General features: G+C 46.7%; 56 protein-coding genes (2 of these 56 running past the window's edge). 33 read left to right on the forward strand and 23 right to left on the reverse strand.

What is annotated here, in order from left to right:
- From PKOR_RS06125 to PKOR_RS06145, 5 genes are all read right to left on the reverse strand, one after another.
- A protein-coding gene (locus PKOR_RS06125; RefSeq protein WP_084694737.1) for an IPT/TIG domain-containing protein crosses the window boundary here: on the reverse strand, positions 1-1,679 show its 5' portion. The gene continues 4,102 nt to the left of window position 1, outside the view; only the first 1,679 of its 5,781 coding nucleotides appear in the window; its start codon is at positions 1,677-1,679; its stop codon lies off the left edge, out of view.
- A gap of 443 nt (positions 1,680-2,122) precedes the next feature.
- Positions 2,123-2,818 carry a metallophosphoesterase family protein gene (locus PKOR_RS06130; protein WP_046309728.1) on the reverse strand — a complete coding sequence of 232 codons (696 nt, stop codon included), beginning with the start codon at positions 2,816-2,818 and terminating at the stop codon, positions 2,123-2,125.
- Between the two features lie 99 nt (positions 2,819-2,917).
- Positions 2,918-3,154: a hypothetical protein gene (locus PKOR_RS06135; protein ID WP_046309729.1), complete on the reverse strand. Its 237-nt coding sequence runs from the start codon at positions 3,152-3,154 to the stop codon at positions 2,918-2,920.
- Positions 3,155-3,232: 78 nt separating this feature from the next.
- Positions 3,233-3,535, reverse strand: a complete 303-nt coding sequence (locus PKOR_RS06140) for a hypothetical protein (protein WP_148561641.1) — start codon at positions 3,533-3,535, stop codon at positions 3,233-3,235.
- An 80-nt stretch (positions 3,536-3,615) separates the two neighbouring features.
- Positions 3,616-4,473 (reverse strand): SDR family oxidoreductase, encoded by an 858-nt coding sequence (locus PKOR_RS06145; RefSeq protein WP_046309732.1) that lies wholly within the window; start codon positions 4,471-4,473, stop codon positions 3,616-3,618.
- Positions 4,474-4,563: 90 nt separating this feature from the next.
- Between PKOR_RS06145 and PKOR_RS24030 the strand changes: the two genes are divergently transcribed.
- The 6 genes from PKOR_RS24030 (at position 4,564) to PKOR_RS06170 (ending at position 8,309) form a co-directional block, all read left to right on the forward strand.
- On the forward strand, positions 4,564-4,854 hold the full coding sequence (locus PKOR_RS24030) for a 4a-hydroxytetrahydrobiopterin dehydratase (RefSeq protein ID WP_262501865.1): 291 nt from the start codon (positions 4,564-4,566) through the stop codon (positions 4,852-4,854).
- A gap of 70 nt (positions 4,855-4,924) precedes the next feature.
- Positions 4,925-5,635, forward strand: a complete 711-nt coding sequence (gene rsmI, locus PKOR_RS06155) for a 16S rRNA (cytidine(1402)-2'-O)-methyltransferase (protein WP_046309735.1) — start codon at positions 4,925-4,927, stop codon at positions 5,633-5,635.
- Position 5,636: 1 nt separating this feature from the next.
- Positions 5,637-6,872, forward strand: coding sequence for an Lnb N-terminal periplasmic domain-containing protein (locus PKOR_RS06160; protein ID WP_046309736.1), 1,236 nt, complete (start codon positions 5,637-5,639; stop codon positions 6,870-6,872).
- Entirely contained in the window at positions 6,869-7,672 is an 804-nt protein-coding gene (locus PKOR_RS06165; RefSeq protein WP_046309737.1) for an inositol monophosphatase family protein, read from the forward strand. Before PKOR_RS06160 ends, PKOR_RS06165 begins: the two co-directional genes overlap by 4 nt.
- Before the next feature lie 31 nt (positions 7,673-7,703).
- Positions 7,704-7,880, forward strand: coding sequence for a FeoB-associated Cys-rich membrane protein (locus PKOR_RS24035; RefSeq protein ID WP_071843120.1), 177 nt, complete (start codon positions 7,704-7,706; stop codon positions 7,878-7,880).
- Between the two features lie 90 nt (positions 7,881-7,970).
- Positions 7,971-8,309, forward strand: coding sequence for a hypothetical protein (locus PKOR_RS06170; protein WP_046309739.1), 339 nt, complete (start codon positions 7,971-7,973; stop codon positions 8,307-8,309).
- Between the two features lie 59 nt (positions 8,310-8,368).
- Here the strand turns inward: PKOR_RS06170 and PKOR_RS06175 are convergent, their stop codons facing one another.
- From PKOR_RS06175 to PKOR_RS06185, 3 genes are all read right to left on the reverse strand, one after another.
- A complete protein-coding gene (locus PKOR_RS06175; protein ID WP_046309740.1) occupies positions 8,369-9,301 on the reverse strand; it encodes a mechanosensitive ion channel family protein in 933 nt (310 codons plus the stop codon).
- A gap of 39 nt (positions 9,302-9,340) precedes the next feature.
- A complete protein-coding gene (locus PKOR_RS06180) occupies positions 9,341-10,363 on the reverse strand; it encodes an SPASM domain-containing protein (protein ID WP_046314160.1) in 1,023 nt (340 codons plus the stop codon).
- A gap of 117 nt (positions 10,364-10,480) precedes the next feature.
- Positions 10,481-11,671: a baeRF3 domain-containing protein gene (locus tag PKOR_RS06185; RefSeq protein ID WP_046314162.1), complete on the reverse strand. Its 1,191-nt coding sequence runs from the start codon at positions 11,669-11,671 to the stop codon at positions 10,481-10,483.
- Between the two features lie 65 nt (positions 11,672-11,736).
- On the opposite strand from PKOR_RS06185, the gene PKOR_RS25825 reads away from it, so the two are divergent.
- A complete protein-coding gene (locus tag PKOR_RS25825; RefSeq protein ID WP_262501850.1) occupies positions 11,737-11,868 on the forward strand; it encodes a hypothetical protein in 132 nt (43 codons plus the stop codon).
- Positions 11,869-11,882: 14 nt separating this feature from the next.
- Here PKOR_RS25825 and PKOR_RS06190 read toward each other — a convergent pair whose 3' ends face one another.
- From PKOR_RS06190 to PKOR_RS06200, 3 genes are all read right to left on the reverse strand, one after another.
- Positions 11,883-13,298 carry a peroxiredoxin family protein gene (locus PKOR_RS06190; protein ID WP_046309742.1) on the reverse strand — a complete coding sequence of 472 codons (1,416 nt, stop codon included), beginning with the start codon at positions 13,296-13,298 and terminating at the stop codon, positions 11,883-11,885.
- A 187-nt stretch (positions 13,299-13,485) separates the two neighbouring features.
- Positions 13,486-14,865 (reverse strand): DNA repair protein RadA, encoded by a 1,380-nt coding sequence (gene radA, locus PKOR_RS06195; RefSeq protein WP_046309743.1) that lies wholly within the window; start codon positions 14,863-14,865, stop codon positions 13,486-13,488.
- Between the two features lie 260 nt (positions 14,866-15,125).
- Positions 15,126-18,044, reverse strand: a complete 2,919-nt coding sequence (locus PKOR_RS06200; protein ID WP_046309745.1) for a CHASE domain-containing protein — start codon at positions 18,042-18,044, stop codon at positions 15,126-15,128.
- A 782-nt stretch (positions 18,045-18,826) separates the two neighbouring features.
- On the opposite strand from PKOR_RS06200, the gene PKOR_RS06210 reads away from it, so the two are divergent.
- Together PKOR_RS06210 and fumC are read left to right on the forward strand one after the other, a co-directional pair.
- Positions 18,827-19,543, forward strand: coding sequence for a hypothetical protein (locus PKOR_RS06210; RefSeq protein WP_046309747.1), 717 nt, complete (start codon positions 18,827-18,829; stop codon positions 19,541-19,543).
- Positions 19,544-20,100: 557 nt separating this feature from the next.
- On the forward strand, positions 20,101-21,498 hold the full coding sequence (fumC, locus tag PKOR_RS06215) for a class II fumarate hydratase (protein WP_046309748.1): 1,398 nt from the start codon (positions 20,101-20,103) through the stop codon (positions 21,496-21,498).
- Between the two features lie 114 nt (positions 21,499-21,612).
- Here the strand turns inward: fumC and PKOR_RS25220 are convergent, their stop codons facing one another.
- Positions 21,613-22,443: a transposase gene (locus tag PKOR_RS25220; RefSeq protein ID WP_052738739.1), complete on the reverse strand. Its 831-nt coding sequence runs from the start codon at positions 22,441-22,443 to the stop codon at positions 21,613-21,615.
- A gap of 13 nt (positions 22,444-22,456) precedes the next feature.
- Positions 22,457-23,287 (reverse strand): transposase, encoded by an 831-nt coding sequence (locus PKOR_RS25225; RefSeq protein WP_052738740.1) that lies wholly within the window; start codon positions 23,285-23,287, stop codon positions 22,457-22,459.
- Between the two features lie 80 nt (positions 23,288-23,367).
- Between PKOR_RS25225 and PKOR_RS06225 the strand changes: the two genes are divergently transcribed.
- From PKOR_RS06225 to PKOR_RS06250, 6 genes are all read left to right on the forward strand, one after another.
- Positions 23,368-24,237 (forward strand): hypothetical protein, encoded by an 870-nt coding sequence (locus PKOR_RS06225; RefSeq protein ID WP_046309749.1) that lies wholly within the window; start codon positions 23,368-23,370, stop codon positions 24,235-24,237.
- 298 nt (positions 24,238-24,535) lie between these two features.
- Positions 24,536-25,039, forward strand: coding sequence for a YkgJ family cysteine cluster protein (locus tag PKOR_RS23380; RefSeq protein ID WP_148561643.1), 504 nt, complete (start codon positions 24,536-24,538; stop codon positions 25,037-25,039).
- A gap of 43 nt (positions 25,040-25,082) precedes the next feature.
- Complete coding sequence (locus PKOR_RS06235; protein ID WP_046309750.1) at positions 25,083-25,559, forward strand: YdeI/OmpD-associated family protein; 477 nt, start codon at positions 25,083-25,085, stop codon at positions 25,557-25,559.
- Positions 25,560-25,577: 18 nt separating this feature from the next.
- A complete protein-coding gene (locus PKOR_RS06240) occupies positions 25,578-26,147 on the forward strand; it encodes a pentapeptide repeat-containing protein (protein ID WP_046309751.1) in 570 nt (189 codons plus the stop codon).
- Positions 26,148-26,270: 123 nt separating this feature from the next.
- Positions 26,271-26,669 carry a methionine-R-sulfoxide reductase gene (locus tag PKOR_RS06245; RefSeq protein WP_046309752.1) on the forward strand — a complete coding sequence of 133 codons (399 nt, stop codon included), beginning with the start codon at positions 26,271-26,273 and terminating at the stop codon, positions 26,667-26,669.
- Positions 26,670-26,720: 51 nt separating this feature from the next.
- On the forward strand, positions 26,721-27,032 hold the full coding sequence (locus PKOR_RS06250; RefSeq protein WP_046309753.1) for a peptide-methionine (R)-S-oxide reductase: 312 nt from the start codon (positions 26,721-26,723) through the stop codon (positions 27,030-27,032).
- A 2-nt stretch (positions 27,033-27,034) separates the two neighbouring features.
- Here the strand turns inward: PKOR_RS06250 and PKOR_RS06255 are convergent, their stop codons facing one another.
- The 3 genes from PKOR_RS06255 to msrA form a co-directional block, all read right to left on the reverse strand.
- Complete coding sequence (locus tag PKOR_RS06255; protein ID WP_046309754.1) at positions 27,035-27,712, reverse strand: hypothetical protein; 678 nt, start codon at positions 27,710-27,712, stop codon at positions 27,035-27,037.
- Positions 27,713-27,766: 54 nt separating this feature from the next.
- Positions 27,767-27,961 carry a hypothetical protein gene (locus tag PKOR_RS06260; protein WP_046309756.1) on the reverse strand — a complete coding sequence of 65 codons (195 nt, stop codon included), beginning with the start codon at positions 27,959-27,961 and terminating at the stop codon, positions 27,767-27,769.
- A gap of 110 nt (positions 27,962-28,071) precedes the next feature.
- Positions 28,072-28,743 carry a peptide-methionine (S)-S-oxide reductase MsrA gene (gene msrA, locus PKOR_RS06265; RefSeq protein ID WP_046309757.1) on the reverse strand — a complete coding sequence of 224 codons (672 nt, stop codon included), beginning with the start codon at positions 28,741-28,743 and terminating at the stop codon, positions 28,072-28,074.
- 109 nt (positions 28,744-28,852) lie between these two features.
- Between msrA and PKOR_RS06270 the strand changes: the two genes are divergently transcribed.
- From PKOR_RS06270 to PKOR_RS06280, 3 genes are all read left to right on the forward strand, one after another.
- Positions 28,853-29,233, forward strand: coding sequence for a diacylglycerol kinase (locus PKOR_RS06270; protein WP_046309759.1), 381 nt, complete (start codon positions 28,853-28,855; stop codon positions 29,231-29,233).
- 91 nt (positions 29,234-29,324) lie between these two features.
- On the forward strand, positions 29,325-29,720 hold the full coding sequence (locus PKOR_RS24040; RefSeq protein ID WP_046309760.1) for a DUF6970 domain-containing protein: 396 nt from the start codon (positions 29,325-29,327) through the stop codon (positions 29,718-29,720).
- Between the two features lie 5 nt (positions 29,721-29,725).
- The gene (locus PKOR_RS06280) at positions 29,726-30,202 is read left to right on the forward strand and encodes a DinB family protein (protein ID WP_046309762.1); all 477 of its coding nucleotides are present in this window, start codon (positions 29,726-29,728) and stop codon (positions 30,200-30,202) included.
- 137 nt (positions 30,203-30,339) lie between these two features.
- On the opposite strand, the gene PKOR_RS06285 is transcribed toward PKOR_RS06280, so the two are convergent.
- Together PKOR_RS06285 and PKOR_RS06290 are read right to left on the reverse strand one after the other, a co-directional pair.
- Positions 30,340-31,137: a DUF4382 domain-containing protein gene (locus PKOR_RS06285; protein WP_046309763.1), complete on the reverse strand. Its 798-nt coding sequence runs from the start codon at positions 31,135-31,137 to the stop codon at positions 30,340-30,342.
- 179 nt (positions 31,138-31,316) lie between these two features.
- Positions 31,317-34,328: an AsmA family protein gene (locus PKOR_RS06290; RefSeq protein ID WP_046309764.1), complete on the reverse strand. Its 3,012-nt coding sequence runs from the start codon at positions 34,326-34,328 to the stop codon at positions 31,317-31,319.
- A 141-nt stretch (positions 34,329-34,469) separates the two neighbouring features.
- Between PKOR_RS06290 and PKOR_RS06295 the strand changes: the two genes are divergently transcribed.
- The 3 genes from PKOR_RS06295 (at position 34,470) to PKOR_RS06305 (ending at position 37,323) form a co-directional block, all read left to right on the forward strand.
- Entirely contained in the window at positions 34,470-35,489 is a 1,020-nt protein-coding gene (locus PKOR_RS06295; protein ID WP_046309765.1) for a PorP/SprF family type IX secretion system membrane protein, read from the forward strand.
- Between the two features lie 63 nt (positions 35,490-35,552).
- Positions 35,553-36,779, forward strand: a complete 1,227-nt coding sequence (gene gldJ, locus PKOR_RS06300; RefSeq protein WP_046309766.1) for a gliding motility lipoprotein GldJ — start codon at positions 35,553-35,555, stop codon at positions 36,777-36,779.
- A 67-nt stretch (positions 36,780-36,846) separates the two neighbouring features.
- The gene (locus tag PKOR_RS06305; RefSeq protein ID WP_046309767.1) at positions 36,847-37,323 is read left to right on the forward strand and encodes a DUF4265 domain-containing protein; all 477 of its coding nucleotides are present in this window, start codon (positions 36,847-36,849) and stop codon (positions 37,321-37,323) included.
- Between the two features lie 195 nt (positions 37,324-37,518).
- On the opposite strand, the gene PKOR_RS06310 is transcribed toward PKOR_RS06305, so the two are convergent.
- From PKOR_RS06310 to PKOR_RS25510, 3 genes are all read right to left on the reverse strand, one after another.
- A complete protein-coding gene (locus tag PKOR_RS06310) occupies positions 37,519-39,060 on the reverse strand; it encodes a malate:quinone oxidoreductase (protein WP_415837221.1) in 1,542 nt (513 codons plus the stop codon).
- A gap of 111 nt (positions 39,061-39,171) precedes the next feature.
- Complete coding sequence (locus tag PKOR_RS25505; protein WP_235337290.1) at positions 39,172-39,336, reverse strand: ComF family protein; 165 nt, start codon at positions 39,334-39,336, stop codon at positions 39,172-39,174.
- Positions 39,337-39,512: 176 nt separating this feature from the next.
- Positions 39,513-39,851, reverse strand: coding sequence for a hypothetical protein (locus tag PKOR_RS25510; protein WP_235337292.1), 339 nt, complete (start codon positions 39,849-39,851; stop codon positions 39,513-39,515).
- Between the two features lie 95 nt (positions 39,852-39,946).
- On the opposite strand from PKOR_RS25510, the gene PKOR_RS06320 reads away from it, so the two are divergent.
- The 9 genes from PKOR_RS06320 to PKOR_RS06360 all read left to right on the forward strand — a co-directional run bounded on the left by PKOR_RS06320 (position 39,947) and on the right by PKOR_RS06360 (position 50,520).
- Positions 39,947-40,300: a carboxymuconolactone decarboxylase family protein gene (locus PKOR_RS06320; RefSeq protein WP_046309770.1), complete on the forward strand. Its 354-nt coding sequence runs from the start codon at positions 39,947-39,949 to the stop codon at positions 40,298-40,300.
- A gap of 103 nt (positions 40,301-40,403) precedes the next feature.
- A complete protein-coding gene (locus PKOR_RS06325) occupies positions 40,404-40,766 on the forward strand; it encodes a hypothetical protein (protein ID WP_046309771.1) in 363 nt (120 codons plus the stop codon).
- Positions 40,767-40,938: 172 nt separating this feature from the next.
- Positions 40,939-41,700: an exodeoxyribonuclease III gene (locus tag PKOR_RS06330; protein ID WP_046309773.1), complete on the forward strand. Its 762-nt coding sequence runs from the start codon at positions 40,939-40,941 to the stop codon at positions 41,698-41,700.
- Between the two features lie 141 nt (positions 41,701-41,841).
- On the forward strand, positions 41,842-45,150 hold the full coding sequence (locus tag PKOR_RS06335) for a DUF4175 family protein (RefSeq protein WP_046309774.1): 3,309 nt from the start codon (positions 41,842-41,844) through the stop codon (positions 45,148-45,150).
- Positions 45,151-45,181: 31 nt separating this feature from the next.
- Positions 45,182-45,607 (forward strand): ATP-binding protein, encoded by a 426-nt coding sequence (locus PKOR_RS06340; RefSeq protein ID WP_046309776.1) that lies wholly within the window; start codon positions 45,182-45,184, stop codon positions 45,605-45,607.
- Positions 45,591-46,019, forward strand: a complete 429-nt coding sequence (ybeY, locus tag PKOR_RS06345) for an rRNA maturation RNase YbeY (protein WP_046309777.1) — start codon at positions 45,591-45,593, stop codon at positions 46,017-46,019. Before PKOR_RS06340 ends, ybeY begins: the two co-directional genes overlap by 17 nt.
- Positions 46,020-46,083: 64 nt before the next feature.
- On the forward strand, positions 46,084-47,946 hold the full coding sequence (gene mnmG, locus PKOR_RS06350) for a tRNA uridine-5-carboxymethylaminomethyl(34) synthesis enzyme MnmG (RefSeq protein ID WP_046309779.1): 1,863 nt from the start codon (positions 46,084-46,086) through the stop codon (positions 47,944-47,946).
- Positions 47,947-48,834 carry a class I SAM-dependent methyltransferase gene (locus PKOR_RS06355; RefSeq protein WP_046309781.1) on the forward strand — a complete coding sequence of 296 codons (888 nt, stop codon included), beginning with the start codon at positions 47,947-47,949 and terminating at the stop codon, positions 48,832-48,834. It begins immediately after the preceding gene.
- Positions 48,835-48,909: 75 nt separating this feature from the next.
- Positions 48,910-50,520: an Ig-like domain-containing domain gene (locus PKOR_RS06360; protein WP_046309782.1), complete on the forward strand. Its 1,611-nt coding sequence runs from the start codon at positions 48,910-48,912 to the stop codon at positions 50,518-50,520.
- Between the two features lie 67 nt (positions 50,521-50,587).
- On the opposite strand, the gene PKOR_RS06365 is transcribed toward PKOR_RS06360, so the two are convergent.
- The gene (locus PKOR_RS06365; protein WP_235337294.1) at positions 50,588-51,811 is read right to left on the reverse strand and encodes an IS4 family transposase; all 1,224 of its coding nucleotides are present in this window, start codon (positions 51,809-51,811) and stop codon (positions 50,588-50,590) included.
- Positions 51,812-53,252: 1,441 nt separating this feature from the next.
- Here PKOR_RS06365 and PKOR_RS06370 point away from each other — a divergent pair.
- The 3 genes from PKOR_RS06370 (at position 53,253) to PKOR_RS06380 (ending at position 56,342) form a co-directional block, all read left to right on the forward strand.
- Positions 53,253-55,331, forward strand: coding sequence for a cation:proton antiporter (locus PKOR_RS06370; RefSeq protein WP_046309783.1), 2,079 nt, complete (start codon positions 53,253-53,255; stop codon positions 55,329-55,331).
- On the forward strand, positions 55,300-55,806 hold the full coding sequence (locus tag PKOR_RS06375; RefSeq protein ID WP_046309785.1) for a DUF4385 domain-containing protein: 507 nt from the start codon (positions 55,300-55,302) through the stop codon (positions 55,804-55,806). The genes PKOR_RS06370 and PKOR_RS06375 overlap by 32 nt, the downstream gene beginning before the upstream one ends.
- A gap of 77 nt (positions 55,807-55,883) precedes the next feature.
- Positions 55,884-56,342, forward strand: coding sequence for a hypothetical protein (locus PKOR_RS06380; protein ID WP_046309786.1), 459 nt, complete (start codon positions 55,884-55,886; stop codon positions 56,340-56,342).
- Positions 56,343-56,584: 242 nt separating this feature from the next.
- On the opposite strand, the gene PKOR_RS06385 is transcribed toward PKOR_RS06380, so the two are convergent.
- Positions 56,585-57,671, reverse strand: partial view of a hypothetical protein gene (locus PKOR_RS06385; RefSeq protein WP_046309787.1) — the 3' portion only. 50 nt of this gene lie beyond the right edge of the window; 1,087 of the gene's 1,137 nt are visible here — the last part of the coding sequence; its start codon lies beyond the right edge, outside the window — the gene reads right to left on this strand; the stop codon is at positions 56,585-56,587.

The following is a 57,671-nucleotide window of genomic DNA, read 5'->3' on the forward strand; positions in this document are numbered from 1 at the left end:
AACACCGTTGCCGCTTTATCGTCTCCCGCGTCCGCTGTTCCGAGGAAGGTTACAGCATTGACGCCTGTAAAACCCGTACCATTCAAAGTTATCTCATCGCCCGGGCGGCCACTCACCGGAGAGAACGCAGTGATTTCCGGTGCTTTATAAATTACAAATGCTGACGCTGTTGTAGCTGTACCACCTGGGTTCGTTAAGGAAATAACACCTGTAACCGCTCCTGTAGGCACTGTAACGGTAAAGCTCTGCTCTCCTGTGGCTGCGTCCGTTGATAATGTTAAGCCTGTTATATCTGCTGGTACATCATTCGCAAACAAAACCTGTGTGATGTTTTCTAAATAGTGGCCTCTGATTTCTACGATTGTTTCACCTTCTATACCTGCTTCTGGAGAAAAGCCGGAAATAACAGGAGCATCTATAAAGTCAAACGAATTAGTAGAAGTAGCAGTACCAGCTGGTGTAGTAAGTGTCACAACGCCGTCTCCGGCATTTGCCGGAACTATTGCCTGTACCTCCGTGTCTGAGATTTCAGTGAAAGAAGCCTCTACGCCATTGAATGTAACACTCCTTACACCGGAGAAATAATTACCTGTTAAGGTTACAGTTGCTCCGGCTCCGCCTGTAGCTGGCGAGAAAGGGGAAGAAGATGAAAATGTTGGAGCCGGCACAGTAAAGTCAGTGTAGCTTGTGCCTTCTCCGGCAGGAGTTATTACTTTTATTCTGCCTGTACTGGCTCCTGCAGGCACTTTTACAGTTAACTGTGTATCACTATTTACCACAAGATCCGTACCTGCCACACCATTAAATGTTACGCTGGTAGCTCCTGAGAAATATTCTCCATTGATAGTAACCAATGTACCGGCGCCCCCCGACTTTGGAGAGAAATCTGTCGTAATAACTGGAGCTGGCACCACAAACTCCGTAACACTTTCGCCCGTTCCGGCAGCAGTAGTAACAGCAATTTTGCCCACTGGAGCACCGGCTGGAACTATAGCCGTAATCTGCGTCTCTGAATCTACAATATAACTTGCAGAAACCCCTCCGAACGTCACACTAGTGGCACCTAAGAAGTTACCACCTGTAACAACAACACTTGTTCCGGCCCCGCCTTCTCCTGGTGTGAAAGAAGTCACCTCTGGAGCAGCAGACACTCTAATAGCATCAGCCAGCAAGTTAGCATCTACTCTGTTTGTCATAACTAGACGAACGTACTGTGTTCCTGCTGACAGCAAAAAGGTATACCTGCTTGAGTTAAGCTTTGATTGCCCTGTAACGCTTCCCAATGCAGTATAGCTTGAACCATCGCTGGAGCTTTCTACTACCAGTCCTGTCTCATAACTTCCTTCTGCTTTAGTTGTGGCAGCCTGTAAAGAGAAGCTTATCCTAGTTTCTGTTGTCGTTGCCTCTGAAAATTGAATGGCTATTTCTGAGCCAACCTGCTTGAATACAGCAGAACCGCCCGCTGCACTTGGAGCTAAATCTGCTCCATCAGCGCTTAGGTTCTTGATTGTCCAACCAGCAGGCATACCAGAGCCACCGTTATTAGCCCACGGCCCTTCATGATAAGTGGGTAGAGTAGCCTGCGCCACACCAATGGAGACTATTCCCAGCAAGAGAACGCACTGCAAGAGCAGTGACCTGAGGAGTCGGGTGATAGGGGGATTGTAGAGTTGTGCCATAGCTCAAACTTAAGTAGTAATAAAAATTTTCTTGTGCTATTTTAGGTAAAGCATAATTGCCACAAAATAAGATAATTTATCTATCATTTGGGCAATTAACTATTCTATTTTTTTATCTAAATTTAATAATATACCTATACAGCCATATGAGCAGGTTTTTATTTTCAAACAGCCAACAATATGCTCATTGCTGATATTGGCTATGATTTTTTAGCACCTGCCATTGCTTCTGTGTTAAGACTTTAGTTCTTTTAGTTTTGCCAGGCCCGAAATCAGTCCTATTTCATTACAAAAATGGACAAAAAACCTCCCTAAGAAGAGTGCAAAACAATAAAGTATAATTTTATATTAGATTTCTTCAGTTACCTTAAATACAGCACTACTTTTACTTAATAGTGTCGCAACAAGGAAGCAGGAGCAACCAGTGTATGCAGAGAAAGAAGTTAGCTTTTGCGGGCGACAGGATATGGACGGTCGATATTGGGCTGCACGAAGAGCTCTTGGGTATCCATGTCTAGTGCAACGAGGTTACCATAGGCTGCATTTTTATAGTAGACACAGCCAGCATCTAAGTTCACTTTTTGAGCTTTATGGGAAGTGGCTTTTTTAATAGCGTGGAGCGGCGTCGGGGTATGACCGTGCAGAAGCTTTTTGTTATTAAGTCGCTCCCAATCAGTTTTATAGTTCCGGATATTGAGCATAGCATCTTTATCAGCAAAGACGTCCCTCTGCTTGAAGTCAAAACCAGCATGTACCAAGAAGTAGTCTGGCAACTCCAGATAATAGGGGAGAGCCTTCAGGAAGTTGACGTACTTTTTAGGGAGGTTTTCGAAGTTACTGATCCCGAAGCTTTGCAGGACCTGCTCTTGCTCGGGTGGAGTAAGGTTTAGTGCTTTGGCTCCTTTCTCTACTGACTTCAGCAGCATTTGATCATGGTTACCACGGAGGCAGTATACTTGGTAACCTTGCTTCTGAAGGTGAAGAATAAAGTCTATCACTCCTTTAGAATCAGGACCTTTATTCACAAAGTCGCCGAGCAAGTATAACTCATCTTTCTTGTTGAGCTTAAGTTGATCCTGCACCATTGCTTTCAATGTGTTGGTACAACCGTGAATGTCTGTAAGGGCGTAGCGGGGCATATGGTAATTTCTTGCACAACCTGAGCGGCAGGCAAAGATAATACAGAAATAGCACCCGTGGTACAGGTGCTATTTCTGTATTAACCATGTTAGGTATTATTAATTATACTTGTTATTGTCTATACCGGGCTTGTTTGTACCGCGATTAGGATTATTGGTCTGTACATTGTTTCCTATATCGTCCGGCCCGTTTGTGTACTTTTCCTCTAACTTTTCGTGCTCAGCACGAGTCTGATTTGGATCTACAGGCTTACCGCCTGCCGCCTTGCTCTGTCCTTGTCCGGTTGGTTTACCTTGGTTTTCTGAGCTTGGCTGTGTGTGCTTATATGATGGCATAATTTCCTCCTTTTTTAAAATTCAACTTCACGGCCAGCGTTAGCTTTTGTGCCAGCCATACTTTATTATCAATAATTATCAAGAGCCGCGGCCTTCTTCTTCAGTACGAAGGTTATCAGGTGGCGGAACACCGTCGTCGGAGAAGTCGTTTACGCCAGTAGCGCTTGGGCCTCCTCCTGCAGTATCGCTACCATACCCTTCTTTTCCGTCGCGATTTCCAAAACCGCCGCGCTGGTGCTCGTTTTTAGGCGGATCTGCACCTGGTATAATGTGCCCGGCGCGCATTTCTAAATCGCCCGTATCTTCATCTACTTCACGAAAACCTCTCTGGTTAGGCAGCTGGTTTTTCGTTGTATTTTTATCTTCTTTATCTTCAGCCATAATGGTATTCATTTAATTAGAAGTACGCTCTATAAACAGAACGCTTGTACTCTGTTTTACTCTTTTCAGGCTGCTTAGGTTTAGGTAGTCACCATCTCACCACCGTTTATGTGCATTATCTCACCAATAGTGAAGGCTGAATCTTCAGAGGCCAGGTATACATAAGCAGGCGCAACTTCTGATGGCTGTCCGGCACGTTTAAGCAGGGTCTTCTGCCCAAACTCAGCTACTTTATCTCCAGGGAAAGAGGCCGGGATCAGTGGTGTCCAGATTGGACCTGGAGCCACACCGTTCACACGAATTTTTTTATCGGCCACCATTTGTGCCAGGGTACGGGTAAAGGTAAGTATGGCTCCCTTTGTTGAAGAGTAGTCGAGCAGTAGCTTGTTACCGTGGTAGGCTGTAACGGAAGTAGTGTTGATGATCGTGCTACCTTCTTTCATGTGGTTTAGCGCCTCTTTTACAAAGTAGAACATCGAGAAAATGTTTGTGTTAAACGTACGCTTAAGCTGTTCCTCTGTTATATCACGAATATCCTCCTGGGCATGCTGCTCACCGGCATTATTCACCAGTATGTTTAGCTTTCCTAGTTCATTAACAGTTCGCTGTACGGCATCTCGGCAGAAAGCCTCCTCGCCCACATCACCAGAAATCGTGATGCATTTGCGACCTTCTTTCTCTACCAGCTCCTTGGTCTTTTCTGCATCCTGATCCTCATTCAAGTACACGATGGCAACATCAGCACCCTCCCGGGCAAAGTGCACAGCAACGGCACGGCCTATACCGCTGTCGCCGCCGGTTACCAGGGCTACCTTGTCTTTCAGCTTATCACTGCCTTTGTAAGAATCGCGTATATACTCCGGCTCAGGATTCATTTTGTGCTCCTTGCCAGGTTGCTCCATTTCCTGTGGCGGAAAAGATTTTGGTTTGTTTTCCATAGTAGTTTTATAGGTTTACGGAAGTATATGTTCGTAAATTTAATTTTTAAGCTATACGCCTACCCCGCCGGCTTGTTTCTGTAACAAACCATCCGCCAGCAGGATAGGCAAAATCAACAGATCTTTATGTGGAAAGAAGAAGACAGTAAACTCAAGCGCAGCCTTACCTTTAAGGACTTCAAGCAGGCGCTGGCCTTTATGAATGAAGTCGGGGAGATAGCCGAAGAAATGAACCACCACCCATGGTGGAGCAACGTGTACAATCAGGTCGAAATAGAGCTTACCACCCATGATGCCGGCAACACCGTAACCGAGAAAGACCACCAACTGGCTCAGCATATTGATGAAGTATACAGCAGGATAGCCGGCACGAACGGTTAACACGGCTTACCAACTACTAGTAAGTTCTCTACCCATCTCGTTACTTCTCCGGATTTAGTATCTTTACCCCATGCAGGAACAGGAAAAAACAAGTTTATACCTGGTGCCGACACCGATCGGTAACCTGGAGGATATTACACTGCGTGCCATCAGAGTATTGAAAGAGGTAGATGTTATACTTGCTGAAGATACCCGAACCAGCGGTAAGCTTCTGCAGCACCTAGGTATTGAGAAGCGCATGCATAGCCACCACCTTCACAACGAGCACAAGGCCACAGCACATTTGGTGGATCGCCTGAAAGCAGGGGAGGTGATGGCTTTGATTTCAGATGCAGGTACACCTGGCATTTCTGATCCGGGTTTTTTCCTGGTGCGGGAGTGTCTTAAAAACGATATCAAGGTGGAGTGTTTGCCTGGAGCAACAGCCTTTGTTCCGGCACTGGTAAAATCTGGTTTCAGCACCGACCGTTTTACCTTTGAGGGGTTCCTGCCCATAAAGAAAGGTCGCCAAACACGCCTGCAGAGCCTTGCGGAGGAGGAACGTACCATGATCTTTTATGAATCGCCTCACCGCCTGCTAAAAACGCTTGCTCAGTTTAAGGAGTTTTTTGGAGGGGAGCGAGAGGCTTCTGTTTCACGTGAAATCTCTAAAATGTTTGAGGAAACCATTAACGGCACTTTAGATGAGCTGATCGAGATTTTTAACAACAAAACCATAAAAGGAGAGTTTGTACTGGTAGTATCAGGGGCTGCTAAAGGCAGTAAAGCCGAAAAGGAATAACATGAGGAACTTTATTAAAAAGCTAACGCTGGCATTCTTGCTTTGCGTTTCTACTTTGCCGGCATGGGCGCAGTTTGAGGGCATGCTGCTGTCTCCGCAGGCAAAGATAAGCCTGATTACCTGCTCCAGCGGGCCAGACCTCTACGCCATTTTCGGGCATAGCGCAGTTCGCGTTAATGATCCTGCCACAGGCTTAGATGTTATATTCAACTATGGCACCTTCGACTTCGATGAGCCCAACTTTTACCTCAAGTTCGCGCAGGGCAAGCTCAGGTATAAGCTGTCGGTGGCACACTTCCGGGACTTCGTGTACAGCTACTCGATGGACAACCGCTCAGTATATGAGCAGGAGCTAAACCTGACGGAGGAGCAAAAGCAGCAGTACTGGGCCTTCCTGACGAACAACTACCTTCCAGAGAATCGCTTTTACCTGTACGACTTCTTTTTCGATAACTGCGCCACCCGCATTCGCGATGGCCTGGAAGCTACTTTCCCGAATCAACTTACTTTCAACATCAGCCACTTCGACAAAGACTATAGCTTCCGTAACCTCATTGATTTATACTTAGGGCCACAACCTTGGGGTGATTTTGGTATTGACCTCGCACTTGGTGCTAGAATAGACCAGGAGGCAACACCTTATCAGTACATGTTCCTGCCAGACTACCTGTCTAAAGGCTTTGGGAATGCCACCATCGTTCAGAATGGGCAAACTGCACCGCTTACACTGGAGCCAAGAGTCATTTTTGAGCGCGACCCTTCTATACCCCTGGAGGGAGGTTGGCTAACACCACAGGTGCTGTTCTGGACCTTCTTATTAGTAGTAGTTGCACTTACAGTCGCTGACTTTGTGAAGCGCCGCCGCAGCAGGGTTTTTGATATGGTGTTTTTCCTGGTACTCGGGCTATTAGGTATTGTAGTGCTACTGCTTTGGTTTGCTACAGACCATCAAGCCACTGCATACAATTTCAACTTGTTGTGGGCTATACCAACCCATGCAGTTGTTGCTTTCTTCCTGGCCCGTTATGCACTTCGGGAGTGGGTGCATAAGTACATGCTTATCACTACAATCATCACCGCAGTAGCATTAATTGGCTGGCCACTGTGGCCGCAAATGTACCATGCTGCCTTCCTGCCAATAATGTTAGCCGCCATACTTAGAGGAGCCTATACCATATGGTTCTCTAAAAAAGCGCAGACACTTGCGCAAAACCCAAGTATAGCACAGAAGATATGAACCTGAATCAAATAGCGAACAACCTAAATGTAATCTGCCGCCACGTCGGCGCTTTTATCAAGCAGGAAGGAGAGAACTTTGATCGCTCCAAAATAGAGCAGAAAGGCTTCAACGACCTCGTATCGTATGTAGATAAGGAGGCAGAGCAGCAACTGGTAGAGGGGCTGCGTAAATTGTTGCCTGAGGCTGGCTTTATCACTGAAGAGGGCACTGCCACTACCAAGGGCGAACGCTTTAATTGGGTGATCGACCCGTTGGATGGGACTACCAACTTTACCCATGGCCTGCCTGTACATTGCGTTAGCGTTGGCTTGCTAGATGGAGATGAGGTAGTTGTAGGCACGGTATACGACCCTAACAGGGATGAGTGCTTTTGGGCTTATAAAGACGGAGGTGCTTACTGCAACGACACTCCTATAAAAGTTTCTGATGCTCCGGCACTAAAAGACAGCCTTATTGCCACAGGTTTTCCATATTATGACTTTGGCTTGACTCAGCAGTATCTGCAGGTACTAGGCTCATTCATGGCAAAGTCACATGGCATACGCCGCATGGGTTCTGCCGCTATTGACCTGGTGTATGTGGCTTGTGGCCGTTTTGAGGGATTTTTCGAGTATAACCTGAACCCATGGGATGTAGCCGGGGGCGCTATAATTGTGAAAGAGGCTGGCGGCAAACTCAGCAAATTTACCGAAGATGGTGACTATGTCTTTGGGAGAGAGATCATCGCGAGCAATAGAAATGTGCACTCCGAGATGCAGCAAGTTGTAGCTGAATTCTGGAACCAAGCACAGTCTTAAACTTTTTATACCTTCTGTAGGTTTTTAAGTCATGATACAGCAAATCATCATCCTATTAATATTTCTAGTAGCAGTGGCTTATATGTTACGCATGTTTTACCAGACTTTTTCGGCTAAAAGCGGCTGTGCTAAAAGCTGCGGCGCCTGCTCTACCATAGACTTCAAAAAGATACAGAAGGACCTGGAAAAGCAACAGGTAAAGGCATAGGCTACAACCATAATCTTTACCAGTTTTGTATCTAAACTTCGTTTTTCCGTATAGAATTATACTCTAATTCGAACATTAAAAACGAAAGTTATGGAAGATAAAGTAGAATTAACCTCCTTGGTAGGAGCTTTGAACAAGCTTCATAAAGATGGATACAAAGTTGATTTTAAGGTTACAGAAGAAGGCCGCCTGTCTACTATGGACGACAAGCAGACCTTTGGCCCAGATCAGGTACGTATAGTAGACTTTTATCGCTTTGAAGGTGAAAGTAATCCTGACGACATGGCCATTCTGTATGTACTGGAAACCTCTAGCGGGTTAAAAGGCACCATCTCCGACTCGTATGGACCTTATGCTAACGAGACGATAGAGAACTTCATGAAACAGGTGGAAGACCTGGGAATGGACTTAGACAAAGGAAACAGATAACATAGAAAGGGCCGGTTTAATACCGGCCCTTTCTATGTATAGCATGTTAGGCTCTAACTTTATTGGCCCTCGCCGTTCAGACGTTGGCCTTTTTTTATGGATGCTGTAATGCTTTGCAGCTCCTCGCTCAGCTTTTCGCCACCCTTTATACCAAAATCCAATGTACGGATAGGGAATGGGATCAGGATATCGTTGGCATCGAAAGCTTTCTTAATGCGAATAATTGCATCGCTTTTGGCAGATACAAAGTCAACCTGGCGACTATAACTTACCCAGAAGCGCGCCTTGAAGTTTATAGAGCTATCGCCAAAGGAGTCATACATCACTTCAATGTCACGCGTCTTGATGCGGTTCTTTACATCCTGCAGCGCCTCAATTACTACCTGCTGTACATGCTCCAGGTCTTCTGCATAAGATATGCCCACCTCCAGGTCGATGCGGCGGGAGCCATTGATGGAGAAGTTTGTAAGCGGGTTCTCAAAAACCATCTTATTAGGTACCCTTACCAACTCTCCTGTTACCTGCCGTATATCAATGGTGCGCAATGTGATCCGCTCAATATTGCCGAAGTAATCGTTGGTTTCAATCATATCGCCCACGCCAAACGGCTTCTGCACAGCAATAATAACTCCTGAAATGAAGTTGGCAGCAATGTCCTGAAACGCAAAACCTAAGGCCAAACCAATTATACCGACACCAGCAAGCAAGGAGATGACTACCCTGTCCAGGTTGAGCACGCTGAGCACAAAGAAAAAGCCAACCATCAGCATACCGATGTGCAGTATGGTCAGGATAAGGTTGTTTATAGCCGCGCTATGGGAGAATTTACCCATAAACTTGCCTAACCAGTCTCTTATTATCTTGGCAACATAAACCGTAATGATCAGCAAGATCAAGGCTACAAAAATATTCGGGAGCATCAGCACAATCTGCTCCCCCCAGACCTCCAGCTTACTCCACAGCAGCTCCACTGCGTCGTTTACATCTTTCATATAAATATTCAATGTTGATTATCTCTTAAGTGACGTTAGTTAGGCCCACACTTTTGTGCCCTCAGTACAGTTGCGGCACATCTCAATTTCACTACGTGATCGCAGCAGCTTTTGCCGAAAAGAGCGGTACTTGTCGCCCCTCCACACCTGAGAAAAATTTTGCTGCTGAAGGTCTCCCTGCCGGTATTCGGCATCCTTGTCGAAACAGCAGGGTACTACCAGTCCATCCCAAGTTATGACGCAGGAGTGCCACATCTTCCAGCAGTGGTTCAGCAGCTTATTTTTGATACTATAGCTGCCATCGCCGTTATTGCGGTATCTGGAGTAATAGTCTATGGAAGGAATAAGCGGGGAACCTTGTGCGTAGTCATAGATTTGGGCTGTTTTAAACACTACCTCATCTACGCCCAGCTCCTTTGCCAGCTCTTTTACGTCATCTAGCTGATGCTCGTTAGGCCGGACCACCAGGTACTGGAACATGATGTGCGGTGTTTTAGACTTCAGCGCCTTCTTCCACTTTACCACATTTCGCGTTCCCTCCAGCACCTTCTCTAGTTTACCACCTACCCTATAAGCCGAATAGGTTTCCTGCGTAGTACCATCTATAGACACAATTAGCCGATCCAGCCCCGATTCTACCGTTTTACGAGCGGTGGCATCGTCCAGAAAGTGAGCGTTGGTGGAGGTAGCAGTATAAATTCCCCGGTCAGAGGCATACTTTACCAGCTCCAGAAAACTCTTGTGCAGGTATGGCTCGCCCTGGAAGTAGAAGATTAGGTACATCAGGCGGCGATGCAGCTGGTCTATTGTGCTTTTAAAAAGCTCATCTTGCAGCATCCCGGTGGGGCGGGAAAAGGAGCGGAGCCCGCTTGGGCATTCAGGGCAACGCAAGTTGCAGGAGGTGGTGGGCTCTAATGAAATGCTGAGCGGATAGCCCCAATGCCTGGCTTTGCCTGTTACTTTGGAGTACAAATAGCTGCCAACAACCTGCAGCGCATTCAGCGCACGGAGTGGCGTAAGCTTTGATAAAAAGTTTAATCCGTCGGTTAGTTGTAAGGCCATAAAAGCGCAGGTGCTACGGCAGTAGCTAGCATAGCCATCTGCCAAAAATAAAGGGGCAGCCACCACGGCTACCCCCTAAATTATACTTTCTATAGCTAACAGCCAAACAGCTCCATACTAGTACCTGAAAAGTGCCTTCACGCTAGAGGCACCATCAGCACTCTCTGTCAATCCGTTGTAGCTGTTCACATAAACCTTACCACCTTGCGCAATTGTTTTAGTAGCAGCCAGGTTTATTAGGTCATCATCGCCACGCTGGTATTCGTTATGCACTTCTGCTACAGCGCTCTTTGCATTGTAGGTACCCCAAACAGGGTCGCTTGGTGTGATAAACAGCGTATCTATCCGGCCATGCACTGCCTCTGCTGCCACCGTAGCAATATCTTCTGAGGTTACGCCTGTACCAGCCACATTCTGGTAACGTGTCAGCGAATCATTGTGGCTCTGCTGCATCAGCGGCTTAATGATCTCCAGTGCCTTTTCGTGAATGTTCTTGACGTTGATCAGGTCTGCGTTCTCATCCACAGGAACGTTCTCCGGAACTATATTTTTATACTTGCTTGTCTTGCGGAACAGAGAGCAGTAATGATCAATACCAGCAAGTACCAGTGGCTCATTTGCATCATGCAGGATGGTCTGTAAGCCTGTATCTACTGCGTTCATGAATTCGCGTACACGGTCGTGTTGCTGGTCGCCCTGAGAGAAGCCTCTTGGGTTACCCAGTATGTTTGTACCGTTTACAGTAGTTCTGCTGGTATTAAAATCCTGGTCTTTGCCTTTTACATCAAATTTTAAGGCCTCGTTCATGGTTTCTGGCACAAACGAGCTGATGTCGATCTGTCTAACCTTTTCGATGGTAGCTTCATAGAAACCGATCTTCTCGCGGTACAGGCACAGGATAAAGAAACGGCCATTCTGGCTCAAAATAGGTAGTATCGGCGTCAGATAGAACTGATCCAGCACATATACTACCTCAGGTACTGAAATAGGAAGAGTATAGTATGTTGAGAACCCTTTGGTAATAAACACGGCCAGTCCCTCTCCCTGATGGCGCCAGAAGTTGTTATCATCCAGTAGTTCCTCAGCAGGCTTCAGGTATTCATCTATCTCCGCCTCTGGCACATCATGCTTGGCCAGTAAGATGCGGGCTTCTTTTATTTTATTTTTAAAGAGGATATGGTCCTGACCATTGAGGGTTTCGTGACCAGCACGGTGTGTAGGTATGTAGAGAGAAATACACAAGGCGTTTTGTGTATTGTTCTGCACATTCAGCAGCTTCTCAATGTCATTCTTATTGATTAATGCCATATTCATTAGGGGTTAAAAAGTAGAGTATCAATTACTTTAAATCGCTTTAAAAACACCTCTACAGCATGCAGCGGTGTAGGATTAAAGTACGCAGCAAAACAAACAACGGTTATTCAGACTCTACACTTCGCGACAGGGAGCCCTCAGGCATAGGCACAAAAAGCCCGGCACTACGTGTAGTGCCGGGCGGAATGTAAACTGTGAACGATAACTATTTAAGAGACGCCTGCCGCACATTCAGGTGCTGCAGTATGTCATTGAAGGCCTCGTGGTCGCTGGGGCGGCGTGCCTTTACCGACAGAAAACGGCCTTCTTCGTCTAACAGATAATAGGCAGGTACATCTTTCAGGCCATATGGCTTTATCTGCTCAGCTTCTAAGCCGTCAGCAAACAAGTGCACACCTTGCAGCTCTTTTCCCTGCACCATTTTACGCCACTGCGCCTCATCGCTACCGACTGCCACATTCAGAAACACAACCTTACGGCCTTTTAGCTTACTGATGAGCTGCTGCAGGTTTGGCTGTTCCACTGTGCATAAGCCACAATCGGTACTCCAGAAATTGAGGTACACCAACTGCCCCTGAAAGTCGCTCAGCGAAATGGAGTCGCCGCTTACGCTCTTCAGGGTAAAGTCTGGAGCTATGCTACCTGCTGTAAGTGCTTTGTTAGCTTCCTGCAGCCTGGCCAGGTAAGCATTCAGGGCTACATCCGTATTTTTAGGTGTAAAATCCCTCAGCATTTGCTCTGTATACTTTAAGTGCCCCTGCTGAATGGAGCGCTTTAGCACCTGAGCCTGCGCCAGAATTTGCGCCTGCCCTTGCAGCTTGCGGCCTGCAGCATCATAGCGGGCTTTGTAATACTCCGGCTGTTCTTTTCCGTACCCTGCTTCATTAGCAAGGTAGGCTGTATAAAGCCTCAAAAAGCTTACAAACGAAGGACTAATCAGGTTAGCTGGCCGCTGCATATCTAGCTTACTGAGATAAGTATAGAAGGCAGGTGATGGCTTTTTAAGCGCCACCTGCAGTATCTGCTGCCGCAGCGTGTGGTAGCTTAACTTATCTTTGGCGTAGCTAAACTCTATTTCGGCAAGCATGAAGGCTTTGAATGTTTCTGATAAAGGATTTTTAGCTGCATACTTTTCCAGGCTCTTCACCTGGTCGTTGCGGCGGTAATCCAGAAACTCTGTAAATTCCTCTTCCTCGAACTTGATGTTATCGGGTAATACCTGGTAATCTTCCTCTTCATCAAACCGGGAAGTATAGGCCGCCAGATAAGAATTTTCGTTGGCGCCTTTACCTGTATACTTCAGCGTTTTCAGGAACTTTCCGCCATTAAAGCTCAGGTTAAGCTCGTATCCTGGCTCCAGGTACACCTGCACCACTTCGTCGTCATGCTGCAACTCTGCCACCATAGCTTCTTTTACTGGTACTTCCACTCTGAAACTGTTGCCATCAAGCTCAGCCTCCGTTTTGGCTTCTTCCGGGATGAGCGGGTTTGGATAAGCTATCAGCTCTACATAATCAGAAAGGGGGTTGGTAATTTTGCCACTGATAATAGCTTTGTCTTGAGCTGATAGCTGGTTTGCTACTAGCAAGAGCAAAAGGGGCAGCAAGGTGATTATCCTCATCGTAGGGGTATATTCTGGTTCTTTGGCCAAAGAGATTCTTTTCAAGAGCCGCCACACCTGAGGAGGCACAGCAGCAAAATCAATAAGCCCCTGAACAACAATGCCCTGGAAGATGATTCCAAGGCATTGTCATTTTTACCATATTACCAGAATAAACAAAAGCAACCTGTGCTAAGCACAAACTTCTCTACCCAAACAGGCTACTGAATACTTCTTCTAAGCGACCATAAGCATGTATGTTGATGGAGAACTTACTTAGGTCTACACCCTTCTTATTATACTTAGAGATGTAAATGTCAGTAAAGCCTAACTTCTCTGCTTCGGTGATGCGGTTTTCTACCCTGTTTACGGCGCGTACTTCACCTCCCAAGCCTACCTCGGCAGCAAAGCAGGAGGTATTCGGAATAGACATATCCTCGAAAGAAGACAGGATGGAGGCGCAAACAGCCAGATCCAGGGCAGGATCTTCTACCTTCAGACCGCCGGCAATGTTCAGGAACACGTCTTGGGTACCTAAGCGATAGCCGCCTCGCTTCTCCAGCACCGCCAACAGCATGTTCAATCGCTTAGCATCAAAGCCAGTGCTGGTGCGCTGTGGTGTACCATAGGTAGCAGGGCTTACCAGGCTCTGCACCTCAATTAACAGTGGGCGGTTGCCTTCCAGGGTAGCACCTATCGAGATACCGCTAAAAGCATCCTCGCGCTGCGAAATCAGGATTTCTGATGGATTACTCACCTCGCGCAGGCCAGAACCCATCATCTCATAGATTCCCAGTTCAGATGTAGAGCCAAAGCGGTTTTTAGTGGTGCGCAAGATGCGGTAGGTCATGTGGCGATCACCTTCAAACTGCAGCACTGTGTCTACCATGTGCTCTAGTATTTTAGGGCCAGCCAAGTTCCCTTCTTTGGTGATGTGGCCGATCAGGAACACCGGCGTACCACTCTCTTTAGCGAACTTAAGCAGCTCAGCCGTACACTCGCGCACCTGACTCACGCTGCCCGCGCCTGCCTCGATAAAAGAGGAGTGGAGCGTCTGAATAGAGTCTATGATAAGCACTTGTGGGCGCACAAGCTCTATTTGTTTGAATATGTTCTGAGTGCCGGTTTCTGTAAGTATAAAGCAGTCGGAGGTTTGCGCCATCAGGCGCTCGGCACGCATTTTTATTTGCTGTTCACTCTCCTCGCCGCTTACATATAGCACCTTCAGGCCACGCAGGCTCAAGGCAATCTGCAGCATCAGCGTACTTTTACCGATACCCGGCTCACCACCTATCAATACCATAGAACCCGGCACAATGCCACCTCCCAACACACGATTCAGTTCCTGGTCTTGCGTAATGATGCGTTGCTGCTCCTGATACCTGATATCGGCAATAGGCTTGGGCTTATTAGCTACTTGTGCTGTGCTGCTGCCTACTTTCCAGGCTGTGGTAGGAGTAACCTCCTCGCGCTGCACTACCTCCTCAACATAAGTATTCCACTCGCCGCATGCCGGGCATTTGCCTATCCATTTGGCAGATTGGGCCCCGCAATTCTGGCAGAAGTATGATGTCTTTATTTTAGCCATTAAATGTTGTTATTCAATACTTATTGTGCGTTTTCAGCTGGTATACCCCAGCTAATTAAAACAAAAATCAGCAGCAGAAGGGTCAGTTTTTGCCAACTTTATAGTGCTTTATGCGACCTATAGTTCTAGCTAAAGCAATCTGATGAATAGCTTGCTTTTTCAGTGACTAGAGTAATATACTTGGACATAACGCAGGTATATAAATTATCTAGCCTACTGAGCAATGGTACCAGAAAAGCGGCAATTCAGGAGAACTAACTTCAGGCCATTAGCTCTTCAGGCTGCTGTTTGAAGTATACTTTAAAGGTGGTGCCTTTATCCAGCTCGCTACGCACTTCAATTTTGCCGCCGTTGTTTTCTATAATGCGCTTTACAATGTAGAGGCCAATACCGGTACCCTCTACGTGCGTGTGCAGGCGTTTGAACATAGTAAACAGCTTGTGCTGTTGTTCTTTTTTAATGCCAAGGCCGTTATCCTGTACTTCCAGTATTACATACTGCCCATCTTCGTAGGTTCTGAGATTAATTTCTGGCCTGCGGTCAGGTGATTTATACTTGATCGCGTTGCTGACCAGGTTGTATATAATGCTGCGCAGGTTTTTGCGGGCATAAAGTATGTTCTTCACCTGAAGGTCAGCAGAGAGTACGGCACCTGAGTCTTTCATCGTAGACTCCAGGTCAGTTGTGATATCCTGCAGCACGTGCTCAAAAGAAAGAGGCTCCACCGCTGCCTGTAGCTCCTTCTGCACTTTTGTGATTTCGGCCAGGTCGGCAATAGTACCCTTCAGCTTGTTGATGGAATTCTGCACCATGTCCAGCAGGTCCATGTCCTCTGTATTCAATTTGCCTTGCAGGATGTCGCGTAGCAGCGTAACAAGCCCCTCCATGTTGGCGATAGGGGACTTAAGGTCATGCGAGGCAGTATACACAAAGTTATCGAGGTCGTTGTTGATACGCTGCAGCTCGTCGTTTTTACCACTTAACTCTTCATTTGTGAGCAACAAAGCCTTTCTAGCATTTACCAGCTCTGTTACCTCTACGGCAAATACCAGCACAGCCTCTACAAACCCGTTAGCATCTATCAAAGGCTGGTACACCAGGTTAAAGTAGCCATACACTATCTCACCGTTATTCTTCCGATCTATGGCTGTAGAAACTTCGTTGCCGACAAATGGCACGCCTGTATTGAACACATTCTCTATGCGGCTGAAGAAGCCCTCGCCCTCTTCCGCAGTATGTGCCTCATAAAGTGTTTTGCCTACCAATGGGCGATTACCGTACAGTTTGCGGTACTCAGGGTTTGCCAGCACATACTGGTAGTCAGAATGGCGCAGTAGCCCTACCACCGCAGGCACTTCCAGGAACAGCTTCTGCAGTAGGTCGGCGTTCTGCTTTACCTTACGTTCAGCCTCTTTTATTTCAGTGATATCAATCAGTGAACTGATGTAGCCCAGAAATTCGCCGTTTGCGCCGTAGCGTGGTGTGTTAGTTCCTACTACCCAGCGATACTCCCCATCAAAACGACGCAGCCTGAACTCAGTACGGAACGGCGCAAAATCAACAGTAGCTTTTCTGAAGGAAGCGGCAAGGTTTGGTAGGTCATCCGGGTGTACTACTTCTTCCCAGCCTTTGTTGATCGTGTCTTCAAAGCTAGTACTGGTAAAGTCTATCCACTGCTTGTTTACATACAGGAAGTTAGTGGAGTCGTCCATCACCATAATGATTACAGGAGCGCTGTCAGCCATAGTTCGGAAACGGGCTTCGCTTTCAATAATAGCCTGCTGCGCTTGCTTTTCATCAGTGATGTCGCGCACTTCTATAATAGTATAGGCTGGCACTCCGCTTTCTATAATGGGGCGAGCGGCGCAGGTTACGTTAAAGAAGGTGCCGTCTTTGCGGATGAACACATCCTCATGGGCACGCATATCATTGTTAGTAGGCAAAGCCCTGTCGATAGGGCAATCTTCGAGCGGGTAAATTGTACCATCCGGGTGATGATGGTGAATCATGTCGTGGAGCGGCTTCTGAGAAATCTCCTCAAAAGTATAGCCTGTCATTTGCTCTGCCGCCGGGTTCATGAAGGTACAGTAGCCGTTGGCATCCATAATAAACAGGGCCGCAGTAGCATTGTCGGTAATGGTCTGCTTCAGGTGGTTAGAACGGCGCGTGTTAGAGAGCGACCAAATGATAAAGAACATGAGCAAGCTGATGATGGCACCGCCCAATAGTATAAAGTACGGCAGGTCTGATTCTGCTGATCTGCCAAAATCGTCTTTCCCAGAAATGTATAAACGCCAGGTATGGTTACCGATGGCAATAGTGTTCAGTTCGCTATACTCTCTGCTGTTACTGCCATAAAAGAGCGTAGGGCTGGTACTAAAAAGGAGGCTCTCTTTGGAGGGCGAAGCACCATCGTAAATTTCCACATCGATATCTTCAAAATCATCCGTAAGTACCGCTGTTATCAGGTCCTTCGCACGAAATGGGCTGTACACAAAACCCTTGATCAACCGTTGCCTCTCTTTAATCGATTCCGGCTCTGCATTATTTTTATAGACAGGCAGGTAAATCAGGAACCCTGCCTGCTCATCCTCACCTGTTTCCTGCACTAGTCGCACTTTACCCGATAGGGCAGGCTGCCTGGTGTCGCGGGCAATGCGCATGGCCGACTGGCGCACCGGCTCACTAAACATATCAAACCCAAAAGCTCGCAGATTACGCCCTGTGAAAGGCTCTATATAAATAATGGCAGTATAGATGTCGCGCTTGCCTTCCGGAGTGATGCTGTAGTTTTCGTACCCTTCGTTACGGATTTGCTGCACATGCTTCTGCATCTCCTCTGGCCTTACTACATGGGTATAGCCAAATCCCTGCAAACCTGGGTAATTCTTTTCCAGGTTCAAGGTTTCGTAGTAGTTACTCCAGTCTTCGCGCGTTACAGAATCGGAGGAGATAAACATACCCTTGCCCCCGATTAGTATTTGGATATAATCCTGCATGCGCTTATTGACAGCCTCCGTCACTTGCTCCGCGCGCATCGAAAACAATTTGGCGCTTCGCTCCTCTGTTTTCTTCTTAGTTTCTGAAAAAATAAAAAGAGTAAGCAGGAAAATGAGCAAGAAGGAGAATACTGCAATAAAATAGTCTCTTATAAAAGCAGCCAGTTTGGCAAGTTTCATGGGCTATGAGTTAATACCGGGTGAGGCTGGCGAAGCCTACAGCATTTATATTGCCCCGATACATTCCTTTGTTCTTCTTCAAATATACAAGATCCAAGCCACACGCCAATACAAAGGGCTCAGTATACTCTATAGGAAACAGCTATATAAATTTCTGATAAAGAGACTTATTATTCCTGAATACGTGGTTACAAAGTTATACTTTTCTTCTTCTACATGTGCAGCAGGGAAACAAATCCAGCACAGCACCGGCAATCTTTGCTACACGTTAAAAACTCCTATTATCTGCACAATATAGCAAGCTTGTTTACAGGTTTATATGTTATATGCTTTTATCTCCGCCTGTATTGTACTAAAAATCAGGCATAAGCTGCTATAGCATTCACACAACTTTCCAGCAGGATAGCTACCCAGTATAATACAATCTACAGGTATATGTCGAATTATCAACCGGTTTAGGCTGTTTAAGGAGCTCTTTTGACCGCAGTTGCACCACCACGTGCACTCTGGTACGACAGTGTTGCTGCATGGGTTATTTGCCCCTCTTACCCTTTACTGCAGGCACGCACTATTCAAACCACTGATAAACAAAGGTGTACAATATCGAATAGCTTCAGCTTTAGCATACCTGATATAGCATTGTTGCCAGCCATGAAACTTTATAAAAGAAGGAGTTTTTTGGTACAATTGAAGCAGCCGATAGTTAGCCTAAGGGGTTATTAGTTTTATCTACCGAAAATTAAGGATACCGTATTAACTTTGGGGGCATTATACATTACCCTATGCTGGAGATAATTAAAAGTCTGTTAATTGCCTTTTTTGCCGTTGCCCTATTACTGCCGGTTGTTCGGTATGCACTGCGCCGTCTGTCGCCTGCCTTGCATGTAGAAGCCATGTCGGCTGATGAGATGAAGTACATGCAAAAGCAAGAGCTAAAGCTGACTATTGCTTACTTTTTCTTTGCCTGCTTGCTGTCTGTTTTCAGCTCCGGTGTGCTGGCTATGATTTCCAGTATCATCCATGCTTCCAAAGATCACCTGCATGTGCTCACGCCAAATTTCAGGGCACTGTTTGCCCCGGGACTACTACTGGGTTTAACGTTGGCCATACTGCCGCTGCGCCTGGTACAAAGCTCGCTGCTCGGACAGGATTATGAGATGTACAAGAACTACACTGCCCGTATGGAGGGACGAAACTCCAACCGTACTTATAATGTCCTTCTTCTACTAATGCTACTAATATCTGGTGTTGTTATCTGGTATGCCCTGCGCTGGCACGTAACAATTGATGAGGAGCGAATAGAGATAACTAACCTGATGCTGGAGCAGCGCTCTTATGCTCTGGATGATATTGAAAGTATACATTACCTCGGCGCAGAAGGGGAGTACTTGGTTTCTTTTGAAGATAACACTAATCTGAACACCACTTACCTGAAGCCTGTGCAACTGGAGATGATTGCGCTGCTGGCAGAGCGTTCCGGGCATCGGGTGATACGATAGGGGAGGTTTATACTTCTACTTCTTATACCGGCTATACTTATTAGCTGCTGCTCATCCTTAGCATTACACTCATCTCTGGCTTTGGTGCCCTCTAGGCCGGGAAGCCTCGTCCTCGGGTATCGCGCGGTGTGCCTGAAGCTGCTCCTCGCTCCGCTGCGGGCTGCCCTTAACGGGCACCGCAACATTCACAAGGCGCTCAACCCAAGGACTGGGATCAATTCGGTAGCACCTGCTTTTGCAACTGCCCCCTTGAGGTCAAGTGAGACGAGAGTCGAAACTTGCGTCCGTAGGTCACAGAGATGTGATCGTTCCAAACTAATCCCCTCTCGGGAGGGGTTAGGGGTGGTTTCACCTGAATAGCTCTAACTACAGGGCTTATATCTTAGCCAAAGTAACTACAGTAAAACTCCCATCAAGGCAGGGGTGGTTAGAATCACCGCTATAGAAAAACCGTTCATCCGGCTCTCCCAGAAAACTCTTTCCTCTAAAAGTCTCTTTGCAGAATATTTTATAGTTTTGCTACGTACAGATATTCCTTTAAACCAAACATAAACCATATGCAAGTTCGCGTAGAGAAAGACACCATGGGGCCTATCGAGGTGCCTGCAGACAAATACTGGGGCGCTCAGACACAGCGTTCGAGAGAAAACTTTACTATTGGTGGGCAGCGCATGCCACAGGAGATAATCGAAGCTTTTGCTATTCTGAAAAAGTCGGCTGCACAGGCTAACGCAGAGCTGGGCGTGCTGGCACAGGAAAAAGCTGATATCATTTCTACTGTATGCGATGAGATTCTGGAAGGCAAGCTGAATGACGAATTCCCGCTGGTAGTGTGGCAGACTGGTTCTGGTACACAGTCTAACATGAACGTGAACGAGGTAGTAGCTAACCGCGCCCACGTACTGCTTGGCGGCGATCTGCTGGATGAGAAAAAGAAAATCCACCCGAACGATGATGTAAACAAGTCGCAGTCTTCTAACGATACTTTCCCGACGGCTATGCACATTGCCGCTTACAAAAAAGTGGTAGAGCACACGCTTCCGTTGGTGAAAAAACTACGCGACACGCTGCACAGTAAGTCTGAGGAGTTTATGGATGTGGTGAAGATCGGCCGTACGCACCTGATGGACGCTACTCCGCTTACACTGGGCCAGGAGCTTTCTGGTTATGTGAAGCAGCTGGATTATGGTATGAAAGCGCTGGAGAACACGCTGGATCACCTGAAAGATCTTGCCTTGGGTGGATCTGCTGTAGGTACTGGTCTGAACACACCACAAGGTTATGCTGAACTGGTAGCTGAGAAGATTTCAAAGTATGCTGGTCACGAATTCCGTACGGCTCCTAACAAATTTGAGGCACTTGCTGCGCACGATGCGATGGTTGAAACTTCTGGCGCTTTGAAGCAGCTGGCTGTTTCTTTGATGAAGATCGCTAACGATATTCGTCTGTTGGCTTCTGGTCCACGCTCTGGTATTGCTGAAATCCTGATCCCAGAAAACGAGCCAGGTTCTTCCATCATGCCAGGTAAAGTAAATCCAACGCAGGCTGAGGCCATGACCATGGTTTGCGCGCAGGTAATTGGTAACGACGTAGCTATCTCTGTAGGTGGCATGAACGGCCACTTTGAGCTGAACGTGTTTAAGCCGGTGATGATTTACAACCTGCTGATGAGCGCCCAGCTGATCGGCGACGCTTGCGACTCGTTCGACAAGCATTGTGCTGTAGGTATCGAGCCAAACAGAGAGCGCATTAAGCATAACCTGGAGAACTCGCTGATGCTGGTAACTGCCCTGAACCCGCACATCGGTTACGACAACGCTGCTAAGATTGCCAAGAAAGCACACAAAGAGGGCACTACCCTTCGCCAAGCAGCTATCGACCTTGGCTTGCTTACCAACGAGCAGTTCGATGAGTGGGTACGCCCAGAGGATATGATCGGTAGCTTGAAGAAGTAGTCTCTGCATATCACGACACACGTAGCAAAACACAAGATTTATACTTGTATTGATAAAGGAAGAGGGTGTCCTAAAAGGGCGCCCTCTTTGCGTTTATCCGGTTGCTATTGTTTTTCAGGCGGCCATGTAGAGAACGGCTCGTCTCGGGCTGAAAAAGGCGGAAAAGTGGTCCAGCAAGCAAGCATGAGCCGCGGTCGGCTGTTTCAGCGCGCCAGAGAGGCCGGAGGCGGCCCTTTCCAGCGCCTCTTCGAAGGCTTTTACTCCCTTTCGGGCTACTTTGCGCAGGTTATGGGCCATGGCGGCCAGGCCAAAGTCCACCTCTGCTTTGGCAAGCGTTCGCAAACGGAAGCGGGTAAAGCGGTTGTTGCCCTTCACCTGACCGAACACCGCCTCGGGCTCAATGGCCCTTTGCCTGCGGTGGCGCACCCCCTCCTCGCTCAACAGGAGCTCCCGTGCCTTGGCCTTTAACCGGCCTAGCTTGTGGTTGACCTCGATCATGCGGTTGCCCCTGCCCTGGAAGCACTGCCCTCTCATCGGGCAGCCCCCGCACCGGCGGGCCTGGTAGCGGCTCACCTGCGAAACATAACCTAAATCAGATGTACGCTCGTACTCTCCTGCCTTCTCGAGCTTCTGGCCCATGGGGCAGACATAAAAGTCCTCTTGCTGATTATAATACAGCTGCTGGGCATGGAAGATGTCATTTTTGAACCTGCGCTTCTGCTCGGAGTGGAAGTAGTTGTACTTGACATAGGCTTCTACCTGATGCTCTGCGAGCCAGGCGTAGTTCTGCTCCGAGCCGTAGCCGGCATCGGCCACGACAGCTGTAGATTGCTGCTGGTAATGCTCCTGGAACTGCTGTAGGTGGGGGATCAGGGTGGCCGTGTCGCCCGGGCGCTGGTGCACAGAGAAGTTGGTGATCAGCTGGCTCTCCGAGCTGATCTGCACGTTGTAGGCGGGCCTAGAGCTGCCCGTTCTTCATGTGGTCCTCCTTCATTCTCATAAAGGTGGCGTCCTCGTCCGTTTTGCTGTAGCTGTTGCGCTCACCCAGCTTCTCTAACTGCTCCTCGTATTTTTCCAGCCGCGGCAGGTGCTCTTTTTCCAGTTTGGCCACCTGCTTCCGGGCTTTCTTGTCCAGCTCAGCCACGCGCTCATTGAGCTGGCGGATCTCTTCTTTCAGGCGCTGGGCATCCACCTTCTCGGGTGCTTTCTCCACGGGCGCTTTCCTGTCTTCCCTGATGGCCTGGCGGATGTCACAGAGCACGCTGCGGATCTTTCTCTCCAGCTTTTCCCTGTTCTTCTCCACCGCGCCCCGCCACACGAAGGTGTAGCGATTGGCAGCTGACTCTATCTTGGTGCCGTCCACGTACTGGGTCTCGAGGCTCACATACTCCAAACGGTGCAGCAGGCGCACGACCTGGGCGAAAAGCTCCTGGACCTGGTTTTTAAGGCGCTGGCTCCTGAAGTGGTTGATGGTCCTGAAGTCCGGGGTGCTGCCGCCAGCCAGCCACATGAAATGGATGTTTTCCTCCAGGGCCTGGGCGATGCGGCGGCAGGAGTAGATGTTGTTCAGGTAAGCGTAGAACAAGACCTTCAAGAGCATGCGCGGGTGATAGCTGCTGGTGCCCCCTCCCTTGTAGGTGGCCATAATGCGGTCGATGTTCAGCTCGTCCACCACCCGGTCCACGAGCCGCACCGGGTGGCCCTCCGGAATCCGGTCTCCGATGCTCTGGGGGAACAGGACCACCTGGTGGCCCGGCTGCTCCTTGAAAACAACGTTGCGCCTTTTCATACCTACTAAAATAGCAAAAGGCGAATAAATGAAAAAGGGACTGCCCTTTTTGGACAGCCCCTTTTTTGTATATTGTTTTCATGAACGAAATAGATAAAAGGGACCTTTTCAGTCTTTACCACAAAGTAAAAGAGAAAGGCACCTTTGAATACCTTCACATCTTAGATGATTTTAAGAGAAGTGAATATTATGACTTTTATCGCTTTCTTAAAGCAAATCGTCAAGTAATATCTATCCTTAAATACAATTACTCTCATTCAATAAAGCTAGATAAGCTTCATAACTCTACAGCAAACCACCACAGAACATGGAATGATGTTAATCCAAAGTATAGGTGGAGACAGCAAAGAGCTATCACAATGCAACTTTTCAATTATTTGAGTAGTGTATTTGCTACTGTCGATTTCTCGAGAAGTAATATGAGAAAATACATTTACTCAAATCCAAAAATTGCTGAAAACTTCAAAATTAGTAAAGAGAGCTATTTTGATAATAATCCTGTACATAGGTTCATACAGGATTTAAGAAATTACACTAGCCATAATTCGTTTCTAAGAATTTCATCAGAGGTTATAGCTAATATCGAGCTGGGGGAAGAAAGAAGAAATATTTATTTACTTAAAGAGGATTTGCTTGAATCTGATAGGTGGTCTAATCTCTCGAAGAAGTTTCTTCAGTTACAAGAATCTAAAATTTATATTATTGATATTATCAAAAATCACTATCCTGCTTTCTCTAAGTTCCAAGACTGGGCGTATTTAACTCTTTTTCAAGCAGACACGGAATTTACTGCAAAGTTTAGGGATGAATTAAAAAGTGTATTAGACCTTGCTGAGAGAGTAGACATGTCCCAAACATCTTTACCTTTTGGTCAAGCCTATATTAGGTATCTTGATAAAATGATAAATGAAAGCAGGGTAAAGTGCCTTAAAAAATTCGAGTACATATAGCACTCATCCCAAAATTCAGGAACAGCGGAACTTGTGATTATATCTCACAGCCATTCTCAACCGGCGTGTACCGCAACTACATTTCTGCAATTATATAACTTGCCGCCATAATGCCGCTTCGCCCCGCTAGTGCGAGCTTATAGCTCGTACTCTTTTTAACTCAAAAGTATTATAGTACGAACTATAAGCTTACGCCAGCAAAGACGACTAAAAGGTGTAGTGTTCCGTTTATATTATAGTTGGCTGCAATTTAAGCTACCTTTAGACAGCACATGATGAAGTGCTTAAATTCAGAAGTATGATTGATTCAACAAATTTATGTCTGTCTTGTGGGTTGTGTTGCGATGGCACCCTGATTGGTTTTGTACAGCTTAGCCATGAAGAGTTGCCTGTGTTAAGAGAGCTAACGGATATTGAGGAGGCAAGTAGAGATGGCGTTCTTATTCAGCCCTGTAATAAGTATTGTGATGGCTGCACTATTTACTCAGACAGGCCGAAACAATGTGCCAGCTATGATTGCGAACTCTTAAAAGCCTTCCACCGAAAAGAACTGGACTATACTTCGGCTATCGAAACAATAGAGGTGGCTAAACAGAGAAAGAGCGCTATAGAAGAAAAGTTAGCGCTCCTACAGATTAAGCTACAATCCCAATCATTTTACTTTAAAATGGCCGAGTTGAGAAAGCTGTATCTAAAAAACGAGCATGAGTTATCGAAAACACCAGACTTCAAAGATTTAATAGCGGACATCAAGCAACTTGATAGTCTACTGTCAAAGGAATTTGGTGTCACTATATTTTAAAGCAAAAGACTATTGACCGAATAAAAGGTCTTAGATAATTGCCATGCCCCAACCACTAACCGACAAACTATACCTACTCGAAAAATTCCCCGGCAAAGGCGGCTGGACTTATGCTGCTATACCAGAAATCCCTCCGGATAAGCATGCCTACTTCGGGTGGGTGAGGGTGAGAGGTAGCATCGATGGCTATGAACTGAAAGGCTATCATTTGATGCCGATGGGCAACGGAAAGCTTTTCCTGCCGGTGAAAGCCGAGATCCGGAAGAAGATAAAGAAACAAGCCGGGGACTGGGTGCAGGTTATACTCTACGCAGACAATACACCGCAGGAAGTGCCGGAAGAATTGCTGCTCTGCCTCAAAGATGAGCCCAGTGCCTTCGATACGTTTATGAGCTATACTGAAGGCGAGCAAAAAGCTTTCGTAGATTGGATCTATAGCGCCAAAACAGACGACACGAAGGTGGAGCGTATCGTTCAGGCCATCAATAAACTATTAAACCGCAAAAAGCTGCACGACTAGTAAACCGGATCAAACTAAATGGATAGATACACAGAAGGCGAAATATATAAAGGTATAAACTTTTCAAAAGAAGGCCTGCCGAGGGGGGAGTATGAAAACTGCACATTTGATAACTGCACTTTCCTGAACTCAAGCCTGGCTGGTTCTACCTTTATGGACTGCGAGTTCAGGAACTGCGACATAAGTATGGCCAACATTGCGGATACTGCTTTCAAAGAGGTACAGTTTTCAGGCTGTAAGCTGCTCGGCCTGCACTTCCAGGGCTGTAACAAGTTTCTTTTGTCCATGAACTTCGACAACTGCCAGTTAAACTTATCGTCCTTCTATAAGCTCAGCTTAAAGAAGGCAACATTTAAAAATTGCAGCCTGCGGGAAGTTGATTTTGCTGAGGCAGATCTGTCAGGAGCTGCGTTTAGCAACTGCGATTTAGCCAACGCCATGTTCGACAACACAGTGCTGGAGAAGACAGACTTCCGCTCCTCCTACAACTACCAAATCGATCCTGAGAAGAACCGCATCAAGAAAGCAAAATTTTCTCTGCCTGAGGTTGTTGGCCTGTTGGATAAGTATGGCATAGAGATCAGCTAGCATATATAACCACATCTTTAGCCATTGTTTAGGCCACGACAGGTGGCTTTTTCAAAACCTTAGCCCTTTATTCATTGTTCTCAATTACACACGTATAAAAGGAGCAAAAAAGAGAGATAACCTATGAAAATAGCGAAAGATCCATCGGAGTATAACAAGCTGACACCAGAAGAGGAACGTATTATCCTGCATAAAGGCACCGAGTATCCGGGCACAGGGGAGTACGAGCACAACAAGGCAGAGGGTGTATACTTGTGTCGCCGTTGCAATGCGCCACTCTATACTTCGGAATATAAGTTCGAATCAAACTGCGGTTGGCCGAGCTTCGACGATGAGATAACCGGAGCCGTAAAACGCTTGCCTGACCCGGATGGCCGCCGCACCGAGATTGTCTGCGCCAACTGTGGAGGACACCTGGGCCACGTGTTCGAAGGGGAATACCTGACACCAAAGAACATTCGCCACTGCGTTAATTCCCTATCCATGAAGTTTGTGCCAGTAGAGGAGCTGGAGAACCAATAACAGTATAAAGCAGCTGCAACCACAGCTGCTTTTTTCTTTCGGTGTAAGCCTATGGTCCGGAACCAGAAGATAGACCCAACAGAACGGCAACAAGAGGAAGGTCTTTATACCTGCTCGCGCTGTGGTGAGGCGCTATTTGAAGCCAGCAAAAAGTTTGAGGTAGGCTCTGGCTTCCCCAGCTTTTGGGAGCAGGTAGGGGAGAACGTGCAGCACCAGCCGCTTGATACCTATGGCAGGCACCGCATACAACTGCTCTGCCACCAGTGCAAGCAACACCTCGGCCACCTGTTCCAAGACGGCAGAACACCCATCAGCGTGCGCTATTGCATAAATGCTGATGCTATAAAACTACAGCCAGAATAGCGCTATTTTGAGTGCTTGGAGTAGTAAATATTGCCTAGAAAGGATGGAGCCAGCAAATGGAGCGAATAGTTAGCTTTGTAGGTGTGCCCATCTAAAAAGTCCCGCCGGTTAAAGGATGATTTTGTTGACTGCCATCTTTCCGGGGTGTAACCTGGATTGCTAATGTTTACTGTAATTTTATTGGATATGGGGTCATCTGTAACAGTTAGGTTTACAGCATAAGTGGCAGGCACATTCTCCGCCTTAGACTTGAAGTTAGGGTAGTAGTTGAACTGCATCCCCTGTTTATTTTTGCTGGCAGCATTTCGCTCCTGCATTAGCACAATGGTATTATTAACCATCCGAATTATATACTTTCTGTGCCGCTTTTTGAAGCCTTTCGGAAAGTTAATACTGTCAACGGAGAAGCTGATCATATCCGGTTGGCTGGAGTTCAAAGGCTCTAAGAATTCCTGTATCGGCACCACTCTATTGAAAGGCCCTGCCACAATGCTGTCCGTATAAAACTGCTCTTCGTGATGCAGGAAAGATTTTTCTGGGGAGTACAGCTTAAGCTCGTTGTACATGTCGTGCTGCACATTGCCCTTTATTTTTCCGATGCCGTTGTTCGGCCTCAAGTACAGCTGATAGTATAGCCCTGACTGATCATCTACCACCAGCTCCTCCAGGGAAGCAACCAACGTATGGTTATACTTCTGGTAGCGCTTCTTAGCAACCGTATCAATCCGGAAGGTTTACTTCTCTGCCTCCAGTGCCTTTACCTTCTGTAGGAACCACCCGTTTACCCGCCCGAACTGTTCCTCATACTTTTCGCCAGCCTTGTTCGTGAATTCCATTTGGTCTATTGTAACAGGCCTGTTGTAGAGATCTTTTGCGCAGGAGCACAAGCCGATTATCAGCACCGGCACAACGTAAAACAGCTTTTTCATATAAGTTTGCTTTGAGTGAAGACACAGGTGTAAACTAAATCTATCGTTAATTAACTAATTATTTAGTTATAAAGCAAACGAATTTTGTTCTTTGATAATCAGGTTGGTGCCTACAATGCATCACAACTGATGTGTTTGGGAGCAGCTGCTTTCTGGAGCAGCAAATGTTGTGCAGCAGGGGATAAGCCAAACCCGCCGATATTTGCCTCCAGCTCTTTTCTGCTGCCGTAGCCATAGAGGTATGCATTAACTCTTGCTGCGGCAGTAGAGCTGATGCGATCGTAGAAATCAGGATACATTTCCTCAAACTCCTCCCATAGTGCCGGTCGCCGCTGCAACTTATACTTCTGGTGCCGCTCTTCAGCCAGGTAAAACTCTTTGTATTGGTGTATCTCTGTAAACACTTTTTGCCCTGCCTGTGCCTCCAGTTGCTCCTTTGCTAGGTACGCCGGCTTCTCCTGCTCGGGGTTGTGGTAAAATATAGCCGAGGCGTACTGCCGCTTCCAAGGCTCGCGGGTAGGTTTATGGTTGGAGAAGAACAGCTGCAGCAGGTTCTCATAGCTCAGTATGGCAGGGTCGTATTCCAGCTGTACTGTTTCTATATGATCTGTCAGTTGCCAGTAGGAGGGATTTTTGGTGGTGCCGCCAGCATAGCCTACTCTAGTTCTTACCACACCGTTTATACTTCCAAAAAGCGCGTCGGGGCTCCAGAAACAGCCCATTGCAAAAGTTGCAATTTCTGTTCTTTCGGATGTTTGTAAATCAAGATCAGGAATGGCCATGTCTGCAATTTTTGTCTCTTACTAAAAAGGTAGCTGGCAAAGATCAGGCACTAGCGTACACTCTTTCGCTAAACCCCGTTATCTTAGTCTATCGTAAGCCTTGGTATCAATGCGCACCTACTTTAAGAAACGTTATAACAGCTTTAAGTTTGCCTTCAGGGGGATAAACGCTTCTATAAGATCGGAGCCGCACATGCGCCTGCATATACTGTCGGCCATAGGTGTGGTGCTGCTGGGGCTAACTTTTGATGTTACCAAAGTGGAGTGGTGCCTGCTGGTAGGAAGTATGGGCCTAGTGATAACGGCAGAAATAATCAACACAGCCATAGAGACGATAGTAAATCTGGTATCGCCGGAGTTTAACCAAATGGCTGGCAGGGCAAAGGATCTGGCTGCCGGGGCAGTGCTTATAGCTGCCATAGCAGCGGCTGTGATAGGAACCATCATCTTTTTCCCTTACCTGCTGTCGTTTGCCAAAATATACTTCTGAAGCAGTATCTGTAGTTAGCGTATATACTTTTGCCTATACTGTTGATGTCTCAACAAACATCTTTGGTAAAAATCTATAAATTGCACTGTCGATGACAAAAAAGAAAAGCAGGTCCTTTTATAGAAGCAGCTTCTGGATTACCATTCTTGCAGTTGCGCTAACCGCGGGTGCCTGCAAATCGGGTAGTGCCCCTAGCGCTATAGAACAGGAAAGCCCCACTTGGCTAACAAAGCTGATAGGGGAGCTGAAACTGGAAACACCTGCCAACCCGCCTGCTAAAATTTACCGTTATACCTACGGTGGGCAGGAAGTATACTACCTTACCGGCCGCTGCTGCGATGTGCCCAGCCAGCTGTTCGACGCAAAGGGCAACCTGCTCTGCGAACCTGATGGCGGCATAACAGGTAAGGGAGATGGCCGCTGCCCCGACTTTTTTGAGCAGCGCAAAAACGAAACTATTGTTTGGGAAGATAAACGAGAAAGTTGATAACCATGACCGGAAACGACGTATTAAAAAACCTATCGGAGTATAACATTTGGGCAAACAAAACTATGCTGGATGTGTTCAGCAGCTTGCCTGAGGTACCAGCCAATGCAGCGCGCCTTTTTAGCCACGCACTTAACGCGCAAGCTATCTGGATTGCCCGCATCACTGGCACCGAAAGCCCTGTAAAAGTATGGCAGGAGCACAACCTGGAAGAGCTGAAGAAGCTGCATGAGTATGCCTCTTATAAAATTGCTGAACTGGTAGCTAACTCTGACGAGGCTGAATTTAACCGCCTGATTGATTATACTAACAGCCAAGGCCATAAGTACAGCACCCGCGTACTTGATATCCTGACGCACGCTTTTAACCACGCCACCTATCACCGTGCTCAGACAGCCACTGATCTGCGCAAGAACGGCCATACCCCACCAAACACCGACTACGTAACCTACGTGCGCGAGCTGATGGGGCAGGTGTATTAAGAGACGCTAAATATTAGACATAAGATTAAAAATCTGTCAACAGTAACAAGAAAGGCTGCCCACTATCTGGGCAGCCTTTCCTTTTGGAGAATTAACTCTAAATATTCTTTAAAGTCTCTTGTCTAGAGTCTGAAATCTTACTCCTGTGGCAGTTCTACCACACCCATGTCCAGTATCTGGTTTTGCGATACGCTTATGTTCTCAACAGTTAAGTTGTGCAGGTCGTTCTCTGTATAGAACTTAACAGTATAAGTACCTGCCGGCACACCTTTGATCAGGAAATCGCCGTTGTCGTTAGCAAAACCACCAATGGTGTCGTTGGCAGCCGAGATCACATAGATGCCCGGCTTATACTCTGCCGGCGTTACCTTGCCCTTGATACCACCAGCAATTGCTTGGGTAATGGTACGGATTACCGGCTTCAGGTTATAACCGCCGTTGCCTTTAGGCACTACCGATTTAGCCGCATCAAAGTCCAGCAGCACCATGTAGGTTACATCATCCTCCAGGTGTGCATCCAGCTGCAGCTTTACGCCTGAAGTCTGTCCACTTGGCGTTTTCAGGGCAATTTCCTCGCCGCTTTTCAATTTCACAGAATTGTCGTCGCCAAGTATAAGTCTGATCTGGGAGATATGCCCCACAGGCAGTTCTGCACTGGCCAGCAGTGTATCACGGCCATTGGCAAAATCCAGCAGGTTGTACACACCAGGGTTGATGTCGTCCAGCGTTAACCAACCATCTTCGCTGTCTCCGTCTCCTTTATGAATCTGCACCGACTCGATCTCCACGTTCACCTCCTCATAATCGCCCGGGGAGTCAGTCATTCTTACTTCCATGCGGGCCGTGCCCGTACCATTGTCGTCGTTGTTACTATCGCATGAGCTGAACCACACTAGGCCACTCAACAACAAAGGGAATAAAATCTTTTTTTTCATACTTAAATTGCATCAGTTAAAGACACTATGCTTTATATAAAGCTCCTTTTACACACCTAAACGGACAAAAGTTGCACTTTAATATATAGCGTTTAAAAAATAAAATCCAGCAGAAAGAGTAATTTCTGCTGGATTTCTCTGAAAACATTCAGCAATACAGGCTTACTGCCTTTTTCAGTCTACTGATTTTTGGTGGTGTCAGGCTGTGCTGCAGGTTTAGTTAGTCCCTTCAGGAAACCTCCTACCTTGTCTGCTGCCTGCTTCTTAATCTGCTGCTCGGCTTCACGACGCTTTTTCTCCAGTTCTTCCTGGGCTTTACGCTCCAGCTCCTGCTTTTGTCGGTTAAGCTCCGCGTTTACACTGTCCTGCAGTTGCAGCTTACGCTGCTCTGCCTGCTGCTTCGCATCGTTCAGCTTACTCTGCACAACAGTTTTCACTACATCTGCGGCCTGTTCTTTCACTGAGCCTCCTGCTAATGCTACTCGCGGATTGTTGAAAGTGCCTCCCACGTTTAGCTTCAGGGTAACACGCTCTGCATTTACCAGGCTTTGGTTGCCTCCAAGCAAGCCTGTCAGGCTAGAGCTAAGCTGTTGCCCCACCTTGCCTGTTGGCACACTTAAAGCAGTTACATAATCTATATTACCGTCTGTGGCTGTGCTACCACCTACTGTCATTCCAATATCCCCGACGTTCAGGTTAAATGGCTGTACCACCAACTTACCGTCTACTATCTGCGCATCGATCATCTTGTTTTCAATTACGAAGCTGCGCAGCTCCTCGAAGTTGGTCAGGCTGCTGATCCTTTCAACAATTGGAACATCTCGCACAGCAGCACGAAGCACTTTTATAACGCCTGTTCCATCCAGTGTCTGGAAAACCGGCACCATATCCTGGCCAAGCTCGCCGGCAAAGGCAAAGTTAGTAGAGAACTTACCCTCCAGCAGCTTCGCAATAGGAGCGAACACCTGCACCGTATTAAAGGCATTGAATGCTTCTTTAAAGCCAAGGTTCTGGATATCGAGCTTCATGTCGAACAGTGGCTTCTGCAGGTTCTGTGTGTTGTAGCTACCGCTGGTGGCAAAGGTACCGCCCAAGGTGTTAAACGTCACTTTGTTCAGTTTGGCAATCTGATCCTTCACCTGCACCTGTCCGCTCACATTGTTTAGCTTCAGATTAGAGTATAGTACTTGTTTGGCATCTATGTTCAGCGCCAGGTCAAGGTTGGCAGGCACTCCTACCACGCCTTCTTCCGTTCCTTCTACCGGCTCACCAGAAGTCTCATCCACCATCCACTCATTTACATCAAACGTGTTCGAGCTGATGTTAAAGTTACCACGCAGCGGCTGGTCATTAGCTAAGGCATAGCCGATGTAGTTAGATACAGTACCGCTTGCATTGAAATCGCTCTTGCCCAGGTGCCCGCTCATATTCTGCAGGCTCACGCGCTCATTATTGAAATTAGCATTAGCCTGAGCTATATTCATACCCTGCGGCAGGTCAGTGCTTACAAAGTTCAGGTTGCTGATAGCCATGGTACCGTTTGCCGTTACATTGTTATACTTCTCGGCTTCAATATCGCTGAGTTTGCCTTTGGCAGCCACATCAGCAGTAATTCTACCTGAAACAGTCATGCCCTCCTGCGGGAAGATCTTTGTCAGCTTTGTCAGGTCGAGCACACCCTTAATGCGGCCGTCAAAAGCAGGCTTGTCTATACCTGTAATCAGCATACGCCCTTCCAGCGGCTCCCCATCCAGGCTCATGTTAAAGCGCTCTATGCTGATGCGGGTATCATCGGTATTGCCGGTGGTGTTGCGCACATTAGTTACCATATTCAGATTCTCAATCGGCGCCGGGAAGTCTTTAGACTTGATATAGCCATTGCTCAGATTCAGGTCGGCATCAATCACAGGCATGCTGGTTTCAGAGTAGGTACCCTTGGCATCGGCATCTACCTTCAGCAAACCGCGCAGGGTCATACCTTCCACCGGGTATACCTTAGTAAGCTCAGCCAGATCTACACTAGCCTTCACGTTACCATCTACCTTCATCGTCTCCAAACCGTTTATCACCACCTTGGCATCAATTGGGTTCTTACCCAAATCCATGTGGAACTGGCGAATGTTAATGTCTGTGTTCTGCGGGGTACCGTCTTTGCTGGCCACGCTCATATCTATGTTGATGTTCTGAGCGGCTTCCGGCAGTTCAGGATATTTAAACATACCCTCTATTACCTTCAGGTCCACGCCATAGCCTGGCATCAGCGTGTCGATCATGCGGCCCTTGAAATAACCATCGAAGCTGAGCTTACCTCCGGTTTTTATATCATCAAACTGCTCGCTGTACATGCCCGGCACTACCGACAGCACATTTCGGAAGTCAGTTTCAGTAGCACTGAAGGTCAGGTCAAAATCTATGGCCTCCTCCGGCATCAGGATGGCCCCATCAAACTTGAAGGGAAACTCGTTGATGCGGATGCTGTTGTCTTTGAAAGTATAAAGCGACTGGTTCAGGTCCATGGCCATGGTCACGTCGGCGTCTAACGTAGCATTCTCCAGGTAGTTAACGCCATCATAAGTCATCAGGAAGCGCTCTGCTGTCGTCTTAGACTCCATATCAAACACATCCTGCTCAAAATCGCCACTACCGCTATGCTGCACGTTATAAGCTGCAAAGCCAAACGGAATGCTGAGGTCGTCGTAGTAAATGGTGCCGTTGTTGACTTCCCAGCCTTTGATGGCCATATTGAAGTCAGAGGCAACTGTGTCAGCTTCTAAGTCAGTGGCAGTGGTGTCTTCTATCATAATGTCCCAATTAGCCTTGCCGCTTTTCAGCGCAATCAGGCGGATAACGGGTTTATCCAGCGTGATAGAGTTTACCTTTAGCTCATTGCCAAACACGCTGAACAGGTTCAGGCCCATTCTAAATGAGGAGATGCGGGCTAGGGTATCGGTAGCAAAAGAATCTTTGCCAATAACAGAGAGGTTCTCTACACCCAGCGACAGGTTAGGAAAGTCGCGGAATAGCGACAGGCTCACGTCATCGGTTTCGTAAATAACCTGAGCATTGATATTTTTGGCAATCTCCTTGTCCAGGGTCTGCTTTATCTTGTCTTTGAAGAGAAGCGGAACCACTGCTGCCACAGCGAGCAACAGGGCCAAAAAGATAAAAAAGCCAATGGCTACTTTTTTCATATGTAGTAGTTTTTGGTGTTTTTACAGTTGTGATAGCTAAGCTATGTAATTATAGCTAAAATCGTGCTACTTTATTCTTAGCTTTCATAACAGACGCATTTGCATTAAGTTAACAGCAGCATAGAGATAAAATTGCACAGCATGGGCGCAGGTTTTAAAAAGATATTTCTGATGTACATAGCCTGCCTGTGGGCCTGTAGTTCCGTAGCCCAGGAAGTGCAGCACACACAGCAATACGCTAACCGCCTGTACCTGAACCCTGCTTTTGCTGGCCTTGACTATAGCTGGAGCGTAGCCCTCTCACACCGTAAACAATGGCCTGCGCTGAATGGCTCCTTTATTACAAACTCACTGGCAGCTGACTTACGGATACCCGATTCGAAAAGTGCAATTAGCCTTCTACTACAGCAGGACCGTGCCGGCGTGGGTGGCCTGAAAAAATTACAGGGTAGCCTGGGCTATGCCTATCACACCAACATCAGCAGCAACTGGGCCATGTCTGCCGGATTGCAGGCAAGTATAGCCTCCCTGCGCTTGGATTACAACAACCTTGTGTTCGGCGATCAACTTTCTGACAACGGCATGGTGTCACTTACTTCAGCGGAGGCAAACAACTTCGCACCAAATACTTATGTTGATTTTAGTGTTGGCGGACTTATACACTCTGACCAGTTTTGGGCAGGCCTAACAGTAGCACACCTAAACAAACCAACTTACGAGCTAGCCCAGGAAACAGAATTGCCAATACGTTTTACGGCTATAGCTGGCTATAAATTCTACGCACGGTCATACGAAGAGCAGGGAAGGCTGTTTGAATTGAGCTTTACGCCAACAGCCACTTTTATACATCAGCATAATGCTAAAAGATTAGATATTGGCTTATACACTAAATACACTCCCTTGACGTTAGGGTTAATATATAAAGGAGTGCCAGTTACAGGTGGAACTAACCAGGACCAATCCTTGTCCGTTATAGCAGGTCTGCAACTGAAGCAGTTCAGGGTAGGTTTTAGCCACGATGTGGGCCTGAAGGGCCTGAGCAGGGAAGTGGGTGGCACAAACGAGGTTTCGTTAGTTTTTGAAAGAGCTGTAATTAACAATTTGTTTAGGAGCCGCTTAAAGAACAAAATTAACAGAAGCATTGTTTGTCCGGCATTCTAATATTATTTATAATTGCACATTAATCTACGTTACAAGAACCTTATCTTAACTAGGTACCATTTTATGAAGTTAATCAAGTATTTATCGGCTGCGGTTGTGGGAGGCATGCTGCTTACTGCCTGTGGTAAGGGTGCTCAGCCTACCAGTACCAACCCTGGTGCTTATAGCTCTGCTACCGGCGCAGAGTATGGCGAAGATGAAGATGCTTTCGATGTTGCCGATTATGCGGAGTTTCCGCAGGGCCCAGGTCTTATCTTTATTGAAGGTGGCCGCACCGTGCTTGGCTCAATGGAAGAGGATATTGCTATGACGCGCGACAATGTTGAGCGTACAGTAACTGTTGCCTCTTTCTATATGGACGAAACAGAGGTAGCTAATATCCACTGGTTGGAGTACCTGCACGACCTGAAGCGTGACTCTCTGCCAGAAGTATACCAGGCTGCATTGCCAGATACTACTGTTTGGTCTCAGCAATTGTCATTTAACGACCCATACGTAACTTATTATCTGCGTTATCCAGGTTTCCGCTTCTTCCCAGTAGTTGGTGTAAGCTGGTTACAAGCTAACGACTTCTGCGTATGGCGTACAAATAAAGTAAACGCAATTCTTGCACAGCAAGCTACCGGTGGTGGCAGAAGAGGTTTGTTTGGTCGTGGCGGCGACGAAGAGGCAGTAGAAGGTGAGAAGCCATCTATCGAATCTGGCTACGTATTGCCGAACTACCGTCTCCCAACAGAGGCTGAGTGGGAATATGCTGCTCAGGCAATGATTGGTACTCAGTATACTGAAGACGAAAATCAAAACAACCGTCGTCTGTATCCTTGGGATGGCCACCAGGTGCGTAACCCATATGGTAAGCAGATGGGTAAGTTCATGGCTAACTTCAAGCGTGGCCGTGGTGACTATGCAGGTATCGCAGGTTCTTTGAACGATGGTGCCATGATTACGGATTATATCTACGCTTACCCCCCAAACGACTTCGGTCTTTACAACATGGCTGGTAACGTAAATGAGTGGGTACAGGATGTTTACCGTCCGCTTTCGTTCCAGGACGTAGAAGATTTGAACCCGTTCCGTCGTGATGGCTTCCAGGATGAGGCTACTAACTACGACTCAAGCGAGGGCTTCCACTCACTGGTTAGCGATGAGGTTCGCGTTTACAAAGGCGGTTCTTGGAAAGACGTAGCTTACTGGTTGTCTCCAGGTACTCGTCGCTTCATGGCTCAGGATTCTTCAACAGCCACTATCGGCTTCCGTTGCGCCATGATTAACGCAGGCTCTAACAAGTAAGATCTAAATTATCTTCATATAAAAAGCCCGGGCTCACGCTTCGGGCTTTTTACTTTATATACTGAGTATGAACGAAACGAAGCAAGGCCACAAAATCATTTTCCGCTTCTTCAGCGAAGTGTTTAACCGCGAAATGGTTGAGGTACTGTGGGCACTTGAGGTAGACGCTAATGAAGGCTTGTACAAGATTGATAGTATTCCGTCTTACGTGCCATTGATTGCCACCGAGGATATAGTACGTGCCATTTACGATACAATGGAGGAGGGGCTGCTGTACAAGGAGACAGTAACGCCGTCAGGTAATTCTACGGTCCAGGTTATCCGCCAGAATGATGACACGCCACTACTACAACTACGCAAAAAGTTCGCAGAGCTCGGATGCGTATCAGAGGAAGTGAACGAGGACTTTTTTGTACTAGAGGTACCTCTGAACATTAACTATGCTGTGGTGAAGGAACTACTAGACGACCTGGAAGCACAGGAGGAGATTGAATATGCAGAACCTGCCCTTTCAGATGTGCACCGCGAGCAGACAAGTAGTTAACATAGATAGCTAACAACTCTATAAATAAAAAGCCGCGCCTCCGGTTCTCGATAGAATAACCAGAGGCGCGGCTTTTTACAGATAAAGACTAAAGCTACGTTGCTACATGTAGAGCCTGGAACAAATTCATGAATGAAGAGCGGCAGGAGAGGCCATAATCAGATTCTCCTGCCGCTCTTTCTACTTTGATCTAGCCTACTCCTTTTCTACAGCTGGCACAAGACCCAGCACTTCGCTTGTGTATGAACGAACACGATCAAGAAGTGCAGGATCTTCGGCAAGAGATTGACCATATGAAGGGATCATCTCTTTTAGTTTAGCCTGCCACTGGTCTGTGTTGATACGATGCATGAAGCAACGCTCCAGCAAGCCCAGCATAATTGATACAGCTGTTGAGGCACCTGGCGAGGCACCTAGCAATGCTGCCAATGTACAGCCACCGCCACTTACCACTTCTGTACCGAACTCCAGCACGCCGCCTTTTACAGGATCGCGTTTGATAATCTGTACACGCTGACCTGCCACTTCTAATTTCCAGTCCTCTGCCTTAGCATTAGGGAAATAAGCTCTAAGCGACTCCAACCTTTCTTCTGGAGACTGGCGAACCTGGTCTATCAGATACTTTGTCAGGGCCAGGTTTTGTATACCTGCCGAAAGCATTGGCCGTAAGTTTCCAGGCTTTATTGATCTTGGAAGATCCAGGAAGGAGCCCTTCTTCAAGAACTTTGTAGAGAAGCCTGCATATGGCCCGAACAGTAGTTCACGCTTACCATTGATGAAACGTGTATCCAGGTGAGGTACTGACATGGGCGGTGAGCCCACTGCAGCCTTACCGTATACTTTTGCACTGTGCCGTTCTATCACCTCGCGGTTTGTACACTTAAGCCACTGGCCACTTACCGGGAAGCCTCCGTAACCTTTACCTTCTGGTATATCAGACTTTTCCAAAAGCCTTAATGCTCCGCCACCAGCACCAATGAACACGTAGCGGGTGTATACATCACGCTTTTGCCCGGTTTGCAGGTCTTTAACCCTCAGGCGCCAGCGCCCGTCCTCCAGTTGGCGTAATTTTCTTACTTCATGGCTGAAGTGCATTATCACGTCGCTCTCTTCCTGCAAATGGCTGAACATGCTGCGTGTAAGGGCGCCGAAGTTCACATCTGTACCTAAGTCCATACGTGTGGCAGCTACAACCTCCTTATTACTCCTGCCTTCCATCACCAGCGGAATCCATTCTTCAATCTGAGAACGTTCTTCAGAGTAGGCCATGTCATCAAAAAGGTGACACTTCACCATGGCTTCGTAGCGTTTACGCAGGTAGTTCACATTATCCTGCCCCCACACAAAGCTCATGTGCGGTATATTCTTTATAAAAGAGGTAGGCAGTTCAATGATATTGTTCTTGATCAGGTAAGCCCAAAACTGCTTAGAGATCTCAAACGCTTCGGCAATATTAACTGCTTTTGAAATGTCTATAGAGCCATCAGGCTTCTCAGGGGTGTAATTCAATTCGCAAAAAGCAGAGTGGCCGGTACCAGCGTTGTTCCAGGCATCGGAGCTTTCAGCAGCAGCTACATCCAGCCGCTCGAACACTTCTATTTTAAGGTTCGGCTGCAGTTCCTTTAGCATCATGCCGAGTGTAGCACTCATGATACCTGCTCCAATCAGCACCACATCCGCCCCAGTGTGTTCTGCAGTGTCTTTTTTCTTTATCATAGTTAGTCTTCTTATTTCCAAGGTGGGCAACCTCAGAGGCTGCTACCATAGTTTATCTGCTACGAAAATAAAGTATACTTGGCGAAAATCCTTCTAAATCATGGCCGAAGGCTAGTAACATTCAAAAATTTGCTAAGCAGCTGCAATAGTAGCAATACTTACTTCTGAGGCACCTGCCATCAAAAGCGCACGTGCACAGGCTTCCAAAGTAGCCCCTGTGGTCAGCACATCGTCTACAAGCAGCACATGCTTTCTTTGTACCTGTTCCGGCTTTACTACTTGAAACTCCTGCTCCACGTTTTACCAGCGGTCGAGGCGGCTTTTACTTGTTTGAGTGCTGGTATCAATATTCCGCATCTATGCATTGCTTTGGTAGGGCAGGCTCATACCTTGAGCAAGTCCTTTGGCAAAACACCTTGCTTGGTTATAGCCTCTGCGCCTCAATTTATACTTGTGTAGCGGCACAGGCACAATCACATAAAGTGGCTATTATATTGGTGGTCGGATAGAAGGGAGCCATACCGTTGCCCCAGGTGCTCGCCCATTTCCTGCGCTCCTTTGTACTTGAGGCGGTGTAGCAGCCGCTGCACCCTTCCCTTAGGCACAAAGTACAGGTAAGAAAAAGCAAATCGCACAGGTACCTTACCCCACCGCTGTAGCGGGTGTAACTTGGTAGCACCATACACATGAAAACCTGTGTAAGGCAATTTTATGCTGCAGTTGGTGCAAATATACTTTTCACCACGCGCCAGTGCCCCGTCGCAGGCGTAGCAACTCTCAGGAAACAGCAAACTCAACAGGTCTTCAAACATTGGCAGCAGCTTGTGGTTTAAGGTATTCTGATGATTTTCGTGTAACTTTATACTTGGACTAATTTTACAGCCATCTTTAACAAGAATACCTAACAATGAGCTTAGTAGAAGAATTTAACGACTACCGCACGCGCATGAACGAGCGCATTATGTCTTACGACAATAAAGTAATCAAGCGTTTCTTTAACCTCGACACCAACACTTATATGGAGGGTGCTCTTGACGTAAAAACAAAAGAGATGCTGGGCTTAGTGGCCTCTATGGTACTGCGCTGCGACGATTGCATTAAGTATCACGTAGGCAAGTGCTACGAGGAGGGCGTAACAGACGAGCAGTTTATGGAGGTTTCTTCCATCGCCAACCTGGTAGGCGGCTCTATTGTGATCCCCCACTTCCGCCGCGCAGTGGAATATTGGGAAGAACTGAAAGAGAGAGGCTCTGCTGAATAAATTTTTAGATGGCTACACTGTTAAATTGTCGGCTCCCAAATTATGGATTTATACTTCATGCGGACCAACAATTTAACAGTCCATCAATTTAATAGCTAACCCTATGTACGATAGCGAAAACCTGGAACATAACTGGACTCAGCTTAGGGCCGATCTGATGAAGCGCTTTGGCAAAAAGCCAGACATGAACGCTATCCTGTTTCTGATCGGGATTCAGGAACTAGGCATGGGTGTCAGGGAGTTTACCAAAGAAGAGAAGCAGGACCTGATGCACATTGCTACCTGCCGTGTCTTCAGCCTGTCTGGCTACTACGAGTTTACCGGCCGCGATGAAGAAGGCTGGCCACATTTCAAAGCTGTTAAGTCTATACCTTTTGCTAACCTGAAGGAGCAAGAGAAAATGCTCAAGTGGCACGTGATCGAGTATTTTAACAAGTTCAACGAAATTCAGAACCCAAATACGTAGTACGACACCCGTAGCACTTGTCTCGACCTTCAACTTTACTCAGCTTTGCTTTATGAAGTATAAAATCATCAACTTTATACTTGTCACATCGCTGTTGCTTCTCACCAAAGACTCAGGGAAGAAGTAAAGTCGTGTTACCTGATACATGCTACGCGTGTCGCAATATTCACGCATGAAAATTATCACCTATAATGTAAATGGCATTCGTGCCGCCGTTACCAAAGGCTTTGATACCTGGCTTAAGGCCGCCAACCCTGATGTGCTTTGCCTGCAGGAAATCAAAGCCGATGAATCTAAATTTGATAAAGCGCTGTTTGAGGATATGGGATACCATGTGTACCTGCATCCGGCAGTAAAGAAAGGCTACAGTGGTGTGGCTATACTTTCTAAAGAGAAACCGCAGCACGTGGAGGTAGGTTGTGGCATTGAGTGCTACGATGTAGAAGGCCGCGTTCTTCGTGCCGACTACGGCGATGTTTCTGTAATGAGCGTATATATGCCTTCAGGCTCGAGCGGTGAAGAGCGTCAGAATTTCAAGTTTCAGTGGATGGATGATTTTCACGGATATATAGGAGACCTGAAAGAGACATTACCGGGACTGGTGGTGAGCGGCGACTACAATATCTGCCATAAGGCAATCGACATCCACAACCCGAAATCGAATGCTAAAAGCTCAGGCTTTTTACCAGAAGAACGCGAGTGGATGAGTAAGCTAATTGGCACTGGCTTTATCGATACTTTCAGACACTTTAACCAGGAGCCACACAACTATACATGGTGGAGTTATCGAGCCGGCGCACGCAACAAAAATCTGGGCTGGCGTATTGACTATAACATGGCAACCGAAAACCTTCGCGGCCGCCTGAAGCGTTCCGCTATACTTACCGAAGCAAAGCACTCTGACCATTGCCCGGTGCTGCTTGAGCTGGAGTAGGGGAGGTATATACTAAAGCATAACCTGTTTCTGTTATATTTGTAGCAACTACACATTTTACCTGCTGTAGTATAGAACGTTAGATAGATTTGGTTAACTTACAACTGTAGCCGCCATGCCTTAACATTGTAATAGCAAGACATGAAACATACCGATGCACTCGATCAGTTGCTGCATCAATTGCAGGAGTTCAAGCAGAAATTCTACCTCAACATGCTGTTGCGGGGAGGTATTTTTGCGGTTGGGCTCCTGCTTTCTGTTTATATAGTTTACAGCTTGTTGGAGTACATGTTCTATTTCCCTGAATATGTGCGTGCCTTCCTGCTGTTCTCGTTTGTAGCAGCTGTTCTTTATGTTTTTGTTCGTTGGATAGCTTTGCCCATCACTGCGCTTGTGCGTCTTCGGCGGATTCTGTCAGATGAACAAGCGGCACAGCAGGTGGGGGCCCATTTTCCTGAGATTCGGGACAAACTGCTCAATGCAATTCAGCTACAACAGCAGGACAGGTCCAACGAACTCATCCGAGCAAGTATAGCACAGCGCAGCCAGCAGCTTTTGTCTTTCAAGTTCAAGGAGGCTGTTTCGTACCGCGAAAACAAGCCATTGATGAAGTACATTGCTCTGCCGGCCTTTGTGGCTTTCCTGATTATGCTGCTATACCCAGCTATATTTGTGCAGGGCACCGAGCGCATCATCAACTACAAAACGCATTACACCCCGCAGGCTCCTTTCAACTTTATCCTACAGAACGAGGGGCTGCAAACCTACAGGGGAGAAGATTTTAAACTACAGGTGGCAGTAGAGGGAAAAGCTGTCCCTAGTGAAGTATATATTAACTACAACGGCCGCCGACAGAAGCTAAGCCAGAACGCAGACGGCAGCTATTCTTATACCTTCAAGCAATTACAGCGCCCAGTTAATTTTCAACTAGAGGGATCTGGCTTCTTCTCTGATAACTATACTTTAGACCTGCTCTCGCGCCCTAACCTAAAGGACTTTCGGATGCTGGTGCGGTACCCGGCCTACTTAAAGCGCAAGCCGGAAGAGATACAGAACACGGGAAATGCCACTATACCGGAAGGTAGCACCATCATCTGGAATTTCTCCACCTCTGAGACTGACAGTGTAAAATTAGCTTTTGCAGAGCCTGCGCAAACGCTGGTTGCACAGAAGGACGGCAACACCTTTGCCGCCACCAAAACTTTTAGCCAAAGCCAAAACTACAGCATTAGCCTTCGAAACGAGCACAGCAGCAATAAAGAGCTGATTAACTACCAAATTACTGCCATACCTGACCGAAACCCGCAAATATCTTTAGAGCAGTACCAGGATACCGCCCTGTACTCTTATATGATATTAGGTGGAGATGTAGCTGATGATTATGGCCTGACACGCCTAGCTTTGTTTTACCGCGTTAACAACAGCAAGAATCCGCAGGCAAAGTATAAGAGCCAGGCACTGCCGCTAAACCAGCAGCTTAGCCAAACATATTACTACCAATGGAACACTGCCGCTCTTAATCTTCAGCCCGGTGACAAGCTCGAGTACTTTGTGCAGGTATGGGACAACGACGGTATCCGTGGCCCTAAAAGCAGCCGTACCCGCACCTACGAGTTAAAGGTGCCTGATAAGCGTGAGCTGCAGAAAGAACTGGATAGCAACTCTCAGTCGGTAGCAAGCCAGATGAGCAAAACACTTGAGCGGGCGAGCCAGCTGGAGCGCGAGTTGTCTAAATCAGAAGAAAAGATGAAGACAAAGCGCAACCTGAATTGGCAGGATAAGAAACAGCTGGAAGACTTGGCCGCGAAGAAGAAGCAGTTGGAGCAGGATATAAACTCCATGAAGGAGCTGTTCGAGGAGCTTAATAAAAAGCAGAATATGCTGAACGAGCCAAACCAACAGCTGGCAGAAAAGGCACAGGAACTACAAAAGCTCATGAACGACCTCCTGGACCCTGAGACAAAGAAACTTTACGAAGAATTGGAAAAGCTCCTGCAGCAGCAGCAGCCGAACGATACAGAGCTACAAAAACTACTGAGCAAACTGGATAACCGTGAGAAGAATTTAGAGCGAGAACTTGAGCGCGCCCTGGAGCTCTTCAAGCAACTTCAGTTTGAGCAAAAGCTAGACAATATTGCCAACAAACTGGAGGAGATGGGAGAGAAGGAGCAACAGCTAGCCCAGAAAACAGAGCAGAAGCAGGAAAGCAACCAACAACTGCAGGAAGAACAGAAAGAGCTGCAGCAGGACTTTGAGGATGTAAAAGAGCAGATGAAGGAGCTGAAAGACCTCAACAATAAACTGGACAACCCGAACCAGATGAACGAGGAACAACAGCAACAGGAGCAGCAAAGTATTGAGCAGGATATGCAGCAGAGCCAGGAGCAGCTTCAGAAGAATCAAAACCAGAAAGCCAGCGAATCGCAGAAGAAGGCAGGGCAGAAGATGCAACAAATGGCGCAGCAGATGGAGCAGATGAAGAGTAGCATGAGCATGTCTGGCATGCAGCAGAACCTCGATAACCTTCGCGATTTATTGGAGAACCTGATTACTCTTTCCTTTGACCAGGAGGAGTTGATGAAGCAGTTCCGTAGCGTCAACCAGAGCGACCCTCGCTTTGTAGAACTTTCGCAGCGGCAGCTGAACCTCCGCGACAATGCACAGGTAATTGAAGACAGCCTGTTCGCACTCGCTAAAAAGGTCTTCCAGATCGAATCGTTTGTTACGCGCGAGGTAGCCGCCATGAACCAGAGTATGGACAATAGTATGGAGGAACTCCGAAGCCGAAACTTAGGTAAAGCCACCGGACAGCAGCAGTTAGCCATGACCAGCATGAATAACCTGGCCCTAATGCTGAACGATGCCCTGAAACAAATGCAGCAGGCCATGCAGCAGATGCAGGGAGGTATGGCCGGAAAACAGAAGGGTGACAAGCCAATGCCAGGCAACATGGGAGAACTGCAACAACAATTGAACAAAAAAATCGAAGATCTGAAAAAAGGAGGCAAGTCGGGTAAGGCTCTTTCTGAAGAATTAGCTAAATTGGCTGCGGAGCAGGAGGCTCTCCGGAACGCCCTGAAAGAACTGGAGAAACAGGGTAAAAAACCTGGCGAAAAGGGGCAGAATGGCGAACTGGGAAATATTAGTAAGATGATGGAACAAAGCGAAACTGATCTCGTTAATAAACGTTTGACCGAGCAGACCATCAAACGTCAGCGCGAAATCCTTACTCGCTTACTTGAGGCTGAGAAGGCTGCGAAGGAAAGGGAGTTGGATAATAAACGTGAAGCAAAAACCGCTGAGGAGATCGCACGGAAAGTGCCGCCGTCATTCGAGAAATATTTAAAGGCAAAAGAGAAACAAACGGAATTGCTAAAAACCATACCACCTGCGCTTTCACCATACTATAAGCAAAAGGTAAACGAGTACTTCCAAAATATTAGCAAATAACAAGCACCTATTTTTACACTTAACGATTAATATGAATCAGGTTAAAATTCAGATTCCTTCCCTAATCGAAAACATCAGAGTAATAGAGAGCTTTATCGACAACTCCAAAGATGAATTTGAGTTTGAAGATGACATATACGGCAACATCATGGTTGCTGTAACGGAATCTGTGAACAATGCTATCCGCCACGGCAACAAGTTTGACAAAGACAAAAACGTTTACTTAACGCTGCAGGTAGAAGAGAACAAATTGCTGTTTGAAGTTGCTGACGAAGGTCCTGGCTTTGATTACGAACACCTGCCCGACCCAACTGCACCTGAAAACCTGGAGAACCCTGGTGGACGCGGCATCTTCTTGATGCGTAACCTGTGCGATGAGGTTAACTTTTTAGACGAAGGCAAAAAAGTACAGCTAATTTTTAACATACCTCCTTCCCAGAATGGATCTTCCAATTGAGTTTTTTAGCGAGGACATTGATTTCGAGCTAAACAACCCAGAGCAAGTATCGGAGTGGATTGCAGACGTAATTGATCATCATGGACAAGAGCTAAGCGGCCTTACCTACATCTTCTGCTCCGATGATTACCTCCACGAGATTAATGTTGAGTATTTAGATCACGACACTCTCACAGATATTATCACCTTCAATAATGCCGACTTCGAAGGCATCATTGAAGGTGATATTTTTATAAGCGTAGATCGAGTGCGTGATAATGCTACCGACCACGGCACTACTTTTGAAGACGAGCTGCACCGCGTAATCATACATGGGGTACTTCACCTACTCGGTTTCAAGGATAAGACAAAAGAGCAAGAGGCACTTATGCGTAAAGAAGAAGATTCTTCTTTATCTTTGCGGAAATTTTAGTCTTAAACGGAATTACCAATCCTCTGTAGATGTTTCACGTGAAACATCTCTAAAACCAGAATACATGTTTCCAGAATACGATATTATAGTTGTTGGTGCTGGGCACGCAGGCTGTGAAGCCGCGGCGGCTGCAGCAAAGATGGGTTCGAAGGTGCTGCTGGCAACCATGAACATGAACACAATTGCACAGATGTCATGCAACCCAGCTATGGGTGGTGTGGCAAAGGGGCAGATTGTTCGTGAGATAGATGCTCTTGGTGGCATGAGCGGCATCATTACTGATCAAACCATGATCCAGTTCCGCATGCTGAACAAATCAAAAGGTCCAGCTATGTGGAGCCCACGCGCACAGAGCGACCGCATGCGTTTTGCGGAGGCTTGGCGCCTGAGCCTGGAGCAAACGGAGAACGTAGACTTCTGGCAAGAGATGATAACAGGCATTGAAGTTAAAGGAGGGAAGGCTGTAGGAGTACGCACCAGCTTGGGGATAACTATACGTGGAAAGGCCGTTATCTTAACGAATGGTACATTTTTGAATGGCATTATCCACATAGGCGAGAAGCAGATGGGTGGTGGCCGCTCAGCAGAAAAGGCAGCGAAAGGAATAACCGAGCAACTGGTAGAGTTAGGCTTCGAGGCTGGTCGTATGAAAACAGGAACACCTCCACGTGTTGATGGACGCTCGTTGGACTACAGCAAAATGGAGGAACAGTTTGGCGATGAAAACCCAAGCAAGTTCTCCTTCACAGAAACGCAGTCACTGGCACAGCAACGCAGCTGCTACATTACTTATACTAATCCTGAGGTGCATGAAATCCTTAAAACAGGATTTGAGAAATCGCCAATGTTCCAGGGCCGCATCCAAGGTTTGGGACCACGCTACTGCCCAAGTATAGAAGATAAGATAAACCGCTTTGCAGACCGTACCCGTCACCAGATTTTCGTAGAGCCGGAAGGATGGAACACAGTAGAGGTATACGTAAACGGTTTCTCTAGCTCGCTTCCAGAGAATGTGCAGTATGAGGCTTTGCGAAAAATAGAAGGCTTCGAAAACGCGAAGATGTTCCGTCCTGGGTACGCCATAGAGTATGACTTCTTCCCACCAACACAGCTTAACCTGACGCTGGAAACAAAGCTGGTACAGAACCTGTACTTTGCAGGCCAGATAAACGGTACGACTGGTTATGAAGAAGCGGCTTGCCAGGGGTTGATGGCAGCCATTAACGCTCACAACAAGATAAATGAGAAAGCACCGTTCATACTAAAGAGATCTGAAGCATACATAGGCGTGCTAATAGATGACCTGGTAAATAAAGGTACAGACGAGCCGTACCGTATGTTTACTTCAAGAGCCGAGCATCGAATTTTACTTCGCCAGGACAATGCAGATATCCGTCTGACAAAGCTTGGATATGAGCTTGGTTTGGCTGATGAAAGCAGGATGCAAGCTGTGGATAAGAAGATAGCTGAAACCGCAGAGATCATTGCATACTTAAATAATAAGCCGATTGAGCCAGGAGAAATCAACAGTAAACTGGAAGAATTAGGCTCTGCGCCAATAGCAGAAAAGCAGCGTGCGGGTCAGTTAATAAAACGACCTAACGTAGAAATTGAAGAGATAGCAAAAGCAGTACCAGCGGTAGGAGAGTACCTTAGCAAGTTCAAGCAAGAAAGTGTAGAGCAGGCAGGCATACAGGTAAAGTATGAAACCTACATTGAGAAAGAACATGCCATGGCTGCTAAGATGAGCGAGTTAGAAAACTATAACATCAAAGGCAAAATTAACTACCGCGACATACCTGCGTTATCTAAAGAAGCTAAGGAGAAGCTACTGAAAGTTGAGCCGGAAACTATAGGTCAGGCATCAAGAATCAGTGGCGTGTCGCCGGCAGACATATCGGTGTTAATGGTATACCTGGGAAAATAAATGAGCTACGAAAGACTGGAACAATGCCCTATCTGTGGCAAAGAAACCTTTAAAAACTTTTTAGTAGTAAACGACAACGCTGTATCGAAAGAGAGCTTTGTAATTGTGGAATGTGAGAACTGTACGTTCAAATTCACAAACCCTAGACCGAATGCAGAAAGCATAGGCAGGTACTATGAATCAGAAGAATACATTTCGCATTCAAACACAACTTCAGGAATTATCAACAGAGCGTACCATGTGGTACGATCTATCACAACCAAGCAAAAAGTAGAGCTTATCAACAGGTATGCACCGGTAAAGGGCAGCATCCTGGACTACGGTTGTGGCACCGGAAATTTTCTAGCAGCATGTAAGAAAGATAACTGGGAAATAAGAGGAGTGGAGCCGAACACAAAAGCCCGTGAGCAAGCTGCCGAGAATACAGGAGAAATAATTGCGGCAACCTTGGAAGACATTGAAGGGGAGAAGTATGAGGTGATAACACTCTGGCATGTACTGGAGCATATTCATACCCTCAACGAAACCATGACTCAACTCCTGGAGTGTCTGCAGGATGATGGCACACTGGTTATTGCCGTACCGAATGCAGACTCGCATGATGCGCAAGAGTATAAGGAGAACTGGGCAGCCTACGATGTGCCAAGGCATCTGTACCACTTTACTCAACCAACTATGAAGCGCTTCCTGAAGAAGCATAAAATGCAGCTTGAAGAAGTACTGCCAATGAAGTTCGATGCCTACTATGTTAGCATGTTGAGCGAAAAGCATAAGCAGGGTAAGGCAAAAATGATCAGCAGCGTCATGAATGGCTACCGATCTAACAGCTATGCAGAGAAGAACGGCAACGATTACTCAAGCCTGATTTTTGTAGCGAAAAGAAAATAAAATACACCTAATTTGCGTGAAGAATAAGATAGGCAAGCGAAAGTTTGCCTATTTTGATTTAAAGACCTACAGCACATGAAGCTATTAAGAGCACTGATTTCAGCAGGCATCGTAGCAGGTGTGGCAGCCTGCGCCACACAGAGTCCACCAGATGGTGGACCAAAGGATGAGGTACCACCAAAACTGATAAGAAGTACACCAAAAGACCAGCAACTAAATGTGGATACCCGCACCATCATACTGGAGTTTGATGAAGAGGTTCAGCAGAATACGCTAAATAAAGAGCTCCTGATCACGCCAAATATCAACAACCCGTACAAGGTGATCACAAACAAAACTACGATGACGCTGGAGTTCGAAAAACCACTGGAGGATAGCACCACTTATACCTTCAACTTCAGGCAAGGTATTACAGACATTACAGAAAAGAACAAGGCGCAAAACCTCCGATTGTCGTTCAGCACAGGCTCGTTCATAGACTCCAGCAGAGTGAGCGGAACTGTAGTAAACCTGCTAAAACAAACACCGGAAAAGGAAGCGCTGGTGTTACTATATAGAGCAGATGATACATTAAGTGTAAGGAAGAACAGGCCGTATTACTTGACAAATACTGATGCACAAGGAAACTTTAGTATGCAGAATGTGAAGGAAGGAAACTACCGCATGTATGCTTTAGTAGACAAGAACAATAACAGCTTTTACGATTCAGAAGAAGAAAGAATAGCTTACATCGCCAAGCCGATCACAGTAACTCCGACCACAGATTCAGTAAGACTACAAACGGTACGCATAGATACAAAGAAGCCTATACTACTTACCCGCGGAAAATTTATTGATAGATTTATCGCCAGCTATAACGAAGGGCTTCAACAATTCACGGCAATGCCAGTAGCCGGAAAGGACACTTTGACGAGCAGAGTATCTGTGGATGGCAAAGCTGTAGAGCTGTTCAAAACAGACAATTTCAACGGTGGAAAAACCATACTAGCAGCTGTTGATTCTTCGGGTAATATCACCTCAGACACACTTGATATTGTGTTTGAGGGTAAGATAGCCAACACAGTAAAAGGTGCTGCGTTAAGAGTTATGAACAATGGCCAAAACGGAGGATATAGGGTAGGACAGGAAGTTGTGGTAGAACTTCAAACACCTGTGAGAATAACGGGCAAAGCACCGTTGAAGCTAATGGCGGACAGTGTGGTGGTGCAGGAGCTACAGTACCCGGAACAAATAAGCTTAGACAGAACAAACACAGAACTACGCTTTAATCTTCCAAACATCAACAACCGCATTAGGCAAGTTAATGTAGTATTAGACACCACTGCCATACAACCACTACAAGGCGAGCCTCTCTCCTTACCACAACTACAAATAGCAGTAGCCGAAGGTAAAGGAACAGGTACATTGAGCGGAAGCATCAACACGACATATCCATCTTATACTTTACAGCTCCTGACAAGCGAATATAAATTAGTAGAAGAACGTAGAGCAGGAAAAAACTACAGGTTTAGGAATATAGCACCAGGCAACTACTACCTGCGTGTACTCATAGACGAGAACAACAATGGCAAATGGGAGAAAGCAGATCCTAATTTTGAGAAGCAGCCTGAGCCAGTTTATCTGTACCCAGAGCTAGTAGAAATTAGAGCGAACTGGGAAGTTGAAAATTTAGATTTGAGTTTCTAAAAAGTACAGCGAACAAAAAAAGGAGAGGTGGCCCCAGGAGTGGTCGGAAGAAATTCCGACCACTTTTTTATGTTTTAAAGAGTTTGTCCAAGTCCCCACCGCACTCTGCCACAATGATGGCAATGGCCAGGTTTCTGACTTCCATAGCAAACCTGCGTTTGGCCGTTTTGTAGCCAATGGCGTTGGCCTGTTTGTAGATAAGCAGCAGCATGGCCACAATCAGGGTCATGTAGAGCATCACCTCTATGCCGTTTTGGTTGAGCGAGACCAAGTGGCTCAGGTTGAGCTCCTGCTTAAAGAAGCGAAAGAACACCTCCATGTCCCACCTGCGCCGGTAGGCCTTGGCTACCTCTTCAGCAGGCATCTGCAGGGCATTGGTCAACAGCCAGTAGCGCTGCTTTGGGTCCTGCTTGCTTTCCACGATGAGGAGGCGGAAATCCTGCTCCAGCAGGCTTTCCCGGTAATGGATGTTTCCTTTCTTGTTGTGGATGGGCTTGCCGCAGTAAAGCCTGACGAGCTGATCGCTCCTCAGCACCCCTTCGCCCAGGTCTGTCTGCTGTCCTGGCTCAAGCAGGTTGGCCTTGCGCTCATACTTGCGGTTTTCCTTCACCCGGCAGACAAAGCGCACCTGCTGCGCCTCAAAGGCCGCCAGGCTTTGGGCCGATTGCAGGCCCCGGTCCAGCACATACAGGTTTTTGTGGCCAGCCTCCTTCCTGGCATGCTGCCAGACCAGGTGGGACAGGGCCACCTCCTCGCTGTTATAGCTGCGCTCGCTGAAGGCCTGGGCGCTGCAGGGCAGCACCCCATCAAAGGCCACGGTGTATTGGACTGCCTTCCTGCCGCTTGCATGCCCTACGCTGCTTTGCAGCCTGCCGGCCGTGTCACTGACAAGGGTGCTGTCCACGCGGACCAACAGGTGCCTTTGCCGCTCACACTCTGAATACAGGCCGGCATACTGCTCATAGATGCATTCATAAATCTGGCTGAAGTAGTGCGCATCTATCCTAGAGAGCCGTTCTGAGATAGAGCTCCGCCGCACGCTCTCCCTGGCATCCAGGCGGAAGAGCTGCTTGAAGAGCGGGTCGTTGAAGGTGTCTTCCAGGCTCCGCTGGCTGAGCCGCTCGTTTTCCAGCATCCCATAGAGCAAGAGGTAGAACATCTTGCGGCCATCGAGTACCTTGGCGTAGCGGTCTACCCTGCTTTGAAGAGCGAGTTGTGCCAGGTATTGCTCGGGGATAAGCTCCAGCAGCTGGCTCACACTCATCTGGTGGTCTTTAAACATGCGCATCATCTTTATCTTTTAGCCTGTAAAGACAACAAACAAGAGAAGCAGAGAGGTCAAGGAAATGAAAAAAAGCCCCTAAATAAAAAATGGTCGGAAGATTAAATCTTCCGACCACTCCTGGTGGCCCCTCTCCTTTTTTGTTTATGGAAACTCCAGCTCACACAGCTTACGACCTTAACATTTGCTTCAAGCAGTTAACACTCATTGAAAAAAGAAAGAAAGGTCTGACAAGAAAAGACAGCTTCAAATCTTAAAACTAAAGACTCAATAACTCTGATGAAATCTGATTAAAAATTCGGAAAAGTATAGCCGATAAGGTGTGAGCAGATTTAGAAAAAGAATCAAAGAAGAAAGAAGGTAATAAAGCCACACCAAGAAAAATCAGCTCCCTCCCATTCACCTCCGTCAGCGTTTGCTACAGTCACTCATCAACCAAAATCATGGCAATAACTTCTACAGTCAATGCATAATAAAGAAGCCTAGCCCGTGAAATAGTAAATGCCGGGGCTTTAGTAAAGCAGAAAAAACTCTAATCAAGAACGACACAAAACTAGTGTACATCCGCTACCCACAAATAGCAAGAGGATCTTTTCTGCAGGCTCTACATCCACAATATTAGAAAGCCTGCACGGTAGTCTTAGCACCCATCGCCTTCAAACACCACATAAAAACGAAGTAAGACTGTAGCGAAAAGTAAACATCAATATCGTGAAAGCACAGTCTTCGATGACCTGTAGCAACTCCAGAAATCTCTGTCTCTATCTCAAAAGCGCTGGCTGCGTAAAAGCGTAGCTATGATACTTGTGTAAGTCTAGCAGCAAAAGTAACAAGTAAAACTAAGGGCTTCATAGGTCACAAAACCTACCGGAAAAAGAGATGCAGGGAAGATAAAAAACAGGCTTGGGAAATTTTTTTTCGTAATCCACAACAATGTGGTAAACCATGTGGAAAAGGGTGGGTAAGCACAGGGATAACTTACACACCCAAAAATTACACACCAAAAAAGGCATTACACAGAGGGTAAAAAGTGGATACTGGTGTATAATTATCCTTACACACAGGGCTTTTCCACGTTTGTGCTTCCCGTGGATAAAGAAATACACATAAAGGGGTAATTAGTGGAAAACACAGCTAAACTTCTGATACAAAAAGAAATAATATTAACATAAAGAAGAGGAGAGTGGTGAAAAACCTTCGGACAGTAAACAAGTTATCAGCAGTACACAAACCTGAGTAAAGTTTTCAACTTATAAACAGCCCTAAAAACAAAAGAAGATTCTTTTTAAGAAATCATTTTATAAAAGTTATTAGGTGTCGTAAAGTGTGGAAAGCTCGGGAAACAGACCTGTGAAGCGCAAAACCGGGCTTACACAAGGCAAGTACACAAGAAGAAAATCTGTATATTTAAAACGCAGAACGAGAAGAGCTCCACCCAACAAAATAAACTATGCTACTGAATATAGATCTCACACTACCCTTTGAGGAGCCGGTGCTAATATTTACACTGGTGCTTCTGGTCATACTGGTTGTGCCATATATCCTCAATAAAGTAAGGGTACCAGGAATAGTGGGGCTGATAGTGGCAGGAGTAATTTTGGGACCAAATGGATTGCACATCCTGAACAGAGATGCCAGTATCGTACTGTTCGGAACAGTAGGTCTGCTGTACATCATGTTCCAGGCAGGACTTGAGATCGACATGATAGATTTCAAGCGGTACAAAATGCGCAGTATCATATTTGGAACATTAACTTTCGCAATACCCATAACGGTAGGTACATTAGTATTTTTATACTTACACGACTACCACATAAAGCCAGCCATACTATTGGCAAGTATGTTTGCTCCACATACGCTGCTAGCTTATCCTATCGTAAGCAGGCTTGGCCTTAGCAAAAACGAAGCAGTGACCTTGACCATAGGAGGGACACTGATAACTGATACTGCTGTACTCTTTGTTCTGGCTATCATCATCAACTCAACACAAGGGGATACTGGTGCAGCCTTCTGGATATTCATGATCGTGGAGATGATCATCTTTGTGGCGCTGGTATTATGGTTGTTCCCGAAGATAGCATCGTACATGTTCAAGCAGCTGGAAGGCGAAAAGGGAGCGCAATACATCTTCGTACTGACAGTAGTTTTTGCTGCAGCATTCCTTTCCGAAGTGGCTGGTATGGAAGCCATAATCGGAGCGTTCCTTGCAGGCTTGGCACTGAATCCACTTATTCCTCATACATCAGCGCTCATGAACAGGATAGAGTTCGTAGGGAATAATATCTTCATTCCGTTCTTCCTGATAAGTACAGGTATGCTGGTTGACCTGAAAGTGCTGTTCACAGACACCAATGCCATACTGATAGCAGGCACCATAGTCATACTAGCACCTCTCACCAAATACGCAGCAGCATACATCACACAAAAGATATTTAAGTTTAGTGTACTGCAGCGAAACCTGATATTTGGACTGAGTAGCGCACATGCCGCAGCTACACTGGCTGTAGTACTGGCTGGCTATGACATAGGCCTTATTGGGGAGAGTGCCCTGAATGGGGCGGTAGTACTCATACTGGTTTCAAGTATGGTAAGCTCTTTCTCTACAGAAAAGGTAGGAAGGACACTGGCTATATTGGAGAGCAGAAGAAAGCCAGACATCAGCCAGAAACCAGACAGGATACTAGTACCTATAGGCAATCCTAAAACTATTGAAAGCCTGATCGACATAGCTATCATGCTGAAGAACCCTGCACATCGGGAGCCAATATATCCATTAGCAGTGGTGATAGATAATGAGCATGCGGAGGAGGAGATATTTAAAAAGAATAAGATGCTGCAGGAGGCCATAACCCATGCCTCCGCCACAGATAATGATGTGCAGCTGGTTTCGAAAATAGATGTGAATGTAGCCAGCGGCATACTCAGAGCAATAAAGGAACTGATGATAACGGAGGTTATATTGGGATGGAACGCCAAAATAACCACGCGCGACAGGATCTTCGGTAGCGTACTTGATAGCATGCTCGACAATACAGACGAGATGATCCTGGTATGCAAGATTATTCAGCCGCTGAATACAACAAACCGGATAGTGGTGATAGTACCTACAAACGCGGAACTTGAAAGAGGCTTTATACGATGGATCAGGAGCGTTAAGCTATTGTCGCAACAACTGGGTGCCCCAGTAGTGTTCCGTGGCCGTAAGCGTACCTTGAACAAGATAAGAGCAGCAGTACAGGAGAGTAAGCCAACCATAGAAGCAGAGTACAGCCCGTACAAAAACCTTAATGAGTTTGCGACCATGAAATCAGAACTGAAAAAAGATGACATGGTGATCGTGATTTCAGCGAGAAAAAGAACTGTGTCTTACAACAGCAACCTGGATTACGTGCCAAGGGTTCTATCCAGAGACTATAAGGACAACAGCTTTATCGTACTATACCCTGAACAGTATCCGGTATACCAATCGGTGCCACTAAAGGGAGTACCAGTTGCACATGGAAGAGAAGGGCAAGAAGGCGAAGTTTAATTACGAGCTCGACTTCGGGAACATAAACTTTAGAGAGCAGCCAAGCTTGTATCGCGTAGGCAAAGGAGAGCAGGGGGTGCTGTTGGTGGAGCCATATAAGTCAGAGATACTGCCGCATTGGCGGTTTAAAACACCGGAAGTAGCCACAGAGTCATCCGAGAAAATCTATAGTTTATTTCTACAGTACCTGGAGCAAAACGACTTTATAGGAGCGGATATGGCCCGCAAATTTCTGCAAATGGGCTATACCCGCAGTAGGAGATACGCAAATCATAAGTCAGGAAAAAAGTATAAAGGACCAGTGCCGGAAGATAAAAAAGGGCAGAGTGGAGCACACGGCAGGCAACAGTTGCCTGTAGATCCTGATCCAGTAAAAGCCGCTTCAGCAGCCATATTCAAGGAAAAGTGGGACTTGGCAAAACAGAACCCAGAGTATATCAGGCAGATGGAGATCTTCGAAAAGAAGTATGAATAGCCAAATCAAAGGAAAAAGTAAAACCTAAGAAAAGGTAAAAAACGTATCTTTGCACATATAAAAAATCACTATTGAACATGATCAATAAAGACATCAGGTTGGGCAAAGGGCTTGGTAAGATCAAGTTTGGCCTGACAATGGACGAGGTAGAGGAACTGATAGGGGAGCCAGAAGAAGTTGAGGAATCTGATGAAGAAGATGAGTTTGAGCACCAAGCCTGGAACTACTGGGAAGAAGGCTACTCTCTATACTTCGACAAAGAAGATGACTACCGCCTTAGCTGCATTGAAACAGCCAACCGCGAAGTGCAGATTTTCGGGGAGCGCGTTTTTGAAATGAGCCGAGAGCAGATCCTGCAGCTTTTCGCTGACCACGACATCTCCAACCCGGAAGAAGAGGAAGCCGAAACAGGCGAGACTCGTATCTCTTTCGAAAAGGAGATGATCGACCTGTACTTCGACGAAGATCAGCTGATCGCAGTTAACTTCGGAGTATTCATTAACGATGACCTGGAAGTAGTTTGGCCTGAGAAATAGGAGCTAGATAAACTATATCTTGAAGTATAAGACCGACCCTGGCTGTAATAAGTCAGGGTTTTTTCTTGTCTAAAAACAAAGCAAGTACTGAAGGGAAAGCTGTGGATAAGAAAACAGTAAAGCCTGCAGGAGTAGTAGAAAGGCCTATATTCGTAAGAATATAAACGAAAAAATACACAATGGAGTGTAACAAAAAAGCCCGACATTTCTGCCGGGCTTTTTTGTTATCAATGTAAAGAGTCTTATTTGAAGAAGAAGTTAATCAGCTCTTCCTGAATAACAGGGTTGATGGCAACAGCCAGTATAATTGAGATGACCAGACCAATTGTAACAGAAAGAATGTCCTTACCAATCAGGTTGAAGGTCTTAGCAAACTTTACAGATGAATCATGGGCGCGTAAGCGCATACCAAGCTCACGACCGGCAAGCAAACCAACAAACACCCATGTAGTACTCATCGGGATGTTGTTTACTTCCTTGAAGTAGTAAAGGATGATAGAGTATACCAAGTCAATGATGGTGGCGCTTCGTACATCACGTACCTCAGACTTCTCGTTGATGATACCTTGTATCTTGTCTCCTTTCTGGTAGAACAAGAAGCCAAGGCCCAGGAAGATAAACAGAGCAAAGGCAGAGAACTCAACTACATCAAGCTGTCGGGGCAGGTACACAGCTACGTTAGCCAAATCCTGCGCCAACCAAGTATGCCACAGGAAGCCACTAATTACCCACTGTGCTACAGTCCAAGCACCATGTGCCTCACCTTTCACCAGCTTCTTGATCACCTTAGTTAGCACCAGGTAAATGATTAAGGCAGCAACAAAAGCAGCAACATAACCCATTAAACTTTTGCTCACCATACTTACGATAGCACCGGAGCTAACTGTAAACACGCTCAAAAGCATGAACGTAGTTGAAACAGGTATGCGCAGGCGTGTTAAAAGCAACAGGATAATAGGAGCTGCAAGCTGCAGGTACACAAAGTTGTCTATCGTCTGGTCGAATCCTTTGGATGCTAAGCGTTGGTAGGTAACATCACCATTAAAAACATACCAGCTGTAGAATACAGTACCCAGGAAGATGGAACCCATAAAGAGCCATTGCCAGTACCATTTTTTATCCTCGTTGGATACGATGAACGTACCAATTGTTTGGATACTATCGTTAGCGATAGCCGAGTAGCCGGCAAAGGCAAAGCCTACCCACATAGCAATAGAAGCATAAGGATAAACCACACCGGCTAGAATAAGAGCAAACGCAATAAAGTAAAGGAATTTTTTCTCCTTGCGGATGACAATATCAAGAGCACTATAGCGCCTTCTGAACTTG

This window comes from Pontibacter korlensis, assembly GCF_000973725.1.
Taxonomy (GTDB): domain Bacteria; phylum Bacteroidota; class Bacteroidia; order Cytophagales; family Hymenobacteraceae; genus Pontibacter; species Pontibacter korlensis.

Coding starts and splice junctions, on each gene's coding strand:
- PKOR_RS06200 (WP_046309745.1), bottom strand. CDS start 18,044: ATGAAACTTGCCAAACTGGCTGCTTTTATAAGAGACTATTTTATTGCA.
- PKOR_RS06210 (WP_046309747.1), top strand. CDS start 18,827: ATGCTGGAGATAATTAAAAGTCTGTTAATTGCCTTTTTTGCCGTTGCC.
- PKOR_RS06285 (WP_046309763.1), bottom strand. CDS start 31,137: ATGAAAAAAAAGATTTTATTCCCTTTGTTGTTGAGTGGCCTAGTGTGG.
- PKOR_RS06160 (WP_046309736.1), top strand. CDS start 5,637: ATGAGGAACTTTATTAAAAAGCTAACGCTGGCATTCTTGCTTTGCGTT.
- PKOR_RS06290 (WP_046309764.1), bottom strand. CDS start 34,328: ATGAAAAAAGTAGCCATTGGCTTTTTTATCTTTTTGGCCCTGTTGCTC.
- PKOR_RS06330 (WP_046309773.1), top strand. CDS start 40,939: ATGAAAATTATCACCTATAATGTAAATGGCATTCGTGCCGCCGTTACC.
- gldJ (WP_046309766.1), top strand. CDS start 35,553: ATGAAGTTAATCAAGTATTTATCGGCTGCGGTTGTGGGAGGCATGCTG.
- radA (WP_046309743.1), bottom strand. CDS start 14,865: ATGGCTAAAATAAAGACATCATACTTCTGCCAGAATTGCGGGGCCCAA.
- rsmI (WP_046309735.1), top strand. CDS start 4,925: ATGCAGGAACAGGAAAAAACAAGTTTATACCTGGTGCCGACACCGATC.
- PKOR_RS25225 (WP_052738740.1), bottom strand. CDS start 23,287: ATGAAAAGGCGCAACGTTGTTTTCAAGGAGCAGCCGGGCCACCAGGTG.
- PKOR_RS06245 (WP_046309752.1), top strand. CDS start 26,271: ATGAAAATAGCGAAAGATCCATCGGAGTATAACAAGCTGACACCAGAA.
- PKOR_RS06375 (WP_046309785.1), top strand. CDS start 55,300: ATGGAAGAGAAGGGCAAGAAGGCGAAGTTTAATTACGAGCTCGACTTC.
- PKOR_RS06140 (WP_148561641.1), bottom strand. CDS start 3,535: ATGGCTGAAGATAAAGAAGATAAAAATACAACGAAAAACCAGCTGCCT.
- PKOR_RS06355 (WP_046309781.1), top strand. CDS start 47,947: ATGAGCTACGAAAGACTGGAACAATGCCCTATCTGTGGCAAAGAAACC.
- PKOR_RS06250 (WP_046309753.1), top strand. CDS start 26,721: ATGGTCCGGAACCAGAAGATAGACCCAACAGAACGGCAACAAGAGGAA.
- fumC (WP_046309748.1), top strand. CDS start 20,101: ATGCAAGTTCGCGTAGAGAAAGACACCATGGGGCCTATCGAGGTGCCT.
- PKOR_RS06130 (WP_046309728.1), bottom strand. CDS start 2,818: ATGCCCCGCTACGCCCTTACAGACATTCACGGTTGTACCAACACATTG.
- PKOR_RS06305 (WP_046309767.1), top strand. CDS start 36,847: ATGAACGAAACGAAGCAAGGCCACAAAATCATTTTCCGCTTCTTCAGC.
- ybeY (WP_046309777.1), top strand. CDS start 45,591: ATGGATCTTCCAATTGAGTTTTTTAGCGAGGACATTGATTTCGAGCTA.
- PKOR_RS25510 (WP_235337292.1), bottom strand. CDS start 39,851: ATGTTTGAAGACCTGTTGAGTTTGCTGTTTCCTGAGAGTTGCTACGCC.
- PKOR_RS24035 (WP_071843120.1), top strand. CDS start 7,704: ATGATACAGCAAATCATCATCCTATTAATATTTCTAGTAGCAGTGGCT.
- PKOR_RS06225 (WP_046309749.1), top strand. CDS start 23,368: ATGAACGAAATAGATAAAAGGGACCTTTTCAGTCTTTACCACAAAGTA.
- PKOR_RS06135 (WP_046309729.1), bottom strand. CDS start 3,154: ATGCCATCATATAAGCACACACAGCCAAGCTCAGAAAACCAAGGTAAA.
- PKOR_RS06380 (WP_046309786.1), top strand. CDS start 55,884: ATGATCAATAAAGACATCAGGTTGGGCAAAGGGCTTGGTAAGATCAAG.
- msrA (WP_046309757.1), bottom strand. CDS start 28,743: ATGGCCATTCCTGATCTTGATTTACAAACATCCGAAAGAACAGAAATT.
- PKOR_RS06365 (WP_235337294.1), bottom strand. CDS start 51,811: ATGATGCGCATGTTTAAAGACCACCAGATGAGTGTGAGCCAGCTGCTG.
- PKOR_RS06180 (WP_046314160.1), bottom strand. CDS start 10,363: ATGGCCTTACAACTAACCGACGGATTAAACTTTTTATCAAAGCTTACG.
- PKOR_RS06260 (WP_046309756.1), bottom strand. CDS start 27,961: ATGAAAAAGCTGTTTTACGTTGTGCCGGTGCTGATAATCGGCTTGTGC.
- mnmG (WP_046309779.1), top strand. CDS start 46,084: ATGTTTCCAGAATACGATATTATAGTTGTTGGTGCTGGGCACGCAGGC.
- PKOR_RS06240 (WP_046309751.1), top strand. CDS start 25,578: ATGGATAGATACACAGAAGGCGAAATATATAAAGGTATAAACTTTTCA.
- PKOR_RS06320 (WP_046309770.1), top strand. CDS start 39,947: ATGAGCTTAGTAGAAGAATTTAACGACTACCGCACGCGCATGAACGAG.
- PKOR_RS06370 (WP_046309783.1), top strand. CDS start 53,253: ATGCTACTGAATATAGATCTCACACTACCCTTTGAGGAGCCGGTGCTA.
- PKOR_RS06170 (WP_046309739.1), top strand. CDS start 7,971: ATGGAAGATAAAGTAGAATTAACCTCCTTGGTAGGAGCTTTGAACAAG.
- PKOR_RS24040 (WP_046309760.1), top strand. CDS start 29,325: ATGACAAAAAAGAAAAGCAGGTCCTTTTATAGAAGCAGCTTCTGGATT.
- PKOR_RS23380 (WP_148561643.1), top strand. CDS start 24,536: ATGATTGATTCAACAAATTTATGTCTGTCTTGTGGGTTGTGTTGCGAT.
- PKOR_RS06165 (WP_046309737.1), top strand. CDS start 6,869: ATGAACCTGAATCAAATAGCGAACAACCTAAATGTAATCTGCCGCCAC.
- PKOR_RS06280 (WP_046309762.1), top strand. CDS start 29,726: ATGACCGGAAACGACGTATTAAAAAACCTATCGGAGTATAACATTTGG.
- PKOR_RS06235 (WP_046309750.1), top strand. CDS start 25,083: ATGCCCCAACCACTAACCGACAAACTATACCTACTCGAAAAATTCCCC.
- PKOR_RS06190 (WP_046309742.1), bottom strand. CDS start 13,298: ATGAGGATAATCACCTTGCTGCCCCTTTTGCTCTTGCTAGTAGCAAAC.
- PKOR_RS06145 (WP_046309732.1), bottom strand. CDS start 4,473: ATGGAAAACAAACCAAAATCTTTTCCGCCACAGGAAATGGAGCAACCT.
- PKOR_RS06340 (WP_046309776.1), top strand. CDS start 45,182: ATGAATCAGGTTAAAATTCAGATTCCTTCCCTAATCGAAAACATCAGA.
- PKOR_RS06335 (WP_046309774.1), top strand. CDS start 41,842: ATGAAACATACCGATGCACTCGATCAGTTGCTGCATCAATTGCAGGAG.
- PKOR_RS06185 (WP_046314162.1), bottom strand. CDS start 11,671: ATGGCATTAATCAATAAGAATGACATTGAGAAGCTGCTGAATGTGCAG.
- PKOR_RS06360 (WP_046309782.1), top strand. CDS start 48,910: ATGAAGCTATTAAGAGCACTGATTTCAGCAGGCATCGTAGCAGGTGTG.
- PKOR_RS06175 (WP_046309740.1), bottom strand. CDS start 9,301: ATGAAAGATGTAAACGACGCAGTGGAGCTGCTGTGGAGTAAGCTGGAG.
- PKOR_RS25825 (WP_262501850.1), top strand. CDS start 11,737: ATGCAGCGGTGTAGGATTAAAGTACGCAGCAAAACAAACAACGGTTAT.
- PKOR_RS06270 (WP_046309759.1), top strand. CDS start 28,853: ATGCGCACCTACTTTAAGAAACGTTATAACAGCTTTAAGTTTGCCTTC.
- PKOR_RS06325 (WP_046309771.1), top strand. CDS start 40,404: ATGTACGATAGCGAAAACCTGGAACATAACTGGACTCAGCTTAGGGCC.
- PKOR_RS06295 (WP_046309765.1), top strand. CDS start 34,470: ATGGGCGCAGGTTTTAAAAAGATATTTCTGATGTACATAGCCTGCCTG.